Genomic DNA, 46,189 nt, shown 5'->3' with positions numbered 1-46,189 from the left:
CTCGTCGTCTGCGTCAGAGGTGTATAAGAGCCAGCCGGAATGGGGAGCGGCCACCTCAGGGCCGTGCGGGGGGGGCGGTCAGTCGCCGTTCCCCGGCGTCGGCGTCGTCTTCTGGATCTGCATCAGGAACTCGATGTTCGACTTCGTCTGCTTCATCTTGTCCAGCAGCAGCTCGATCGCCTGCTGCTGGTCCAGCGCGTGCAGCACCCGACGCAGCTTCCATACGACGGCCAGTTCCTCGCCGCCGAGCAGGATCTCCTCCTTGCGGGTGCCGGACGCGTCGACGTCCACCGCCGGGAAGATCCGCTTGTCGGCGAGCTTCCGGTCGAGCTTCAGCTCCATGTTGCCGGTGCCCTTGAACTCCTCGAAGATCACCTCGTCCATGCGGGACCCGGTGTCGACCAGAGCGGTGGCGAGGATGGTCAGCGAGCCGCCGTCCTCGATGTTGCGCGCGGCACCGAAGAACCGCTTCGGCGGGTACAGCGCGGTCGAGTCGACACCACCGGAGAGGATGCGGCCGGAGGCGGGCGCCGCGAGGTTGTACGCACGGCCCAGACGCGTGATGGAGTCGAGCAGCACGACCACGTCGTGCCCCAGCTCCACCAGCCGCTTGGCCCGCTCGATGGCCAGCTCGGCGACCGTGGTGTGGTCCTCGGCCGGGCGGTCGAAGGTCGAGGAGATGACCTCGCCCTTGACCGACCGCTGCATGTCGGTGACCTCTTCCGGACGCTCGTCGACCAGGACGACCATCAGGTGGCACTCGGGGTTGTTGTGCGTGATCGCGTTGGCGACCGCCTGCATGATCATGGTCTTGCCGGTCTTCGGCGGGGCCACGATCAGACCGCGCTGGCCCTTGCCGATCGGCGAGACCATGTCGATGATCCGGGTGGTCAGCACGCCCGGGTCGGTCTCCAGGCGCAGCCGGTCCTGCGGGTACAGCGGGGTCAGCTTGTTGAACTCCGGTCGGCCGCGGCCGTGTTCGGGCGCCATGCCGTTGACCGAGTCCAGCCGGACCAGCGCGTTGAACTTCTCGCGCCGCTCGCCGTCCTTGGGCTGGCGCACGGCACCGGTGACGTGGTCGCCCTTGCGCAGGCCGTTCTTGCGGACCTGGGCGAGGGAGACGTACACGTCGTTGGGCCCCGGCAGGTAGCCCGACGTACGGATGAAGGCGTAGTTGTCGAGGATGTCGAGGATGCCCGCGACGGGGATCAGGACGTCGTCGTCGGCGATCTGCGGCTCGTTGCTGCTGGTGCCGATCTCGTCGCGGCCACGCCGGCCCCGGCGGTCCCGGTAACGGCCCCGGCGGCCACGCCGGCCGCCCTCGAAGTCGTCGTCGTCCTGCTGTTGCTGCTGCTGGCGGTTCCCGCCCTGACCGCCCTGGCTGCTCTGGCCGCCCTGCGGGCTCTGGCCGCCGCCCTGCTGGCGCTGCTGCTGGCCGCCCTGGCCCTGCTGGTCGTCGCCCTTGTTGCGGCGGTCGCGGTCACCGCGGTCACCGCGGTCACGGTCGCGATCCCGGTCCCGGCCGCGCTCGCGGCGGTCCCGGCGGCGGCCCTCGGCGCCCTCACCGGCGTCGCCCTGCGGCTGCTGCGCGCCGTTCACCGGGGTCACGGGGGTCGCCGCGGTCTCGGACCGCGACTCGGTCCTGGCCTCGGCGGTGACCGTCTCGGGGCTGCCCGCCTCGGCGGTGGCCCGGCGGCGCCGGCGCTCGGCCGGGGCCTCCTCGGCGCCGCCCTGCTCGGTGCCGGCCTTGGTGGGCTGGCCGGGGATCTCGATCTGCTGCTGGGTCGCGGCCTGCTCGGCCGGAGCCTCGGTCTTCGCCTCCGCCTTCTTCGCCGCGGGCTTGTCGGCCTCGCCGGCGGGGTCGCCCGTACGGGCCCTGGAGGTGGTGCGGCGCTTGGGCTTGGTCTCGGCGGTGGCCTCGGCCTTGGGGGCCGCCCCGCCGGACGCCTGCGCCTCCTTGATGACCTCGATCAGCTGGCTCTTGCGCATCCGCGCGGTGCCCCTGATGCCGAGGCCGGATGCGACCTGTTGCAGCTCGGCCAGCACCATGCCCTCAAGGCCGGTACCACGGCGCCGCCGGGAGCCGGCACCGGTGGCAGGCGCGGAGGCGTCCGTGGCGGGCGCGGCAGCGGTCTCCTCGACACGTGCGCCCATCAGATCGGTGGTGTCGCTCACGAAGGGTCCTTCCCTGGAGCGGACGTCGGCCTGTCTGGCTCGGCGACCGGTTGTGCTGTCCGGCTTCGGTCCGTTCCGAGTGGACCGCGCCGGGGCGGTGGTCCGCCAAAGAGGCGGAAGAGATATCTGGTGATGGCGCTTCCCCTGGCCGTGGCATCCAGTGTCACGTGGCGTGGTCGCACCAATTCCGGAGCGTGCCGCCCGGCCCGCTCAATGTCGGCGTACGGCGTACTGCCCGCATACGAAGTACGAGACACAGTGCGGCTTGGGGGGCTCCCGGAAGGATGTCTGTCCCGGACGGGGACACGAGGCACCTCGCCATGGTGGGGTCGGGTGCAGACTTGAGGTTAACACTACCGGATCCAACAAACATTCCCCCTCTCCACATCCGGCAATCGCGTGCCTGATCGGCTCTGATCGGCCCTAATCCGTATCGGCGGCATGATCGGCCGCCGGGGTGCCGGTCGTCGCGAGCGGCAGCACACAGGCTCCTTGCGGGTCCAGGCCGAGCCGGTTGGCGGACCAGTCGGCCCCGGCGAGGGCCTCGACCTTGTCGGCGGTGTCATGGCCGGCCAGCGCCATCACGGTGGGTCCGGCGCCGGAGATGACGGCGGGCACGCCGTCCGCCCGCAGCCGCTCGACCAGCGCCGCGCTCTCGGGCATGGCGGGGGCGCGGTAGTCCTGGTGGAGCCGGTCCTCGGTGGCGGGCAGCAGCAGTTCGGGGCGGCGGGTGAGGGCCTCGACGAGCAGGGCGGCCCGGCCCGCGTTGGTGGCGGCGTCGACGTGCGGGACGGTGCGCGGCAGGAGTCCGCGGGCGGTCTCGGTGAGCACCGGCCGGCCGGGCACGAAAACCACCGGAACGATGGAATCCGACGGCTCCATCCTGATCGCGCGGGCGGCGCCGCCCTCCAGCCAGGACAGGGTGAAACCGCCGAGCAGGCACGCGGCGACGTTGTCGGGGTGGCCCTCGATCTCGGTGGCCAGCTCCAGCAGCGCGGCGTCGTCGAGCCGGGACTCGCCGCCTATGGTCACGGCGCGCGCGGCGACGATGCCCGCGCAGATGGCGGCGGAGGAGGAGCCGAGCCCCCGGCCGTGCGGGATGCGGTTGGCGCAGACGATCTCCAGTCCGCGCGGCTGTCCGCCCAGTACGTCGAAGGCGGTGCGCAGGGACCGTACGAGCAGGTGGCTCTCGTCGCGCGGGAGGGTCTCGCTGCCCTCACCGGCGATGTCGACGTGCAGCCCGGAGTCGGCGACCCGGACGACAACGTCGTCGTAGAGCCCCAGCGCCAGTCCGAAGGCGTCGAAGCCGGGACCGAGGTTGGCGCTGGTGGCGGGGACGCGCACCCGTACGGCGGCGGCGCGGAATGCGGGACCGGCCATCGCTCGATGACTCTCCTTGAGCTGCGTGATTGTCCGTGATTGTCGAAGACACTCGATAGACACTCGATAGACACTCGATGACGTACGACGAACCCTTCGGTCGCCTTTTGACCGCCGTGGGCGGGCGGCCGGCCTGGGCGCCGGGCCGCGGAGACGACGCGGCACCGCGGCATATGCGGCGGGCGGGTTCAGTACAGCCTATCGAAGGAAGGTTCCCGGGCGACATAGGGCGCACAGGAGGCGCACGATGCGTGTCGTAAGCCCCCCGTGCAACCCCTGACGGGGAAGCCCCTCGGCCGACGCCCTGCGGGGCTCGCCCCGGGACGACCGCGCTACGGGGCTGGCGCCCCGGTCCCGGGACGGGCCACGGCCGCCGGAGCCGTACTGCGCGTCACCGGCGGACCGCCCGCCCATCGGGGCCCGGGCAGCCCCTCCGGGCGCAGAAGGGACCCTTCCGCACTGGCCAGGACCCGGACGCCGACGGCGGGTCGGTGAAAGGTCCACGGCCGCCGGAAACGGTACTTCCCGTCACCGGCACGGCGCCCGCCCGACCAGCGGGCCAGGCAGCCCCGCCGAGCCCGGAAGGGGACCTTCCGGGCTGGTCGGGGCGCTGCCCGTGGTTGCTCGCCGTGCTTGCCCGTGTGCTCCGGGACCCGTCCGTCGTGCTAGGGCGTGTCTGACCATTCCCGTCGTCGCCCGGAGGGCGGCGCCGCGGGGTCAGGTGCGTGCACTCGGCGTGCCGGGCACGAGCCCTCGTACTGGTGGTACGTGGGCTTGTGCCCGGTGCGGCGAGAGTGCGTGCATGGCGTCGCGGGGCAGGCGGGAATTGTCAGACACGCCCTAGGCGAGGCCCAGGCGGGTTGCCGCGATGGCCGCGTCCACCGGGACCGTGACCGGCTGGGGGGCGCCGGCGACGGCCCAGTCGGGGTCCTTGAGGCCGTTGCCGGTGACCGTGCAGACGATGCGCTGGCCGGGGTCGACGTCACCGCGCTCGGCGGCCTTCAGCAGACCGGCGACGGACGCGGCGGAGGCGGGCTCCACGAAGACGCCCTCCTGCGCGGCCAACAGCCGGTAGGCGCGCAGGATCTCACGGTCCGTCACCTCGTCGATGAACCCGCCGGACTCGTCACGGGCGGCGAGGGCGAGGTTCCAGGAGGCGGGGTTGCCGATCCGGATGGCGGTGGCGATGGTCGACGGGTCCTTGACGATCTCGCCGCGCACGATCGGCGCGCTGCCGGACGCCTGGAACCCCCACATGCGGGGCGTCTTCGCGGCCACGCCGTCGGCGGCGTACTCCTGGTAGCCCTTCCAGTAGGCCGTGATGTTGCCCGCGTTGCCGACCGGCAGGACATGGATGTCGGGCGCGTCGCCGAGCATGTCCACGATCTCGAAGGCGGCCGTCTTCTGCCCCTCGATACGTACCGGATTGACCGAGTTGACCAGGGCCACGGGGTAGTTGTCGCTGAGCGCGCGGGCGAGCGTGAGGCAGTCGTCGAAGTTGCCGTCGACCTGGAGGATCTTCGCGCCGTGGACGAGGGCCTGGCCCATCTTGCCGAGCGCGATCTTGCCCTGCGGGACGAGCACGGCGGACACCATGCCCGCGCGCACCGCGTACGCCGCCGCGGAGGCGGACGTATTGCCGGTGGAGGCACAGATGACGGCTTGCGCCCCCTCCTCCTTGGCCTTGCTGATCGCCATGGTCATGCCGCGGTCCTTGAAGGACCCGGTCGGATTGGCGCCCTCCACCTTGAGGTGGACCTCGCAGCCCGTGCGCTCGGAGAGCACCTGCGCGGGCACGAGGGGCGTGCCGCCCTCACGGAGCGTCACGACCGGCGTGGTGTCGGAGACGGGCAGCCGGTCCCGGTACTCCTCGATGATTCCGCGCCACTGGTGGGTCATTGCTGGTTACTCTCCTTCAACCCGCATGATGCTGGCGACACCCCGCACGGTGTCCAGCTTGCGCAGCGCCTCGACGGTCCCGGAGAGGGAGGCGTCCAAGGCCCGATGGGTGACGACGACGAGAGAGGCCTCGCCGTCCTTGCCCTGCTGCCGGACGGTGTCGATGGAGACCCCGTGCTCGGCGAAGACCGTGGCCACCTGGGCGAGGACGCCCGGTTTGTCGGCCACGTCAAGGCTGATGTGGTAGCGCGTGACGACCTCGCCCATGGGCGAGACGGGCAGCGCGGCGTACGCCGACTCGCCGGGTCCGGTGGACCCGCTGAGCCGGTTGCGGCAGACGGCGACGAGGTCGCCGAGCACGGCGGAGGCGGTGGGGGCGCCGCCGGCCCCGGGCCCGTAGAACATGAGCTGTCCGGAGGCGTCGGACTCCACGAAGACCGCGTTGTACGCGCCGCGCACGGAGGCGAGCGGGTGGGTCAGCGGAATCATGGCGGGGTGCACGCGCGCGGTGACCGAGCCCCCGTCGGCGGCCCGCTCGCAGATGGCGAGCAGTTTGATGGTGCAGCCCATCTCCTTGGCGGAGGCGAAGTCGGCCGCGGTGACCTCGGTCATGCCCTCGCGGTAGACGTCGTCGAGGCGCACGCGGGTGTGGAAGGCGATCCCGGCGAGGATGGCAGCCTTGGCGGCGGCGTCGAAGCCCTCGACATCGGCGGTGGGGTCGGCTTCCGCGTATCCCAGCGCGGTGGCCTCGTCGAGCGCCTCCTGATATCCGGCGCCCGTCGAGTCCATCTTGTCGAGAATGAAATTGGTGGTCCCGTTGACGATCCCCAGGACCCGGTTCACCTTGTCCCCGGCGAGGGACTCGCGCAGCGGGCGGATCAGCGGGATGGCACCGGCGACGGCGGCCTCGTAGTACAGGTCCTTGCCGTGCTCCTCGGCGATGGCGTGCAGCGCGGCCCCGTCCTGGGCGAGCAGGGCCTTGTTGGCGGAGACGACGGAGGCGCCGTGCGCGAAGGCGGTGGTGATCAGCGACCGGGCGGGCTCGATCCCGCCGATGACCTCGACGACGACGTCGATGTCGCCGCGCTTGACGAGGGCGGTGGCGTCGGTGGTGATGAGCGCGGGGTCGATGCCGTCCCGCACCTTCCCGGGCCGCCGCACGGCGACCCCGGCCAGCTCCACGGGGGCGCCGATCCGCTGGGCGAGGTCTTCGGCGTGCGTCGTCATGATGCGGGCCACCTCTGAGCCGACCACTCCACAGCCCAGCAGCGCCACTTTCAGCGGACGCGTACGCATCATCCGACCTCGTTTCCTTCTTACATCCGTTTACCGGCTGGCTTCTCAGGGTCTCACCAGTCCGGGCCCCACCAGTCTCACTCACCGGACGGGACTTTCTGCCCCTGGTCCGGATCGTGAGACATCTATTTCATTTCGGCGGGACGGGAAACAGGAGATCTTCCACACCGTCCCGGCACCCCGGAATTCCGCCGCAGTTCACCGCGGTGTCAGCCGACATCGAGGCGCAGCAGATCCTCCTCGGTCTCCCGCCGGACGACGACCCGCGCCTGTCCGTCGCGCACGGCGACGACGGGCGGCCGGGGCACATGGTTGTAGTTGCTGGCCATGGACCGGCAGTACGCCCCGGTGGCCGGTACGGCGATCAGATCCCCCGGTGCCAGGTCACCGGGCAGGAAGGCGTCCTTGACGACGATGTCGCCGCTTTCACAGTGCTTGCCGACGACCCGGGCGAGCATCGGCTCGGCGTCGGAGGCGCGGGAGACGAGGGCGACGCTGTACTCGGCGTCGTAGAGCGCGGTGCGGATGTTGTCGGACATGCCGCCGTCGACGGAGACGTAGGTCCGCAGCCCGTCGAGCGGCTTGACCGTGCCCACCTCGTACAGCGTGAAGGCGGTCGGGCCGACGATGGCCCGCCCGGGCTCGACGGAGATCCGGGGCGTGCGCAGCCGGGCCCGGTCGCACTCGCGGGAGACGATCTCGTGGAGCGCCTTGGCGATCTCGTGCGGCTCGCGCGGATCGTCGTCGCTGGTGTACGCGATGCCGAGCCCGCCGCCGAGATCGATCTCGGGCAGCTCGACGCCATGCTCGTCACGGACGTCCTTGAGCAGTCCGATCACGCGGTGCGCGGCGACCTCGAAGCCGGACATGTCGAAGATCTGCGATCCGATGTGGGAGTGGATCCCGATCAGCTCAAGACCGTCGAGCTGGAGCGCCCGCCGTACGGCCTCGGCCGCCTGCCCGCCGGCCAGCGGAATGCCGAACTTCTGGTCCTCGTGCGCGGTGGCGATGAACTCGTGGGTGTGGGCCTCGACCCCGACGGTGATCCGGATCTGCACCCGCTGCCGGACGCCCAGCTCCTGCGCGATGTGCGCGACCCGCACGATCTCCTGGAAGGAGTCGAGCACGATCCGGCCGACCCCGGCCTCGATGGCGCGGCGGATCTCAGCGACGGACTTGTTGTTCCCGTGCAGCGCGATCCGCTCGGGGGGCATCCCCGCGGAGAGGGCGGTGGCCAGTTCCCCGCCCGAGCAGACATCGAGATTGAGCCCTTCTTCGCGCAGCCACCGCACGACGGCCCGCGAGAGAAACGCCTTGCCGGCGTAGAAGACATCGGCGTCCGCCCCGAAGGCATCGCGCCAGCCCCGGGCCCGGGCCCGGAAATCCGCCTCGTCCAGCACATACGCGGGCGTCCCGAACTCCTCCGCGATCCGTGTGACGTCGATCCCCCCCACCTCGACCACACCGTCGTCACCGCGGACGACGGTCTGCGCCCATACCTTCCCGTCGAGCGTGTTGAGATCGGCGGGCGGCGCCGAGTAATGCCCCTCGGGGAGCACATCGGCGTGACGGGGCCCGGCGGGATGCGCGGAACGGCTCATGTCTTTTCGTCGTCTCTGTGTGTCTGATCGGTGTGTCTGAATCGGTGTGGCGGATCGGTGATCTGTGGGTCTGATCGGGGCGGCTGATCGGTGGGGCTGGTGGCTTGAGTCTTGTGTCTTGTTTGTCTTGCTGTGCTGTTTGTCTTGCTGTCTTGTTTGTCTTGTGTCTGAAATTCTCAGAGGTGGTCCGGGGCGTCGATACCGAGCAGGGAGAGGCCACCGGCCAGCACCGCTCCGACGGCCTCGACAAGAGCGAGCCGGGCGCGATGGGTGGCCGAGGGTTTCTCCCCGCCCCGTGGCAGCACGCCGGGCAGCACCGGCATGACGGCGTCCGCGACCACGACGAGATGCCGGGCGAGCCGGGAGGGGTCGTGGTGGGTGGCGGCGGCGGCGAGCACCCGGGGGTGGTCGGAGACCGCCGCGAGGACAGGACCGTAGGACCCGTAGGACCCGTAGGGCCCTCCACTCATGCCGATGGCGTCACCGGCCACGGCGCCGAACCCCAGATCGGCGGCGTTGCTGCTGAGCGCGCGGGTACGGGCATGGGCGTACCGCACCCGGAACAACGGATTGCTCTCGCGCTGGACCAGATGCTCGCCCCCGATCCGGGGCCGGTCGTGGGGCGCCGGGTACAGCAGCGCCCAGCGGCCGGCGTCGGCGCCGAGGACGAACGGATCGGAGGGCGCGGGAACGGGCCGCACGACGACACCGGGATGGTCGTGGAGCTGCTGGCCGGTGGCCCCCGTCTCTACACCGACACCTTGGGACCGCAGAATCCGCGCGAGGGAATCCATGACGACGAGGGCGCGGAGTTCCTGGGGGGCGCGAAGCCGAACCACCTGCCCGGTGCCCTGATCGACATGCCCGTAGCGCACCCCGCTCCGCAGCACCTCGGATACGAGACCACCCGACCCGGCAAGCGAAAAGTTGAGAAACCCGGGTCCGGTGACGACGACATCCCGAATCCCGTCGTCGGCCCGAAGGAGATACGGGGAGAGGATCTCAGCGACCCGACGGGCGCTCTGCCCGGCCGGCCGGGCCAGCTGAAGAGCGATGTTGGTGGCGTACTCGCCACTCCCCCCGGCACCCGGCACCGTGACCACGGCCCGCTCGGGCACCGCCACCTTCAGCTCCCCCATCACCACAGCACTGCGCACCGCGCGCAGCACGGTGCGGGAGAGCTCGACGGGGGTCACGGGACAAGCGTAGGGGAGGAGGGGGGTGGGTAGGCGACCCGATTTGCCCGATGGTCCGGGATGTGGACGCCGGGGCGCTGGACGGGGTTCGACGCCGGAACGGCCGGCGACCGTGACACCCGGAAACCGGGCCGTCAGCCGCCGCGCCCGGGTTCCCCGGAGACCGCTCCCCCCGTACCCCGGAAAGCCCCCTCGACCAGCCCTCTCCCCTGTTCCTCCGCGCGACTGCGCCGCAGCTCGACGAGCCCTCGAACGAGCCGCACCAGCTCATTGGGCTCGAAGGGCTTGGCGAGGAAGGCATCCACACCGGCATCGAGACCACTGTCGACCTCGTACTGAGTGCACGCGCTGACGACAGCGATGGGGAGATGGCGGGTACGGGGATCCGCGCGGAGCCGGCCGGCGGTCCGGAGGCCGTCGAGCCGGGGCATGACGACATCGAGTGTCACGACATCGGGCTGCACTTCATGAACGACATCCAGACACTCGACACCATCGGCCGCGGTCACCACCTCGAAACCCTCCAGTTCGAGGTTGACCCTGATCAGCTGCCGGATGACCTTGTTGTCGTCCACAACAAGCACCCGGCCCGAGGCGCCTGGCACAACTTGAGAGTAGGTCGGCACCGGCCACCGCGTCCGAGTTTTCCCCACTTCCGATCCCTGAGGGCGACACCCGCCCCTCCCCCGCCCCACAAAACGCGTTCATGACCACCCCAGGTGAGCTGGTAGTGTTCTACCCGTCGCCGCGAGCAAACAACTCAGCGCCCGACACGCCCCCGTAGCTCAGGGGATAGAGCAACGGCCTCCGGAGCCGTGTGCGCAGGTTCGAATCCTGCCGGGGGCACTCCGGATTGAGGCGCTGACCAGCAGAAATGCCGGTCGGCGCCTTTTTTGTGCATGTCGAAACGCACACGGCCTGACTTGCCGTCGCTTTGACCTGCTGTTTCGCTTGATCCCCTTGGGAGATCGCATACGGACCAATAGACCGTTGCGCTATCTGAGCTGTCGGCCGGGCCACGGCTCGGGCACCCAGCCACCGTGCCGCCTTGCAGAGTCGGTCCTCGAACGCTGATCCGTCACCAAGCAGAACTCCCCTTTGACCGGGAGGAAGCGGCACTGTCCGCGTGTCTCCTGGCGGTCGGCTCTTCAGACCACGCGCATCGTGAGTGCGTCCGCTGTCGCCGCAGCAGCTCGTCATTCGATCGGCCTCGCGTCCTTCGGAGCATCGCCATGGTGATGGAGCAGAGAGCGTCCTTGGTCTCGTTCCGGGTCTTCGCCGGGACCTGCCCCCAGCGCGCGCCCAGGTGTTCGAGCGTGAAGGCCTACCAGCTGAGCGAGGCCGGACCGCGCCTCGTCCTCACCCGGCCGGAGTCATCGGCGGCGGCTTGCCTGACGGCCCGGGCCAACGAGGCTGCGAGCTCGTCGGCCACAGCCCTGACATCCGCTCCGTCCCCAGCCGTCAGCCTCCGCCGGGGTTGCACCACCCTCGGCCCGCGCCCCCGCCTGGGTGCACCTCGTGCATGGCCTGCCGAACTCCGCAGGGCGTCCACCGCCTCTCTCCAGGGCAACGCGTCGCCTGCGGCTGCCATGCCGACCGGAGAGGGCCTACGCCGGGAGGATTGCAGGCAGGATAAGTAGCATGAGTGGGCCCACCGGGAAGTACTCGATCACCATGCCGCGCGACATCGCCGAAGCCGCCAAGGCCCGCAGCGGCCCCTCCGGCCTGTCCGCCTATGTGGCCGCGGCCGTCGCCCGCCAGATCGAACGCGACAACCTCAACGAACTCATCGCCGTCGCCGAAGCCGAGCACGGACCCGTCACGGACGGGGAGATTCAGGCCCTGCGCGACCAGCTCACCCAGGCACGACGTGAGCAGACGCAGCACGGAGCGGACGCCGCGTGACCCGCTCACCCGCAGTCCCCGGCGGCACCCTCGTCCTCGACAGCGAAGGACTGGCCAAGGCCGTCATGCGCGACCCTACGGTCACTGCCTGGCTTGCCCTGGCCCGCGCCGACGACCTGCGTGTGATCACCTCGGCGGCCACCCTCGTCGAAGTGGTCCACCCCCGCATCAACCGCCCGGCCCTGGAGTGGACGCTCTCCCGCCTCGCCGTGGAGCCGATCAGCGAGCCGATCGCCCGCCACGCCGCCGCACTCCTCGCCGACGCCGGCCTGCACGGCCACAAGTACGCCATCGGCGCCATGCTCGCCGCCACCGCCCTCGCCGCGCCTGAGCCGGCCACGATCCTCACCTCCGACCCCGAGGACCTCGCGATGTTGTGCGGCACGCGGGCCACGGTCATCAAGATCTGACCGCAAAACCGTTGCCCGCGCGCTGGGTGACCTCGGCAGGGTCGGTGCGGGTCCCGTCGAAGTGGCGGGCACCGCGGAACGTCTCGCGTTTCAGGGGGCGTTGAAGCTTTCGGCGAGCGCGTTGTCCGCGCTCGTGCTGACCGTGCCCGTGGACTGTTGCACCCCCAACTCGACGCAGATATCGGCGAATTGGGGAGGGGAAGGTGTACTGCCCGAATTCAAGGAGGTTGGTGACCTGCGGCTGTCTTGCGGACTGGGTGCGGACCGATGAGGTGAGCGGTGGCCGGCTTCTGGGCATGTGGTCAGCGATTCCAGCCATCCGTGTGTCGCCGCGGGCTGAGGTCGCGTCGTAGTCCGATGAGGTGTCGCTCCCGTTCGGGAGTGGCCATGCGGCCGGTCTCGCGCAATCACTGATCGGTGTCGCCGCTGATCTCCTGAGCCTGTGGGTGCTCCCTGGGGGCGGGGAACGGCAGGGTTAGCTCGGGGATCTCCAGTCCGGACAACTCTGGATGTGACATGGCTGGAGGGCTCCTTCGGGCTGCTGTTGCACGGTCACCCACAAGGCAGTCGTCTGACGGTCCGGCAGGGATTCGCCGGGCCGCGTTCACTCCGTGTGCCGGGTGGAGATCCAGGGCTGGGCGGCTCGAACACACCGCACGCCGTCAGCACATGAGGTCCACGAACAGCAAGGTCAGAAGCACAGTACGTGATCACTGCCGGTCAAATGGACACCTCTCGTACCCGGCTCAACAGCCCTCCAGGTGAGCTTGGCCAGATGGCGCACGGGGTCTGCCTCCCAGGACCAGTGCGGTATGCGGGCGGGGGCCCGGGTCAGACCGGCGGCGTGAGGGCTCCGCCCAGGCGGCGGGAAGCGCCTCCAGGATGTAGGCGGGCGCGGATGGACGGGGATGGGTGCCCGAGAGCCGGCGCGTCGCTGTCGAGCGGTTCACGATCATTTCGTGACCGTGTTCGGACGCGACCACGGACACATCGTGGGCGAGTTGGGTCGCCTTCCACCCTGTCTCTTGCAGCATGCGGAAACCGTGCGTTGGGTCGCTGAGAGGACACCTCATCCCCATTTCTCAGCTCTGGCCACGGTGACCTCGATACAGCGCCTTTCACAAGGGCGCACAGTCGCAGCACTCGCAGCACATCCGCGCACCAAACCCCCTACACAGGGCGGGACTTCGGGGGGTGTACTGAAGGGGAGGTACCCGCCTGGATCGGTATCTCAATCCCGGCGCGCCACCGAGGGCCGGCCCTGTTCGCGCGGCCCCCCTCGGCAGTGACGAACTGCCGGTGCCGATCTTCCCCTACCCAAAGCGAGGTAGACACGCATGTCCCGGTCCTCCGTGTCCTGGTACCCGGCCGCCGTGCCAGCGGTGACGCTTCGAGCCTCTCCTGTGCTGGTGGCCGACGAACTGTCCTGGCCTGATGGGCGCGTCACCGTCTGTTCTGCCGCACCGATGGTCGCGGGGGCGCTCAGTGCCGCGGGCCACGGGGTGGTCACAGGCCCGGTCCGGCTGTTGCAGGAAAGGGAAGGGGCGAGCAGCGGTTCACAGGCCGTTGTCGCCCGCGCCGGCCCTTTCGGGGAAGTCCCTACCGCCGGGGATTCTGGTGGTGTGGCCGTGGCGGTTCCGGACCCGGCCCTGCGGCCGGTGGTAGGGGCGGCCGTGGAGTCCTGGGCGCGGGTCATGGGGCCCAGGACGGTTCTGCTGGCCTCTCCGCGGTCGTTCTGTGCGGGGGTGGAGCGGGCGATCGAGGTCGTCGAGGCTCTCCTGGATCAGCAGCAGGGGCCTGGTGGGCGGCGGGTGTTCGTGCGGAAGCAGATCGTCCACAACACGCACGTCATCGCCGGCCTGGCGGGGCGCGGGGCGGTGTTCGTGGAGGAGCTGGAGGAGGTTCCCGAAGGGTCTTTGGTGGTGTTCTCCGCGCATGGTGTCTCCCCGCAGGTTCGTGCGGAGGCGGAGCGCAGGGATCTGACGGTGGTGGACGCGACGTGTCCGCTGGTGACGAAGGTCCATGCGGAGGCGCGCCGGTTCGCCGAGCGGGGCAGCAGCATCGTGCTGATCGGGCATGCCGGTCACGAGGAGGTCGAGGGCACCTACGGTGAGGCCCCCGACGCCACCGTGGTCGTCGGCAGCGCGCAGGACGTCGCCGGTCTGGAGCTGCCGGACCCGTCGAAGGTCACGTACCTGACGCAGACGACGCTCGCCGTGGACGAGACCCAGGCCACGATCGCGGCGCTCAAGGAACGTTTCCCCCAGGCTCGCGGTCCGGGCTCGGAGGACATCTGTTACGCCACCACCAACCGCCAGCACGCCCTGCAGGCTGTCACCGCGCGGGCCGATCTCGTCCTGGTCCTCGGGTCGGAGAACTCCTCCAACTCGGTCCGGCTCGTGGAGCTGGCCCGCAAGGCGGGCACCGCGGCCCATCTGATCGAGGACGCCTCCCGCATCCGGCCCGACTGGCTGCGCGAGGCGGCCACGGTCGGGCTCAGCGCCGGGGCGTCCGCCCCGCCCGCCCTCGTCCAGGAGACCCTCGCGGCACTGGCCGGGCTGGGGCCGCTCACCGTGCAGGAACGGATCACCACGACCGAGGACACCTACTTCGCGCCGCCCGCCGCAGTGAGGAAGAACCGATGAGCACAACCAGCGTCTCTGGCACCCGTTTCCCGCTGCTGGAGGAGACCGGCACCCCTGCCGCCCTGCGCGCCCTGCCCCGGGATCGACTGGGCGAGCTGGCGGCCGAGATCAGGGCGTTCCTGATCGACGCGGTGTGCGCGACGGGCGGTCATCTGGGCCCGAACCTGGGGGTGGTGGAGCTGACCCTGGCGCTGCACCGGGTCTTCGACTCGCCGAGGGACGCGATCGTCTTCGACACCGGGCACCAGGCGTACGTACACAAGCTGCTGACCGGCCGCCGCCAGGATTTCTGGTCGCTGCGGCAGGCCGGGGGCCTGTCCGGGTACCCGTCGCGGGCCGAGTCGCCCCACGACCTGGTGGAGAACTCCCACGCCTCCACCTCCCTCTCCTACGCCGACGGCCTCGCGAAGGCGCGGGCCCTGAGCGGTGAGGGCGGCCGTGCGGTGGTGGCCGTCATCGGCGACGGGGCCCTCACCGGGGGACTGGCCTGGGAGGGCCTGAACAACCTCGGCGCCGCTCCGGAGCGGCCGGTGATCGTCGTCCTCAACGACAACGGCCGCTCCTACGACCCCACCACCGGCGCCCTCGCCGAGCATTTGAGCGCACTGAAACGGCCGGAGGGCACGACGGGAGATGAGCAGCGGAACCTGTTCACCGAGCTGGGCCTCGCCTACATCGGTCCCGTCGACGGCCACGACAGCGCCGCAGTGGAAGACGCCTTGCGCCGGGCACGGGCGCTGGCACGCCCCGCCCTCGTGCACGTGGTGACCGTCAAGGGCCGTGGATACCCACCTGCGGAGACGGACGAGGCGGACTGCCTGCACGCGGTCGGTGTCGTCGATCCGGCCACCGGCCGCCCCGCCGCGGCGGGCAAGGGTGCGGGGCGGTCGTGGACGAGTGTGTTCTCGGACGAGCTGGTGGCGGTGGCGGACGGGCACCCGCAGGTGGTGGCCGTCACCGCGTCGATGCTGCGGCCGACCGGCCTGCACGCCATGCGGGAGAAGTTCCCGGACCGTGTCTTCGACGTCGGGATAGCCGAGCAGCACGCGGTCACCTCGGCGGCCGGACTGGCGATGCAGGGCTGCCATCCCGTCGTGGCCCTCTACGCCACCTTCCTGAACCGCGCCTTCGACCAGGTCCTGATGGATGTCGCCCTGCACGGCCTGCCGGTGACCTTCGTCCTGGACCGGGCCGGGATCACCGGCCCCGACGGCCCCTCCCACCACGGCATGTGGGACCTGGCCCTCCTGAACGCCGTCCCCGGCATGCGCGTGGCCGTCCCGCGCGATGCCGCACAACTGCGGGAACTGCTCACCGAGGCCGTCACCCACCACGCCGGTCCCACCGCCCTGCGCTTCCCCAAAGCCCAGGCCGCAGCCGACATCGAGGCCCTGGAGCGGCACGGTCCCGTCGATGTCCTGTTCCGTTCCGGTGTCCGGGACGTCCTGCTCGTCGCCACCGGCCCCCTCGCCGGGGCAGCCGTCGAAGCCGCCGCCTACCTCGACCAGCGGGGCATCGGATGCACCGTCGCCGACCCCCGCTGGGCCCTGCCCGTCCCCCACCAGCTCACCGAACTCGCCGCACGCCACCGCCTCGTGATCACCGTCGAGGACGGCATCCGCACCGGCGGCGTGGGAGCGGCCGTCGCCCAGGCGATCACCGACACCGGCAGCACCGTGCCCACCCACATCCTGGGCCTGCCCCGCCGCTTCCTCCCCCACGCCACCCGCAACGACCTGCTCAGCGCCGCGGGCCTCGACGCCCAGGGCATCGTCCACGCGACACTCCGCGCCCGCGCCGGACTCCCCCACCACTCCCAGCGGACCGCGAAAGAAGGCAGGACACCATGACCACCGACCTCGGCCTTCCCACCCTCCCCACCACCCCGGCGCGCCGCCCAACCCGCCAAGTCCACGTCGGGAACGTCCCGGTGGGCGGCGGCGCGCCGGTCTCCGTCCAGACCATGACCACCACCCCCACCGCCGACATCGACGCCACCCTCCAGCAGATCGCCGAGATCACCGCCGCCGGATGCGACATCGTCCGCGTCGCCGTCCCCTCCCAGGACGACGCCGACGCCCTCCCTCAGATCGTCGCCCGCTCGAAACTCCCGGTGATCGCCGACATCCACTTCCAGCCCCGCTACGTCTTCGCCGCCCTCGACGCCGGCTGCGCCGCCGTACGGGTCAACCCCGGCAACATCCGCAAGTTCGACGACAAGGTCGGCGACATCGCCAAAGCAGCCGCAGCGGCCGGCGTACCGATCCGGATCGGCGTCAACGCCGGATCCCTCGACCCCCGCCTCCTCGCCAAACACGGCCGCGCCACACCCGAAGCCCTGGTCGAGTCCGCGCTGTGGGAATGCTCCCTCTTCGAGGAACACGGCTTCCAGAACCTGAAGATCGCCGTCAAACACCACGACCCCACCACGATGATCGCCGCCAACCGGCTCCTCGCCGACGCCTGCGACTACCCCCTGCACCTCGGCGTCACCGAAGCCGGACCCGCCTTCCAGGGCGCCATCAAATCCGCCGTCGCCCTCGGCATCCTCCTCGGCGAAGGCATCGGTGACACCATCCGCGTCTCCCTGTCCGCACCACCCGTCGAACAGGTCAAAGCCGGCTGCCACATCCTGTCCTCCCTCGGCCTGCGCCCCCGCAAGCTGGAGATCGTCTCCTGCCCCGGCTGCGGACGCCTCCAGGTCGACATCCACACCCTCGCCATGAAAGTGGAGGCCGCCTTCGACGGCTTCCCCCACCCCATCCGGGTCGCCGTCATGGGCTGCGTCGTCAACGGCCCCGGCGAAGCCCGCGAAGCCGACCTCGGCGTCTCCTGCGGCAACGGCAAAGGCCAGATCTTCCGCCGGGGTCAGATCATCCGCACCGTCCCCGAACACCGCATCGTCGAAGCACTCCTCGACGAAGCACTCCGCCTCACCGACGAAACAGCTCCCCAGGACGCCCCGGCCCCGCCACAGGACCCCTCATGACCACCACAGCCCCGGCCCAGCCCGACGGCGCCGGCCTGGACCAGGCCCGCGCCAAGATCGACACCGCCCTCGGCGCCTTCCTCACCGACAAGGCCCGTGCCGCGGCCCGACAGAACATGCCGGGAGAAGTGACCGCACTCCTGACGGACTTCCTGGCCGCCGGAGGCAAACGCATCCGCCCCCTGCTCTGCCTCACCGGCTGGCACACCGCCGGAGGGCGCGGCCACCCCCTCCCCGTCGTCCGCGCCGCCGCAAGCCTGGAGATGTTCCACGCCTTCTGCCTCATCCACGACGACGTCATGGACCGCTCCGACACCCGCCGCGGACACCCCACCGTCCACCGCGCCCTCGCCGCCCGCCACGCCCCCGGCCGCACCACCACCGCCGCCAACCGACTCGGCGCCAGCACCGCCGTCCTCATCGGCGACCTCGCCCTCACCTGGTCCGACGAACTCCTCCACACCGCCGGCCTCAGCCACAAGCAGCTCACCGACACCCTCCCCCTGCTCGACGCCATGCGCACCGAGGTCATGTACGGCCAGTACCTCGATGTCCTCGCCACCGGCACCCCCGGCGTCGATGTCGGCCGGGCACTGGCGATCTGCCGCTACAAGACCGCCAAATACACCATCGAACGGCCCCTGCACATAGGCGCCGCCCTCGCCGGCGCCGACCAGAGCCTCCTCGACTCCCTGTCCGCCTTCGCCATCCCCCTGGGCGAAGCCTTCCAGCTCCGCGACGACCTCCTCGGCGTCTTCGGCGACCCCGCCCACACCGGCAAACCCGCACTCGACGACCTCCGCGAAGGCAAAGCCACCGTCCTCATCGCCCTCGCCCTGCGCCACGCCACCCGCACACAGGCCGACCAGCTCCGCCCCCTCCTCGGCCACCGCGACCTCACCCACGACCAGGCCGCCACCGCCCGCAACATCATCACCGCCACCGGCGCCACCCAACAGGTCGAAACCATGATCACCGAACGGTACGCACAGGCTCTCCACCACCTCCAAGCCGCACCAATGCCACCGGCATCCACCCGCCTGCTGCGCGACCTCGCGGACAGCGCCGTCCGGAGGTCCACATGACCACCACCCTCCGACAGCGCAAACGGGTCCTGCTCGCCGCTCCACGCGGACGGTACGCGGGTGTCGAGCGGGCGGTCGGTACGGTGGAGCGGGCTCTGAAGATGTACGGGCGCCCCCGTCCACGTACGCCATGAGATCGTCCACAACGCCCACGTCGTCCGGTCCCCGGAGGACAACGGCACGGTCTTCGTGGAGCGGACGGACCAGGTACCCGAGGGCACCCCGTCGACGGCCCCGACCATGCCGCGCACATCGAGGTGCGGGACGAGTCCAGTGTCGTACGGCTCTCGCGGACCACCCTGTCCGTGGACGAGACGATGAGGACCGTCCACGCCTTCAAGTCCCGCTTCCGGCAGTCGATCTCGCCCCGGGATGTCGGGGCCGTCCAGGCCGCTGACGAGTCCATCGCCCTTCGCCCTTCCCAGAGGGCCGTGATCGCGGACGGGCGCCCTTCGCCGCCGCTCCCCTGGACCCTCGACCGCCGAGGCCACCGTGACGGCCTGTCACCACACGCGGTCCGGACCGTGGCGCGTACGAGAGCGCGGGGACAAGCCTCGCCAGAGGAGCGTGCCAGGACATCCGAGGAACCCAAAGGAACCCATCCGCCAGCGTCTCCCGGGCCTGACAGTCCGGTGGGACCAGGCGGGCCGACGAGCGCGGAAGCCATCGGCGCTCGGCCCGGACCGAGCACGAGGTTCGGCTCAATCGGTGCCCACAGCGAGTTCACGACCAGCAAAGGCCGCATCATGATCCCATCGCCCGATCTCACCCAGCGTGCGGCACACCTTCTCAGCACGCTGGACTCCCACCCCACCAGCTCGAACACCTACAACACCGCGTTCATCGCGGGCCTGCGTGACGCCGCCGGAAGGCCCTGGTTTCCCCAGGCTCTGGACTGGCTGCGCCACCATCAGCACGCCGACGGTTCCTGGGGCGGCACTCTCCCCGTGCCGGTCGACCGCCTGGTCTCGACCCTCGCCGCCGTGGCCTGCCTGGGCCGGTACGGCGAGCCATGGGCCAAGGGCGCTGTCCAGGACGGCGTGGACTACCTGTGGGGACACTCCGAGGACTGGCGCACCTCCCCCCACCAGACGTCCGCCTTCGAACTGGCCGTGCCGTACCTGCTGGACCAGGGCCGCCGCGCGGGCCTGAACCTGCCGGCCGAACGCTTCGCGGACATCGAGCAACTCCGCTCCGCCAAACTCGGCAGGCTCCCCGCAGTACTGCCCAGCGACGCGCCGTCCCCCCTGCTGTACTCGGCCGAACTCGTCAGCCCGCAGCTCCTCGCCCGGCAGGCCGAGCGCTTCCAGGCCGAGGACGGAAGCATCGGCTGCTCACCGGCGGCCACCGCGGCCCTGTGCCGCGACGGCGACAACGCCGCCGCCGAGAGCTTCCTGCGCCGCCTCGCCGCGCAGTCCCCCGACGGCGGCTTCCCCGAACTCGCCCCCATCGAGATCTTCATCCTCGGCTGGACCCTCTACCCGATCGTCCGGGCCGGACTGCGTCCCGCCGGCCTCGACCAGCACCTGGCGAAGCTGCGCGCCATCCTCGACACCGACGGTCTTGTCACCATGAGCGCGACCTTCCCGCTCCCCGACGCCGACGACACGGCCATGGCCATGACCATCCTCCACCGGGCGGGCACCGACGTCACGCCCTACTTGCCCCAGCTGCTGACCTTCGAACGGGACGGCTACTTCACCTGCTACGAATTCGAACGGGACGGCTCGGTGGCCGTCAATGCCCGGATCGTCGAAGCATTCAGTCCCGAGCCACGGCGCTATGCGCCCCAGATCGAGAAGGCGGCCGGATACATCGCCGACCAACGCATCGACGGCGCCTACTGGTACGACAAGTGGCATACCTCCCCGTACTACGCGACAGCGCATGTCGCATTCGGCCTGGCTTGCACCGCACCGAAAATCCTGGAAAAGACGGCACGGTGGCTGCGGGAGACCCAGCATCCGAACGGCTCCTGGGGAGCTGATCAAGGACAGCCCGAGGAAACCGCGTACGCCGTCCTCGCTCTCGATGCCCTCGTACAGGCGGGGCTCACGACGGACACCTCACCCCTGACGCGGGCGTTCGCCTATCTCTGCCACCACCTCGACGACAACGACACGCAGTACGCCGAGATGTGGAACGGCCGAGGGCTCTTCACCGCACCGCACCTGACCCGGTCCGCGATCATTTCCGCCCTTCAACTGGCAACCGCGTATCTGTAGCCCGGGTACCGGCAACCGCACACCTCCCGCACGACGGCCCTGGAGAGGATTCACATGCCGGAAAGTCCCTGGAAAGAGATCTGGCCGGACGACGTCAGCCGACGCCCCGTACCCCACGCAATGAACGTGCACGTGGAGGAGGTCCAGAAGCAGGCGCTTGAGTGGGCACGGGACATCGGAATCCTGGGCAGCGAGAAATTCTTCCAGGAATGCGTGGACTGCGGCTACGCACGCTGTGCGTCCCTGGCCTACCCGAACGCTTCGCTGGCCGACCTGTCCCTGGTGACCCGCTGGATCGTGTTCCTGTTCGCCGTCGACGTGCACACAGACGAGACACCCTACGACAGTCTCTCACCGGAGTATCTGGCATTCCTCCGGAACATGGGGGCCACAGTGTCCCGCAAGGCCAATTCTCCGATCGAACCGGAGTCCCTGACATCACCGTTCGGTCAGGCCCTCCTCGAACTCTGGGTCACGTCACGCACCCAGTTCAAAAATCCGGGCTGGGAACGGCGGTTCTCACGCTCCTTCCATGAATTCCAGAGTTCAGTCCTCTGGGAGATCGCACTGCGGAAAACAGGTGAGGTTCCGGACTATCTGACGTACAGCACCTACAAGCTGCGAAGTTGCGTAGCACCGATCGGGGTCGGCTTCGTGGAGCTGGTCGGTCCTACAGCACCGCCGGATGCCGTTCTGGACAGCTTCCTCATGGAAAACGTCCGGCTTCTGGTATGCGATCTGATCAGCATGGCCGCGGATCTGGGGTCTGTGCAACGGGAGCACGACTTCGAAGCCGTCCCCAACACTTTCACCAGCCTCCAGCACACCCTGGGCACCACCCCCGACGAAACCGTCCTCCACTACACCTCCATATTGCACGCGCGCATGAACACGCTGCTGTCAATTCGAGACCGAATTGATCAGTTCTACCCGTCCATGTGCGCACACGAACGGCATATCCCTGCCACCAAGGATTACATCAATGAAGTAATCCTCTGGCTGGGAGGCAGTATGGAATTCATCCATCAAAGCCACCGCTACAGCCCTGGCGTGGACATAGCGCTGGAGTCGTGACCGTTCACTCAGCCGGTTCTCTCCGCAGATTCGGATTCAGCGCCTGCGGCAGCGACACGACCGGGCCGAACACGCCCTGGCCACTTGCCGCTTCCCGCCGGCCGCGACCCAGCCCCGCGCCGTGCCCTCGGCCGCCTCGTCTCCCACGCGTTCATGCGGTTCGTCATGGTGACCATCCGCCAGGACGCCAGCGTCCGGAACCACCGCCGGTACGCCGCACCTCCCCACCTCACACAGGGGAGACGGCCCCATCGGGCCCGCCCGCCGCTGGGCCGACAAGTTCTACCCCGAGCAACCCCGGACGGCGCGGATCACGAACGAACAGACGTCATCGCTCCCTGGCGTGGGGGCCAGATCATCGGCGTCCCGGTCGCCCTGCGCTCCCTCAGCGGCCGGGTCATCAGCGCGACGATATGCAGGTGATTCACAGCGTCGCTGCCTCCTCTTCCAGGAGGGCCACGTCGGGGTGGGTGCTGTAGGGGCGCAGTGCCTGGCGCATCGTGGTGAGGGAGGCGGTGGCGCGGGCCGACCGCAAGCCGGGGTAGTCGGTGAGGAAGCGTTTCCAGGTGGTGAGGGATTCTTCGAGGTTGCCCTGGAGGAGCTGTGATTCGGCCAGGAGTGCGGTGGTCAGTGCTCTGGCGCGGCGTGCCTGGGGGGCGCGGGCTCGCAGAGAGGAGTGGAAGGCCCGGTCGGCCGCCTGGTGATCCTTGAGTGCCGTGAGTGTGCGGGCCCGCTGGTAGTGGAGGGCTGCGGTCGGGTAGCTGTCGAAGGGGTCGGAGGGGTCCTGCTCCGCCTTGCTGTGGAGGACTTCCGCGTTGTGCAGGGCGAGGAGGGCGCGGGGGCGGTCCTGGGCTCGTGCGTGCGCGAGGGCCAGTTGGGTCTGGGTGAAGGACTGGGTGAGGTCGAGGAGTGGCGGGTCGCGGTGGCGGCGGCCTGTTCGGTCAGGGCGAGTGAGGGCCGGGGGTGTCCGAGTTCCAGCGCGTGGGAGGCGAGGGCCCTGATCGCGATGGTGTAGGTGTGGGGGTCCTCGGCTTCGGCGGCCAGGTGGGCGGCGGTGCGGTGGTAGTGCTGGGCCAGGGCGCTGTGGCCGTCGTCGGCGCACATATTGCCCAGGAGGATGGTGAGCTGGGCGGTGCGGGTGAGGAGTTGCCGGTGTATGTGGTCGCTGGCGTCGGCGAGGAGCCAGGGCGTGACGTCGTCAGCGAGGTAGGCGGTGAGTGCGTTGCGGGCGTGACCGCCGCCGAAGGCCCCGGTCGAGGTGGCGAAGACGGCGGTCATGCTCTTCAGCGCCTCCACTTCGGCGCTGCCCACGCGGCGTCCGGCCATGACGCCGGCGCGGCGAATCCTGGTCCGCGAGAGCAGGTCCTCCCATTCCGGGACGGCCAGCGCGGCGAGGCTGTAGATGTCCGCGCCCGGGATGTTGCCCCGGTCGGGGTCGAGTTGGCTGTGGGTGAGCTTGGCCAGATGGCGCACGGGGTCTGCCTCCCAGGACCAGTGCGGTATTCGGACGGGGGCTCGGGTCAGACCGGCGTCGGCGGCGGCCAGGGGTCTGCCCAGGCGGCGGGACAGCGCTTCCAGGATGTAGGCGGGCGCGGGCGGACGCGGATGGGCGCCCGAGAGCCAGCGCGTCGCCGTCGAGCGGTTCACGATCATGTCGTGACCGTGTTCGGACGCGACCGAGGAGACGTCGTGGGCAAGATGGCTCGCGTTCCATCCCGCCTCCTCAAGCAGCCGTGCGAGCCGAGCGTTGGGTTGCTGAGAGGACACCGTCTTCCCCGTTCTCAGCCCTCACCAAGGTGATCCGGACACAGCGCCCTTCACAAGGGCGCACAGAGGCAGCACGCGCAGCACATCCGCGCACCAACGCCCTTACGCAAGGGGGTACTTCGGTGGATGTGCTGAAAGGGGGGTACCCGCCCGGATCGGTCGCTCAATCCCGGTGCGGCGTCCGGGGCTGGGCTGTCCCTTGTTCGCGCGGCGGCCGGGAGTCGGGCACGGCCGGGGCAGCCAGGCCGGGTACCTGGCGCCCGGCGGGCAGTTCCCGCCCGGGGTGCTCGGCGCCATGGGTGCGGATGGTCGGCTCAGCGGATCGGCCGTCCAGGACAGCGTGAGCTGTGTGAACGACGTCCCGTGAGAATCGCCTCCACAACGGTCCCGGAGAGCCCGCGACGCCGACCTCGGCGTCTCCTGCGGCAACGGAAAAGGCCAGATCTACCAGCATGGCAAGGTCATCGCCACCGTCCCCGAGCATCGCTTCGTCCAGCCCCCCCCTCGACGAAGCACTCCGTCTCACCGAACCCGGCCTTCACCCGCACCATGGAAGAACCACCGCCACGCCCTGTCCTCCGCCCGAAAGGCCCGCGCCGCGAACCGATCCGACAACCGCACACCCGACGGCAAAGCCACCCCACGTATTCAGGAAACCGGACCACCACGCCGTAAACACCCGGCTTCGGCGCACTGCACCACACTGGCTCGTCCCGGCGCTTCACCCGCCCACACGTCCGACGGCGCCCCGTACTGCCTCACCACGACGGCCTCCGGAGCCGTATGCGCAGGTTGGAATCCTGCCGGGGGCACTCCGGGAACAACTCCCGACCTGGGGAAATACAGGTCGGGAGATTTTGCGTGCCGGACAGAACGCACACGTTGTTCGACCGTTGCTGTTTTCGGGCGGCGCGGCCTCTCCGACCCCTTCAGGCGCTCCAGGCTCTTCCCCACGGCGATGGCCGCGCCACCGTTGGTCCCATCGGTCGCGTTGGTCCCATCGGTCCCCTCGGTCGCGTCGGTGCCCACCAGGTCGCGGACGAAGGGGAGTCGGTCCGGGGACGGCGCGGTCCGGATGCCGTGGCGTGTGCCGAAGGGGGGGTCAGTCCGACCGTTCCAGTGAGGCGCAGAGGAGGTCGAAGGCGTCCTGGGCCCGGGGGTGGTCCCCCGAGGTGATGAGGTCCAGTACCAGGCCCCGGACCGAGCAGGTGAGCAGGTGTGCCTCGGTGGCCGCCCGCTTGTCGTCCAGTCCCTCGCGCAGGCCCTGTTCGTGCAGGATCGTGGTCCAGTCGGCGAGTGAGTCGAGGAACTCGCGGTAGAGGTCGGGCTGTTGGGCGGCGAGCCCGATGACGTAGAAGAAGTTCCGGATGCGGGCGTCGGATTCCGGTGAGGTGTACAGGTCCCACAGCCTGCGCAGCAGTTGCACGCGGCTGATGTCCGGGATGCCGGCGGAGTACGTCCGCTGCTCCTCCGCCCGTAGTCGCTGGAGGATCTGGACGAGCAGTTGCTCGCGGGAGCCGAAGTGGTAGAGGAGCATCCGGTGGCTGGTCCCGATGCTCTCGGCGAGACCTCTGAGGGACATGTCGCCCATGCCGCGCTCTCCCACATGGGCGACAGCCTTGCCGAGCAGTTCGTTGCGGGAGTCTTGACGGCTCATGTACCGATGGTACACGCTGCGCTTTGTACCAGTGGAACATGAAAGGAGGCCCCTCTTGTCCGATTCCCGGATCTTCGTGCACAGCGCCGATCTCTCCCCGGACGGGCGGCGGGTGGTCTGGGCCGCGCAGTGGGCCGAGGGAACGGCCGACCGGGTGGAACTGCGGCTCGGCACCGTCGGCGAGCCCGGTTTCCGTGCGGTGGCCCACGGTTCACGCGACACCTGTCCCGCCTGGTCCCCCGACGGGCGGCGGATCGCGTTCGCCTCCGACTGCTCCGGTACGCCCCGGCTCCATCTGCTGGACCCGGGCTCCGGCGAGGTGGTCCAGGTCGCCGAGACGCCCGTCGTCCAGGGGCCGGTGTGGAGCCCGCACGGCCGCCGGCTCGCCTGGACCGCCCCGCCCCCGCGTCCCGCCCGTGACCCGGCCGCGCCCTACCGCGTCACCCGTGCCGTTCCCTGGGCGGACGGGATCGGGCTCCTCGACGACGCCGTCACCGACATCTGGTCGGCCGACGTGGAGAGCGGGGAGGTGCGCCGGCTCACCGACGACGAGTACCTGAACCGGGACCCGGTGTGGGGACCCGGCGGCATCACCTATGTGGCGAGTTTCCCGCCCGGCTCACCGGTGCCCTCGGACCAGGTGCGCACGGTGACCGAGGACGGCCGGGTCACCGACCGCGGCCCCGTGGTGCCGGACGTGGCCGTGGCACGGCCGCTGGCGGACGGCCGCGTGCTGCACGGCTCCGCAGCGATGCTGCACCCGGCGTCGACCGGTGATCTGTGGATCACCGGCCCCGAGGGGACCCGCTCGCTGACCGAGGGTCTGGGACTCGACCTGCACGGAGGGTTCCACATCGACCTGCCGAGCGTGCTCGGCGAGACGCCCGTCGTCCTCGCGGACGCGACCCACGCCGTGGCGGGGGTGCACAACGGCGGCACGCTGGAGATCCACCGGTTCGCCCTCGACGGCCCGCCCCGGTCCCACCCCCTTGTCACCGGGCCCCGTACGGCCCATCCGATCGCCCTGCGCGCCGGACGCCTGCTGCACACCGGCGCGACCGCCGCCACCCGGCCGGATCTGTATGTGACGGACGTCGCCACCGGCGCCGGGACCCGGGTCACCTTCCTGGCCGGCGACCCCGTGCACGAGGTGGAGCACCTCGCCGTCCGCTCGGCCGACGGGACCGCGATCGAGGGCTGGTTCCTTTGCCCCGCCGGGGCGAGCGCGCCGTACCCCACGGTGCTGATGATCCACGGCGGCCCGAAGCTGGCCTTCGGCGAGACGTACAACGCCGACGCCCACCGCCTCGCGGACCGCGGCTACGGCGTGCTGATGATCAACCCGCGCGGCTCCCGGGGATACGGTCCCGGGTTCTCCGCCGCCACCATGAGCGCCTGGGGCGAGAGCGACTTCCCCGACTTCATGGCCGCGGTGGACCACGTCGTCGGCGAGGGCCTGGCGGACCCCGGCCGGCTCGGCGTCTGCGGTCTGTCCTACGGCGGCTACATGACCTGCTGGATCACCTCCCACACTGACCGCTTCCGGGCCGCCGTCGCGGAGAACCCGGCCGTGAATCTGCACAGCCTGTACGGGACATCGGACCTCGGCGTGCCCCTGCTCTCCCTGGCCATGGACAACTCGCCGCGGCGCATGGCCGAGTGCTCACTCCTGACCTACGCGCACCGCAGCACCACCCCCACCCTGCTCGTCGTCTCCGAGCACGACCACCGCTGCCCGCCCGAGCAGGCCCGCCAGTACTACACCGCCCTCACCACGGCCGGCTGCCCGGCCGAGATGCTGATCCTCCCCGGCGTCGGCCACGACGGCTCGATCATCGGGCCGCCCGCGATCCGCGAGGCCCAGGACGACGCGCTCGCGGAGTGGATGGACCGCCACCTCGGGAAGCCGCCGTGCTGACACTCACCGGGGCCACCCTCATCGACGGAACCGGGCGCGACCCCGTCGAAAAAGCGAACGTCGTCGTCGACGGGACGCGGATCCAGGACCGCGCGCCGTCCGGACGCACCCTCGACCTCACCGGGCTGACCCTGCTGCCGGGGCTGATCGACGCCCATGTGCATCTCTTCGGCGCGGGGCACTCCCTGGCCGACATCGGCCAGGGCTCCGTCTCCGCCGCCGAGGTCGCCGCCGGCATGTTCCACGCCGCCGGGCAGGCGCTGCACTCGGGCTTCACCACCCTGCGCGACTGCGGCGGCACCGACGCGGGGCTGGTACGCGCCATCGCGTCGGGCCGGATCCCGGGACCGCGGGTGCTGGTCGCCGGGCCGATCCTGGCCCAGACCGGCGGCCACGGCCACCTCGGCCCGCAGTTCGACGGCCGCGCCCCCTGGGCCGTACCGGGCCTGGGCCAGTTCGCCCTGGTCTGCGACGGCCCGGACGGGGTCACCCGGGCGGCGCGGACCGCCTTCCGGCGCGGCGCGGACTTCCTCAAGATGTGCGTCACCGGAGGCGTCATCTCCCACTCCGACGCCCTCACCGACACCCAGTTCACCGACGCCGAGATCCGGGCGGCCGTCCGGGAGGCAACGGCCCGCGGCACCTATGTCACCGTGCACGCCCACAACGCCGAGGGCGTGCGGACGGCGGTCCTGGCCGGGGCGCGCTGCGTGGAGCACGGGAGCCATCTCGACGAGGAGACCTGCGCCCTGATGGCCCGGCACGGCACGGCCCTGGTACCGACGCTGACCGTGGCACGGCTGCTGGCCGAGGACGCCGTGGGCGTGGGAGTGGGCGCGGACATCGCGGCCCGGGCCCACGGCATCGAGGCCGCCATGGCCCACTCCCTGCGCATGGCCGCGGCGGCCGGGATACCGATCGGGTCGGGATCCGACCTGCTCGGCACCGCACCCCCGTGTCACGGGCGGGAACTGGTGCTCAAGGCCGAACTGATGGGACCCATGGCGGCCATCGTCTCCGCCACCTCCGTCAACGCCCGGATCCTCGGCCTCGACGACCACCTCGGCACCGTCCGGCCGGGCATGACGGCCGATCTCGTCGCCGTCGACGGCGATCCGCTCACCGACCCCGGCCTGCTCCCGACCCCTCGCGCGTGGTGCTGGTCGTCAAGGACGGCCGGATCGTCAAGGACACCCACCGCCTCTTCACCCCGTGACCGCCGCGGCCCCCGACCGCGGCCCCACAGAGAGCCGTACCACCACCATGACGCTGACCGCCCAAGAGCTCCGCCCGCCGACCCTGCGCCGCAGAGTCCTGCCGAGTTACGCACTGGTCATGTTCACCTTGTCGGCGTGCTTCGGCGCCCCGTCGGGAGTCCTGATCGCCGTCCAGGTGGCCGAGCTGGCCCCGGCCGACAAGGTCCAGGTCTTCGGGCTGATCAGCGCGGTCTCCGCACTGGCCAGCTCCGTCGTCACACCATTGGGCGGCGCGCTCTCCGACCGGACCCGCTCCCGGTTCGGCAGGCGCACCCCCTGGATCACGGTGACGGCACTGACCGCCCTGCTCGGCATGGCCGCAACCGGGGCGGCCGGATCGGTGGCGGTGCTGCTCGTCGTCTGGAGCGTGACCAATGTCCTGCTGGGCGTGCTCCAGGCCGTCCTCACCCCGCTCGTCGCCGACCGGATACCCGTCGCGCGGCGAGGCAAGGCCTCCGCGTACCAGGGAGTCGCCTGGCTGGTGGGCAACACCGTCGGCATGGCCGCCGCCAGCCAGTTCACCCTCTCCGTACTCACCGGCTACCTGGTCTTCGGCGGCGCCCTCGCCGCCGCCGCGCTGCTGTTCGTCGTCGTCGCGCCCGAGCCCTCCAGCCTGGACCAGCCGCGCAACCCCATCACCCTGAGCGACCTCAAGGCCCTCTACTGGGTCAGCCCGCGCAGTCACCGGGACTTCGCCTGGGTCTTCACCGCCCGTGCGCTGTACCACCTCGGATACGGCGGCCCGCTCTACTTCCTGCTCTATCTGCTGGAGGACCACATCGGCTACGGGGGCGACGCCGCCGAGGCCGTCGCGGTCCTCGCACTCCTGATTGCGGCCCCGCCGCTGCTGGCCGGCCCCCTGGTGGGGTGGCTCACCGACCGCTCCGGCCGACGCAAGCCCTATGTGATCGGCTCGACGGTGGTGATGTGCGTGGGGATGGCGGTGCCGCTGATCTGGCCCACCTGGCCCGCGATGATCGTCTTCGTGGTGCTGCTGGGCACGGGGCTGGGCGGCTACTACTCCTCCGACGGAGTACTGATGACCCTGGTCCTCCCGCGCGCCGAGGACACCGGCAAGGACATGGGGGTCTTCCTTCTCTCCAGCGGTGTCGCACTGTCCCTGGCCCCGTTCATGGCCTCCCTGGTGGTGACGCATCTGGGCGGCTACCCCGCCCTGTTCGTCACCTCGATCGTGATTCTCGCCCTCGCGGCCCTCGCGGTCCTGCCGGTCCGGGGAGTGCGCTAGCGAGGAGTGGGCCGGCCAGGAGTACGTCGGCCAGGAGTGCGCCGGCTAGGAGGCGCAGGAGACGTCTCCCGCCGGCCGCTCGCCCGTCGTGAGGAACGTGGTCACCGCCCGGTCCCCGCAGGCGTTGCCCGTTCCCAGATACACCCCGTGCCCGCCGCGCTCGACGGTGACCATCCTGGCCCGGTCGCCCAGGGCCTCGCGCATCCGCGATGCGGCGAAGTGCGGTGTCGCGGGGTCCCGGCGGTTCTGGATCAGGAGGATGTTGGAGGGCCCGTCCGAGGTGATCCGGGTGGGCTTCTCCCGCTGGTCGTTCTGCCAGAAGGTGCACGGCGTGATGTTCTTCGGCATACCGCCGGTCAGCGGGTAGAGCGCCCGGTCGACGGCCACGGCCCGCTCGTACCCGGCCGACGGCCCCGGCTCCGGCCAGCGTACGTCGTTGCACACGACAGCGATCGACACGGCCGCGTCCGCGTCCCCCAGCACGCTCGTCAGCGCGGGCCCGAGCACCGGTACACCGTCCGGGTCGTGCGCGGCCCTGACCAGCTTCGCGAGGTCGGTGAACCGCTTGTCGTCGTAGAGCGCGTCGAGCAGCGACTGGCGCAGGCCGTTGCCGGTCAGCTTCAGCGTCGGGTGGGTGGTGTCCTTCGGCTTCCGGTCCAGCGCCGCCATGAGGCCGACGATCAGGGTCCGTACGTCCTCGGGGCGTTGCCCGAGCCGCAGCCCGTCGCTCTCCCGTGCCGGGTCCGCCGCCCAGTTCGCGAAGTCGGGGAACCTGTCCTCCACGGCGCGGGAGGTGTTCGCCAGCCAGCCCCGGCCCACCAGGTGCGGATCGGGGTCCTGAACGCTGTCCATCACCACACGGTCGGTGTGCTGCGGGAACCTCTGCGCGTAGATCGCCGTGACGTACGTCCCGTACGAGGTCGACCAGATCGACAGCCGGCGCTCGCCCAGCGCCTGGCGCAGCCGGTCGATGTCCCGCGCCTCGTTCACACTGCTCATACTGCGCAGCACGGCACCGCCGTTACGCGCGCACAGGTCGGCGATGCGCCGGGACCGCTCCGTACTGCCCCCGATGCCGCCGTCCGCGTCGGGCCAGGACCGCAGGGACGTCAGATACAGGTCCTCGGCCGGCAGCCCGCAGGACGCCTTGGTGCTGTTGCCGGTCCCGCGCGGGTCGAAGCCCACCAGGTCGTACGCGTCACCCACCTGCTCCCGCACCGCCTCCGCCTTCTGCTCCAGCCGCTGCACCCCGGAGACACCGGGCCCGCCGGGAACGACAAGGAGCGTGCCCCGCCGCTCGCCCGGGTCCGCGCTCCGCACCCGCGACACCGCGAGGGAGACCGTCCCGCCGCCCGGGTCGCCGTAGTCCAGCGGCACCTCCAGCGTGGCGCACTGCTGCTTCGGCGGGCCGCCGGGTTTGGCGCAGTCCCGCCAGTCGAGAGCAGGGACGGACGCCCCGCCGGGAGCGGCGGACGGGGAGGGGGCCGCGGTGGCGACTCCGGTGAGGGTCGTGAGGGCGGCGGCGACCGAGAGGGTCAGGGCCGTGGACTTGCGGTAAGCAGCCATGGAACAAGGGTGGTTGACGGAGTGCGTGGCGCCCATCCGGCAGTCGGGAGGCTGCTGGGTGGGGGTAGCCCCCCGTGGGGAGGTTCAACGGGTGCCAGAACTCCGGAAGGCCCGGTCGGCCGTCTGATGGTCCCTGGGTGCCGTACGTGTCCGGGCCCGCCGGAAGTGGAGGGCGGTGGTCGGGCAGCCGGCGAACGGGTCGGACGGGTAGCGCGAGAGGGGCGCGGGGATCACGTGGCGTGGGCCCTTCCCCTGCGGCGGCCCCGCCACCTCCTCCCCCCCTCGCTCCGCTGGTGGTGCCTCCGGTCGTAGGGTTTTGAACGCCTCCGTGACGGCCGTGCGGGTGGCCGCGAGGTCGTCGTCGGTGACCGCGGCGGAGACGAACCAGACGGTCTGGAACATGGCCCCGACGCCCTGCACGGAGCAGGGGATTCCGTGGTCGTGCGCCGCCTTGCGTGCCGCTTCCATCATCTGGCGGCCGGTGTCGTCGATCCGCTGGACGACGGTGGGGTCGCCGAGTTCGCGCAGGGTCACCAGGGCGGCCGTCGCGCACAGGGGCGAGGCGTTGTGCGTGCCGCCGGGCCTGACCTGTCCCGAGGCGAGCGCGTCCATGATCTCCCGGCGTCCGGCGAAGGCGGCCCGCTCCGGCCTTCCTGGCCACATGCCCCAAGCAAGGGCTACTCATCGGAAGCACCCAGGGAGCGCGGACCGCGCATTTCCGCCTGCCCCCCGGTTCGTTCGGCGCTGCGGACGGGACGCTGTCCGCCCGCGGGCGTCAGCAGGTGCGGGCCTGGTGTCAGAGGGACGCGGCTTCCTCCTCCAGGAGGGCCACCTCGGGATGCGCGCTGTAGGGGCGTAGTGCCTGGCGCATGGTGGTGAGGGAGGCGGTGGCGCGGGCTGATCGTAGGCCGGGGTAATCGGTGAGGAAGTGTTTCCAGGTGGTGAGGGATTCTTCGAGGTTGCCCTGGAGGAGTTGTGATTCGGCCAGGAGTGCCGTGGTCAGGGCGCGGGCGCGGCGTGCCTGGGGTGCGCGGGCGTGGAGGGAGGCGTGGAAGGCCTGGTCCGCCGCCTGGTGGTCCTTGAGCGCGGTCAGTGTCCGGGCCCGCTGGTAGTGGAGGGCCGCGGTCGGGTAGCTGTCGAAGGGGTCGGTGGGGTCCTGGTCGGCGTGGCTGTGCAGGGCTTCCGCGTGGTGCAGGGCGCGGAGGGAGCGCTGTCGGTCCTTGGCCCGTGCTTGTGCCAGTGCCAGTTGGGACTGGGTGAAGGACTGGGTGAGGGGCGAGGAGTGGCGGGTCGCGGTGGCGGCGGCCTGTTCGGTGAGGGTGAGTGCGGCCTGCTGGTGTCCGAGGTCCAGTGCGTGGGAGGCGAGGGTTCGGATGGCGATGGTGTAGGTGTGGGGGTCTTCGGCCTCGGCGGCGAGGTGGGCGGCGGTGCGGTGGTAGTCCTGGGCCAGGGCGTGGTGCTCGTCGTCGGCGCACATGTTGCCCAGGAGGATGGTGAGCTGGGCGGTGTGGGTGAGGAGCCGGCGGTGTACGTGGTCGCTGGCGCCGGCGAGGAGCCAGGGGATGGCGTCGTCGGCCAGGTAGGCGGTGAGGGCGGTGCGGGCGTGACCGCCGCCGAAGGTGCCCATCGTGGCGGCGAAGAACGCGGTCACGCTCTTGAGTGCCCGCACTTCCGCGTGGCCCACGCGACTTCCGGCCGGGACGCCGGAGCGGCGGGCCGTGGCCCGCGAGAAGAGGTCCTCCCAGTCGGGGACGGTCAGCGCGGAGGGGCTGTAGACCGCGTCTCCCGTCGGTTTGCCTCGGCTGGGGTCCGGTTGGCTGGTGATGAGCTTGGCCAGATGGTGCATGGGGTGTGCCTCCCAGGGCCAGTCCGGTATGCGGGGGGGGCGGGGACCGGGTCGGATCGGCGGCGGCGGCCGTGGTCTGCCCAGGCGCCGGGAAAGTGGCACCAGGATGTAGGCGGGCACGGGGTGGACCAGGAGGTGCGTCCGCGCGCCGACGTGCGTTGTCGGGCGGTGCACGGTCCGGTCGTGACCGTGTTCGGACGCCACCGGGGATACGGCATGGGCACGGGGTCGCGTTCCACGCCGCGTCCTCCTGGGGCGCGAGCCGTGCGTCTGGTCACTGAGACGATGCTTTTCCCGTTCTCAGCCCCCCGCCAAGGTGTCCCGGATGCCGCGCCGTTCACAAGGGCGCACGGGCGCAGCACGGGCGGCACGGACGGCACGCATCCGCGCGCCGATGCCTCGGCACGGGGACGGGTTCGTTGATGGGTGTCCCTGGATCAAAGACACCCGCCCTGATCGGTCGCTGACCGCCGGTGCACCGCCGGGAAGTGTCGCGGGCCGCGCGGGGAGCCCGTTGATGGGCATGCAGCGGCAGGTCGCGGCGTTTCTGGGGGTGCGTCAGGTCGGCGGCTCGGCTGCCGGGACACGTGGTCCGTCTTCGTTGCCGAGGGCCTGGGCGGTGTCGAGCACGTGAGCGCTGTGGGGGTGGCGCACGTAGGGGCGCAGGCCGGCCCGGAGTCGCGCCAGTGCGGAGTCCGCGAGGGTGGAACGCAGCAGGGGGTAGCGCTGGAGAAAGATGGTCCAGGCGTTGCAGGCGGCGTCGAGGTGGCCCATGCGGAGCAGTGTTTCGGCTCGTCGTGCCTGGGTGAGGCTGGTCTGCCGGTGGTCGTGGGGCCGGCGGTGGCGCAGGGAGCCGTCGAAGGCCCGCAGAGCCTGGGGAAGTTCGTTGAGTGCCAGGAGGATCTCGCCACGCTGGTAGTGGAATCCGGCGGTGGGATAGGTGGCGAAGGGACCTTGGTTCGCGGGGCCCGGGACGTGGTGGCGCTCGGCGTCTATCAGGTCTGTCAGGGCCTCGTGCTTGCGGTGGTCACGGGCGCGGGTGAGGGCCCGCTGGGAGAGCAGGAAGGCGCGTGTGGCGCCTGAGACGTCCCGTGGTGCGGTGTGGAGCGCGGCGTCGGCGAGGTCCGCGGCGACGTGTGGGTGTCCGCGCTCCAGGGTCTGGAGGCTGAGGGCGCGCAGGGTGATGGCGTAGGTGCGGCGGTCACGGGCCTGGTGGGCGAGGTCGAGGGCGGTGAGCAGATAGCTCTTGGCCAAGGAGTGGCGGCCGGTGTCGCTGGTCATCTTCGCGAGCACGTGGCTGAGTTCGGCGACATGGGTGAGCAGGCCGCGGCGTGCGGCCTGCTCGGTGGGCCGGGCCAGGAGGGCGGCGGCGTCGTCGGTGAGGTAGGCGGCCAGAGCGGAGCGGGCGTGGCCGCCGCCGTGATGGTCCATCTGCCGGGCGAAGAGGGCCGCCATTTCCACCAGGTTGCGCGCGTCTGCCCCCCTCGGTCCGGCGGTGCCCGGTGCTGGGGAGGGAGAGGGTGTGGGGGTGGTCGGCCAGGGCAGTGGCGCGACGGAGGGCGGTGTGTAGATCTCGCGGGTCAGGGCGGATCGTGTCGTGGGCAGGACATCGGCGCGGGTCAGTGAGATGAGGCGGGTGAGGGGATCGCTCTCCTGTCCCGTGTCTGTCTCCGCCCCCTGCGCGCGGCCGGGCTCCACGGTCTCTCTGGCCAGTCCGGTGTCGTCGGGCAGTACCGGGCGCCGCAGACGGCGGGCGAGGACGGCGGCGGTCAGCTGGGGAACGGGTGGGCGTGGACGGGAGCCGCGCAGCCAATGGGCGACCGAGGTGCGGTCGTAGCGCAGGTCCAGGCTCTGCGCCCGTCCCTCCAGGTTGACGGCGTGGGCCAGCTCGCCGGCCGTCCAGTCCGCCTCAAGGAGCAGCTCCTTGAGCTGCTGGTTCGGGGCGTTGCGTGCCATGACCTCTCCGGTGACCACGCGGTGGAACGGGGCACGGGCGGGCCGCCGGTGCAGGCGGGGCGAGGTCCGGTGCCGTTCTCGTGACGGGTCGTGGTGTTGCTGACGGCCTGTCGTGCGTGCCTCTGAGAGGGCGCGGAGTGGTGGTTCCTCCGGCACCGGAGCCGACGGGAGCCTGCACAGGCGGCGATGTGTGTGCGGATGGGGGGGTCTGGCATCACATACCCGTTGCGGGGTGGTTGGCAAGAGACCTGTGGCGATGAATGCGTGAACGTGTTGAACACCGTTGGTCGCCCCGTCCGCCGAGCGATCCGGCGGTGTACGAACCCGGCTGGTTCCGGCTCAGGCTCCGGGGGCGACCGCGCTCCGGGCGACAGCGGCCGTCACGGTGTCTGGGGGCTGGTGCCGAAGTAGTGATCGAGCCTGTAGCGCGGGGCGTTGAGGCCCCAGTCGTAGAAGCCGCGCAGCATGTCGTCCGAGGCCGACAGGAAGCGGTTCAGTTCGGGACTGGCCCAGGTGGCCAGCTGGGCTCGCGTCGCGAGATACGCCTCCATGTCCCGGCGGTGCAGACGAGCGGTCTCCGTGATCGCGGCTTGTACGTCCAGTCCGTCGTGTTGTGCCAGGGAGGTGGGGAGATTGAGCGGCCTGGGCCCCTCCGTGTCGCGTTCCTTGCCGTAGGAGAACACGTCGTCGGCCCAGCTGTTGAGGTTGGACACGTGGCTGCGCAGCTTGCGGACCGCGGGATGCTGATACTCCTCGGGGGGAACTTCGTAGCCCGCGGCGATGTCCTCAAGGGCGAGGGCTGCCGGGGTCGCGCACGTCATGCGCCGCCCGATGGCGTATTCCGCCGGGGACGGTGTCGTGGAGTGGACATGATGGCCGGACTCCCACAGCGTACCGAGGAAGTAGTAGTCCATCTCCGTCACGAAGCGCATGTACTGGGTGTGGCTGGAGCGGTGGGCGATGGACTGGCACACGTCGTGCATGGCCTCGGCCAGGCCGTGACACATGGCCTTGTCGGCTTCGTCCAGATCGACGGTGACGGTGAGGGCGAGACTCTCGGCGGCGGTCAGGCTGCCCACTTCCATGATCTCGCGCATCCAGGCATAGAAGGCGGCCAGTCTGGCCGTGTCCTGGCCGAGAGTCCCGGTGTCGCAGATGGAGTCGTCGACGACGAAGATCCAGGCGTACAGATTCGTCACCGCACGCAGTCCGTCGGAATCGGCATCCGGGTACTCGCGGCCGACGAGTTCGGCGAAGCGGGTGTGTCGGAAGGCCGCCTCGCGCTCGGGTTCCGCCAGCAGGCCGTGACCGATCAGCCAGTCGAGCATCTCGTTCTCGACCTGGTCGGTCTCGGGGTGGACCCGTGGCGGGAAGGGATAGTGGAGATACGGGAGGTGCAGTGCTACGGGGGTGGCGGTCATCTGCTGCTGCCTTTCGCCGGGTCGGTCACTGGTCTCGTTCGGGCTGTCGCTGTGCGAGGTGTCGGGGGGCCTGGGGGCCTGGGGGCCTGTCGGGTCAGAGGCCGTAGGTGCGGGCGCGGTTGCTGTACCAGGTCAGTGCGGTGTCGAGGTCCGCCTTGGTGAAGGCGGGCCAGGGTGTGGGGCAGAAGTAGTGTTCGGCGTAGGTGGTCTGCCAGGGCATGAAGCCGGAGAGGCGTTGTTCGCCCGCGGCCCGGATGACCAGGTCGGGGTCGGGCTGGCCGGCGGTGTCCAGGTGCTTGCTGATGTCGTCGGGGCTGAGGTGCTGGATCAGGTGGTCGAGGGTTCCTGCCTGTTGGTGGCTGGTGATCAGGGCTTGGAAGCTGCGGAGGATTTCGTCACGGCCTCCGTAGGCGATGGCGATGTTGACGACCGGCCGGTCGAGTCGCCGGGTCTGCTCCGCGGCGGTGTCCAGTGCTCGGGTGATCCGCGGTGGCAGGCAGTGCGGGGTGCCGAGGTAGCGGATACGCCACCGGCCGGTGTCCGCGATGGTCTGGGTGGTGTCGGCGATGACCTGGACGAGTGCGTCGACGTGGGCGGCGGGGCGGTGGATGTTCTCGGTGGACAGCGGCCACAGGGTGACGGTGGTGAGGCCGGTGATGTCCTGGCACCAGGTGAGAAATTCCAGGACCTTCTCACCGCCGCGCCGGTGGACGTCCAGGGGGCTGTGTCCGTGGGCGCGGGCCCAGCGCCGGTTGCCGTCGGGGATCACCGCCACATGGCGCGGGGTGGACTCCTGGTCTGCCCGGTGGCCGCGTTCCTGGTGGGAGGGCGTGCTGATGAGGGACATTGCATCCTCTTCTGGGAGGTCGTCCGTCGACGAGGTGGGCTGCTGATGTACGGATCTCGGGGCTGACTTGGTCCGCTCGGGGCGGCTGGAGCAGGTGCAAAAGACACGGGAGCCCAGGACGAACTCCGGACGGCAGGCCCGGCCACCGGACCGCGTCCACCGTCGTCAGGCGGTGTTCGGTGGCCACGGCAAGGCCGCGGGGGCGATCTCGCGGACGGGGAGTGTGCCGAGGACGCCCTTTGGCACCCGGCCGCTGTCCTCGGCGAAGAGGGCAGGTCTCCGTTCGCGGGGAGCGGGTGAGGACCCGGCCGGGGGCGTGATCCGCTGCGCCTCCTGACCACCGGATCGGCGCGTGATGCGGCGCTTGCCGGGGAGAGGAGCACTCAGCGGTGGGTTCCTCCAGCATCGGAGCCGGCGAAACTCAACGGCTGCCGATGGTCGGACGAGGAGTCACCCACATCAGACACCCACCGCCGGGCACCGGCAAGACACCTGTGTCCGCGGGTCCGTGAACGCGTTGAACGCCCGGATGCCTTCGCCCCCCGAACGAATCCGGCGGTAGGCGGAGTCGGCCGGCCCGTTGCCGCCCGTCGCCGGCCCGGCGTGGCTGATCCCGCGCACATGTCCAGGAGCCGCGGGTCCGTATCCCCGGTCGCCGGGCCGACGCCATCCCGGTGATCGGGGCGAGGCGTCGTACGCCGGAGGGGGCCGCCGCCTGGTCCGGCCGGCCCCGGGTGAAAGGCCGTCCGGCCGACCCCGGGTGAAAGGCCGTCCGGCCGTCGGCCCGACATTCGTGATGCCCTCCCGGCCTGCCCGGACCACGTGTTGCGGGCTGCGGCGAGCCCAAGGGGGGGACGGCCTCCCCGGGGACGTCGACCGGATCGTCCGTTCAACGCGTGCACGCATGGATCATGTCCGGCCCTTGCCGCCCAGGGCGCGCCGGGTGCTTGATGAGGGAGTGCTCGGGCGGAACCGGTTCAGGCCGTGACGCGCCTGCCGGTCCAGTGCGAGGACGCCACCGTCCTTCGCCGGAGGCGAAACCTCACCGACCTGCCCGCCCGGCCCCGTTGTTCACGGCTTTCCATCGAAACCACGTTCCCTCGGCATGCTCGAAGGAGGCGGCCCCCTTGATCGGCCCGGAGATCCGCACTTGTCCAGCGGTACTGCCCGCGCCCGCCCTGGCGCCGGGGGAGGTGTTGGTGGCCACGGAGGTCACACCCCAGGCGGGCCCCCGTGCTCCCTGTCCTGCTGCCCCACTGGCGGCGGCCGAACTGGAGCGGGCGGGTGCCCGGGTGCGCACCGCGCCGGTGACGCTGCTCCCGGAAGGCGCCACCAGCACCGTCCGGTTGGTGATGGCCGAAGCGGCGACGGGAGCGGCGGCGCGGGGGCCGGTGCTGGCCTGCGGCGCGCTGGTGCCCGCCGGCCACCGAGCCGAAGGCACCCCCATCGCACCCGACCGCCGTGCCTGGGGCCTGGCCTGGAACGCCGTGGAGACCTGGGCCCGCCTCGCCCGCCCCCGCACGGTGCTGCTGGCGGCGCCGCGTTCGTTCTGCGCCGGGGTGGAGCGGGCGATCGAGACGGTGGAGAGCCTGCTGGACCAGTACGCGCCCGCCGGTGTCCCGGTGTTCGTGCGCAAGCAGATCGTCCACAACACCCATGTCGTCCGCGATCTGGAACGGCGTGGCGCGGTGTTCGTGGAGGAGCTGGACGAGGTGCCCGACGGAGGACTGGTGGTGTTCTCCGCCCACGGTGTGTCGCCCGCGGTGCGCACGGAGGCGGAACGGCGTGGACTGGGCGTGGTCGACGCGACGTGTCCGCTGGTGACCAAGGTGCACGCCGAGGCTCGTCGGTTCGCCGAGCGGGGTTCCGCCATCGTCCTGATCGGGCACGCGGGCCACGAGGAGGTCGAGGGCACCTTCGGTGAGGCGCCGCAGGCGACCATCCTGGTCCAGGACACGGACGACGTGGCGGCCCTCGACCTGCCCGCCGACGCCGATGTCGCCTACCTCACCCAGACGACGCTGGCCGTGGACGAGACCGCGGAGGTGATCGACGCGCTCGGCGAGCGGTTCGAGAACCTGCGCGCCCCGCTCTCCCAGGACATCTGCTACGCCACCACCAACCGTCAGCTCGCGCTGCGGGCGGTCGCCGCCGAATCCGATCTGGTGCTGGTGATCGGGTCGCCGAACTCCTCCAACTCGGTACGGCTGGTGGAACTGTGCCGCCGCGAGGGAACCATGGCCCAGCTGATCGAGGATGTCTCCGCGATCCGCCCGGGGTGGCTGGAGGCGGCGGCCCGGATCGGCCTGACCGCGGGCGCGTCCGCCCCGCCGGCCCTGGTCGACGACGTCATCGCCGCTCTGCGCGGGCTGGGGCCGGTGACCGTCGACGAACGGACCACGACCGTCGAGACAGTCCGCTTCGCTCCCCCTTCTTCTGTGAGGCCCCGATGACCACCGCCCCTGTCCCTTCCTCCGATGCCGAGGTCCCCTCCGGTGCGGAGGAGTTCCCACTGCTGGCCGAGGCGAATACCCCGAAGGCGCTGCGTGCCCTGCCGTCGGCGCGGCTGCCGGACCTGGCGGCGGAGATCCGGGCGTTCCTGATCGGCAGGGTCGCGGCGAGCGGCGGCCATCTCGGCCCCAACCTGGGCGTGGTGGAGCTGACGATCGCCCTGCACCGGGTCTTCGAGTCACCGCACGACACCGTGCTGTTCGACATCGGCCACCAGGCGTACGTCCACAAGATCCTCACCGGGCGGTCCGGCGGCTTCTCGGAGCTCCGCCGGGCGGGAGGTCTGTCCGGGTATCCCTCACGCGCCGAGTCCGCGCACGATGTCATCGAGAACTCACACGCCTCCACGGTCCTGTCGTACGCGGACGGACTGGCCCGGGCCCGCCGGATGTCCGGCGAGCGGGACCGGGCGGTGGTCGCGGTGATCGGGGACGGGGCGCTGACCGGCGGCATGGCGTGGGAGGCGCTGAACAACATCGGCGCCGGTCCGTGGCACCCGCTGATCGTGGTCCTCAACGACAACGGCCGCTCCTACGCCCCCACCACCGGCGCGGTGGCGGCGCATCTGGCTGCCCTGAGGCGCGGTACCGGCGCCGAGGCGTGGCGGAACGTCTTCACCGATCTCGGGTTCGCCTACCTGGGGCCGGTCGACGGCCACGACACCGCCGGGCTCGAATCGGTGCTGCGCGCGGCCCGGGCACTGGGCCGACCGGTTGTGGTCCATGCGATGACCGTCAAGGGCAAGGGCTATGCACCGGCCGAGCGGGACGAGGCGGACTGCCTGCACGCGGTCGGCGCGATCGACCCCGCGACGGGGCGGCCCGCCCCGGGCACCGGTCCCACCCCGCTCTCCTGGACGGATGTCTTCGGCCGGGAGCTGCTGCGCCTGGCCGGGGAGCGTGAGGACGTCGTCGCGCTCACGGCGTCGATGCTGCGTCCGACCGGGCTGCACCCCACGGCGACCAGGTTCCCGGGAAGGGTTCTCGATGTCGGGATCGCCGAGCAGCACGCCGTCACCTGCGCGGCCGGGCTGGCGACCGGCGGCTACCACCCGGTCGTGGCCATCTACGCCACCTTCCTGAACCGCGCCTTCGACCAGGTCCTGATGGACGTGGCCCTGCACCGGCTGCCGGTGACCTTCGTGCTCGACCGGGCCGGGATCACCGGTCCCGACGGCCCCTCCCACCACGGCATGTGGGACCTGTCCCTGCTCAGCATGGTGCCGGGCCTGCGTATCGCCGCCCCCCGCGACGCCGAGCGGCTCGGCGTGCTGCTGCGCGAGGCCGTCCACAGCGAGGGACCCACCGCCCTGCGCCTGCCCAAGGGAACACCGCCCGCCGACATCGAGGCCGTGGCCCGTATGGACGGGGTGGACATCCTGCGCCGCAGCCCGCACCGCCCGCTGGACGTCCTGATCGTCGCGGTCGGGCCACTGGCCCAGGCGTGTCTGGAGGCGGCTGCCCTCCTGGAGAGGGAGGGCATCGGGGTCACCCTCGCCGATCCCGGCTGGATCCATCCGGTCAACCCCGCGCTGGCCACACTGGCGGCCCGACACCGGCTGGTGGCCACCGTCGAGGACGGCGTCCGTACCGGCGGCATCGGCGCCGCCCTCACCCAGATCCTCCAGGACACCCACATACCGACCCCGGTCACCGTGCTGGGTCTGCCGCCCGCGTTCATCCCGCACGGCACCCGCCCCAGCCTCCTCAGCCAGGCGGGCCTGGACGGTCCCGGCATCGCCCGCGGCATCAGGACCCGCCTCGACAGCCCGCCGCCGGCATCCGCGATCGCCGGTGCCGCCAGCGGCACGTCGGCGAGGGGGACCGGGTGACCACCGACCTCGGCCTTCCTCAACTCCCCAGGACTCCGGTGCGCCGCCCAACCCGCCAACTCCACGTCGGGAATGTCCCGGTGGGCGGCGGCGCGCCGGTCTCGGTCCAGACCATGACCACCACCCTCACCGCCGACGTCGACGCCACCCTCCAGCAGATCGCGGAGGTCACCGCCGCGGGCTGCGACATCATCCGCGTGGCCGTCCCCTCCCAGGACGACGCCGACGCCCTCCCCGCCATCGTGGCCAAGTCCAAACTCCCCGTCGTCGCCGACATCCACTTCCAGCCCCGCTACGTCTTCGCCGCCATCGACGCCGGCTGCGCCGCGGTACGGGTCAACCCCGGCAACATCAAGAAGTTCGACGACCGGGTCGGCGAGATCGCCGCCGCGGCCTCCGCCGCCGGTGTGCCGATCCGGATCGGCGTCAACGCCGGATCCCTGGACCCCCGCCTGCTGGCCAAGCACGGCAAGGCCACACCCGAGGCCCTGGTCGAGTCCGCGCTGTGGGAATGCTCCCTCTTCGAGGAGCACGGCTTCCGCGACATCAAGATCGCGGTCAAGCACCACGACCCGCTCACCGTCATCGCCGCCTACCGCCTGCTCTCCGCCCGCTGCGAGTACCCCCTCCATCTCGGCGTCACCGAGGCCGGACCCGCCTTCCAGGGCTCCATCAAGTCCGCCGTCGCCCTGGGCGTCCTGCTCGCCGAGGGCATCGGTGACACCATCCGCGTCTCCCTGTCCGCACCGCCCGTCGAACAGGTCAAGGCGGGCTGCCACATCCTGTCCTCCCTCGGCCTGCGCCCCCGCAAGCTGGAGATCGTGTCCTGCCCCGGCTGCGGACGCCTCCAGGTCGACATCCACCGTCTGGCCGCGCAGGTCGAGGCCGCCTTCGACGGCTTCCCCCACCCCATCCGGGTCGCCGTCATGGGCTGCGTCGTCAACGGCCCCGGAGAGGCCCGCGAAGCCGACATCGGGGTCTCCTCCGGCAACGGCAAGGGCCAGATCTTCGTCCGGGGCAGGACCGTACGCACCGTCCCCGAACATCAGATCGTCGAGACGCTGCTGGACGAGGCCCTGCGCCTGACCGAGACCACGGAGGCGACGACGGCTCCGGCCGCCCCTCGTGAACCGGCCCCGCGCTCCCCCGACCAGCAGAACGACAGTGAGGACGCGCCATGACCACCGCCCCCGCGGCACCTTCCCCGATGGATCCCGCCACCATCAGCGCCACGACCTGCACCCTCATCCACGAGTTCCTCGACGAATGCGAACGGTCGGCCACCACCCTGCCGGAACTGACCGAGTTCACCGGCCTGCTGCGGGACATGCTCGACTCAGGGGGCAAGCGGATCAGGCCCACGCTGTGCGTCGTCGGCTGGCAGGCCGTCCACGACACCTCACCGCCTACGGCCGTGCTCCGCGTCGCCGCCTCACTCGAACTGTTCCACGCCTTCGCCCTGATCCACGACGACATCATGGACAGTTCCGACACCCGCCGAGGCCGCCCCACCGCACACCGCGCCCTCGCCGCCCGTCTCGCGGACCACCCCGACGCCACGGCCGTGGGGACCAACGCGGCGATCATTCTCGGTGACCTCGTCCTGTGCTGGTCGTACGACCTCATCCACCTCCACGCCACGCGGGACCTGACCCCGGAGCAACGGTCCGTGGCCTGGCCGCTGCTGAACGCCCTGCGGACCGAGACCCTGATGGGCCAGTACCTCGACCTGATCGCCACCGGACGCCCCACCGCGGACGCCGACATCGCCTGGCGCATCATCCGCCACAAAACCGCCCGCTACACCATCGAACACCCCCTGCGCATCGGCGCCGCACTGGCCGGCGCAGACCCGGAGCAGCTACGAGCCCTGTCCGCGTACGCGCTGCCGCTGGGCGAGGCGTTCCAGCTCCGCGACGACATGCTCGGCGTCTTCGGCGACCCCGCGCGCACCGGCAAGTCCGCCATGGACGACCTCCGTACGGCCAAGCACACGGTCCTCGTCGCCACCGCCCTCCAGCGCGCCTCCCCGGCCGACGCCCGCGTCCTCAGGTCCCTGCTCGGCGACAGCGCACTCGACGAGGACGGCGCCCGGAGGATCCGCGAGATCCTCACCGCCACCGGCGCGGTCGCCGCCGTGGAACGCGCGGTGAACGAACGGTACGAGCAGGCGCTGGGCGCCCTGACGACATCCTGTCTGGCGTCCGGCGCCGTCGCCGAACTCCGGCGCCTGGCCGCGTCCGTGGCCATCAGAAGCACCTGAACCCGGCGAAACCCACGGCCGGCACACCCTGTGCGCGGCAGACCGCCATCCGATCGCCGGCTCCGGCTCCGGCAAGAGGCGATCACCTCGCCCGGCACTTGAACCGGACCGCCCGGACGTACCGGATCCGACGAAGGACCAAGGACGAACCCCGAACCCCCGCCCGATCCTCAGCCGCACCCTCTGACATCACCGCGAGATCCCGACCCACACCCACCGGAGACACACCCATGGACCTCCAGACCGACGCCGCGCAGAACGTCATACGCGACGACTACGAGCACCGCCTGCACCAGCACTGGGCGGAGAAGCAGAACGACCCGATCAACCTGCTCCTCGGCGAGGAGGACGGCCTCTACCACCACCACTTCGCCACCGGCGACTTCGACCGCTCCATCCTCGACGCGCCCGCCGAACAACGCGACCGGCTCATCCTGGCGGAGATGCACCGCATGGAGAACGACCAGGTCAACCTCATCCTCGACCGCCTGGGCCCGGTCCCCGCCCGCGCCCGGGTGCTGGACGCCGGCTCCGGACGGGGCGGCACCTCCTTCGCCATCCACGACACGTTCGGCTGCGCGGTCGACGGCGTCAACTTCTGCACCCACCACATCGACTTCGCCCGCCGGCTCGCCGAGCGCCGCGGCGCCGCGGCGTCCGTGCGGTTCACCTACGCCAACATGGTCGCCACCCCCTTCCCGGACGCCTCGTTCCAGTACGTCGTCACCAACGAGACGACCATGTACGTCGACCTCTTCGAGGCGTTCAGGGAGTTCGCCCGCCTCCTGGAGCCCGGCGGCCGGTACGTCCTGGCCACCTGGTGCGCCAACGACGCCGTCGCCCTCGACACACCCGAGGTCAAGGCCATCGACGAGCACTACGTGTGCCACATCCACCCCCGCAGCACCTACTTCGAGGCCCTCGCCGCCAGCGGCCTCGCCCCCATCGAGGTCACCGACTTCACCCAGGACGCCATCCCCTACTGGGAACTGCGCAACCACTGCGACCTGCGCACCGGCGTCGAGACCCCGTTCCTCGACGGACACCGGTCCAACACCCTCAACTACCTGACCATCACCGCCGAACGCGTCCTCACCCCCACCACCGCGCAGCGGTAGTCCCGCCGGACGGGCCCCGTCCGACCTGCTGGAGGCGCTGTGGGACGTGCCGGTCTTCGTCGTCAACTGCCGCGGTGGGGCCCCCGAAGCCCCACCCACCCCCGCTCCCGACGAGAAGGCCGGCCGGAATGAACCCGCAGCGCCCGCCCTGGCATCGAAGGAGATGTCGGATCCGGCGCACCTCAAGGCAGACGTCGAGCACGTCCCGGACACCTTCCTCGCCCGCGAGGCGGGATCGACGACAGCGGATGGCCGCCTGCCGAACCCGGCGGCCCCGGTGGAGGAGTTCCCGGGCGCCGAGGGCAAGGGCATCCGTCCGGTCCTGACGCCGGTCGGCCGGCACGCCGCGGGCGCCACCGTCCGCCGGGCCGGGGCCGCACTCGGCACACACCTGTCTCCCGCGACCCACGCGACGCGCTAGCCGCCGCGGACCGTTTGGGTGAAGGCAGGGCCATCCTCATCGGCGGCCTCGCCCTCGTCCATCCCCGAAGGGTACGAGCGGGCCCTGTCCGCTCCGGAGAGCGCCTGTCCCGGAGATCGTGGTCTACCGGACCGAACAGAGAACCTCCGGGCGGTACGCCCCCCACCCGCCCCCACTGCCACCACCTCCCCGGGCCAGCCTCCAACATGTACCGGTCACTCAGGCGTACGGGCGGGGCGGGAGGCCGGCTCGGCGGGCACGGCCCGGTCCGCACCGCCGCCGTGCTCCGGACCGCTCGTCACCCGGACGCCGCCAGAGTCGCCGCGGGCTCTGTCGGCCGACCAGTGCGTGTACGACGTCCTGGACGAGGAGATGGCCCGGCCCGCCCCCGCTCCACCACGCCGCTCTCGACATCCACGGCCGGGTCGGCATGAGGAAGGCCGTCGTTCCCGGGCGCCGGGCGACGCCCGGTGGGCTTCTCATGCGCGGCCCCAGCCACCGCGTCCGACGTCACCGCCCGACGGACCACTGGCTGCCGCACACTTGACGGCTTCGGCTCCGTCCCCCGGACGGCTCACGGCGCTGGCCGCCTCCTTGCTCCTGCGGAAACGTGGCAGTGGCCACGGAGGGGGGAGGACCCCACGGCCTGCGACGGGAGAGAGACCACGATGGCCGAGTCCACCGA

At 71.0% G+C, this 46,189-nt stretch carries 31 protein-coding genes, 2 tRNA genes and 2 pseudogenes; 20 read left to right on the top strand and 15 right to left on the bottom strand.

All coding sequences use genetic code 11. From position 1 onward, the window contains the following. Positions 1 to 78: 78 nt before the first annotated feature. The 7 genes from rho to ACFXAZ_RS27560 all read right to left on the bottom strand — a co-directional run bounded on the left by rho (position 79) and on the right by ACFXAZ_RS27560 (position 10,152). Complete coding sequence (gene rho, locus ACFXAZ_RS27590; protein WP_384596699.1) at positions 79 to 2,175, bottom strand: transcription termination factor Rho; 2,097 nt, start codon at positions 2,173 to 2,175, stop codon at positions 79 to 81. Between the two features lie 423 nt (positions 2,176 to 2,598). Then, positions 2,599 to 3,555 carry a homoserine kinase gene (gene thrB, locus ACFXAZ_RS27585; RefSeq protein WP_384596697.1) on the bottom strand — a complete coding sequence of 319 codons (957 nt, stop codon included), beginning with the start codon at positions 3,553 to 3,555 and terminating at the stop codon, positions 2,599 to 2,601. An 840-nt stretch (positions 3,556 to 4,395) separates the two neighbouring features. Then, complete coding sequence (thrC, locus tag ACFXAZ_RS27580; protein ID WP_384596695.1) at positions 4,396 to 5,454, bottom strand: threonine synthase; 1,059 nt, start codon at positions 5,452 to 5,454, stop codon at positions 4,396 to 4,398. A 6-nt stretch (positions 5,455 to 5,460) separates the two neighbouring features. Beyond that, positions 5,461 to 6,753 carry a homoserine dehydrogenase gene (locus ACFXAZ_RS27575; protein WP_384596693.1) on the bottom strand — a complete coding sequence of 431 codons (1,293 nt, stop codon included), beginning with the start codon at positions 6,751 to 6,753 and terminating at the stop codon, positions 5,461 to 5,463. A 206-nt stretch (positions 6,754 to 6,959) separates the two neighbouring features. Beyond that, positions 6,960 to 8,351 carry a diaminopimelate decarboxylase gene (gene lysA, locus ACFXAZ_RS27570; RefSeq protein ID WP_384596691.1) on the bottom strand — a complete coding sequence of 464 codons (1,392 nt, stop codon included), beginning with the start codon at positions 8,349 to 8,351 and terminating at the stop codon, positions 6,960 to 6,962. 176 nt (positions 8,352 to 8,527) lie between these two features. Beyond that, positions 8,528 to 9,547, bottom strand: coding sequence for an ArgS-related anticodon-binding protein NrtL (gene nrtL / locus ACFXAZ_RS27565; protein WP_384596689.1), 1,020 nt, complete (start codon positions 9,545 to 9,547; stop codon positions 8,528 to 8,530). 134 nt (positions 9,548 to 9,681) lie between these two features. Further along, positions 9,682 to 10,152 (bottom strand): response regulator, encoded by a 471-nt coding sequence (locus tag ACFXAZ_RS27560; RefSeq protein WP_384596687.1) that lies wholly within the window; start codon positions 10,150 to 10,152, stop codon positions 9,682 to 9,684. Positions 10,153 to 10,321: 169 nt separating this feature from the next. Here ACFXAZ_RS27560 and ACFXAZ_RS27555 point away from each other — a divergent pair. The 10 genes and pseudogenes from ACFXAZ_RS27555 (at position 10,322) to ACFXAZ_RS27510 (ending at position 21,880) form a co-directional block, all read left to right on the top strand. Then, a tRNA-Arg gene (locus ACFXAZ_RS27555) sits at positions 10,322 to 10,393 on the top strand. Positions 10,394 to 11,188: 795 nt separating this feature from the next. Continuing rightward, entirely contained in the window at positions 11,189 to 11,452 is a 264-nt protein-coding gene (locus ACFXAZ_RS27550) for a CopG family transcriptional regulator (RefSeq protein ID WP_384596685.1), read from the top strand. Further along, on the top strand, positions 11,449 to 11,862 hold the full coding sequence (locus ACFXAZ_RS27545) for a DNA-binding protein (RefSeq protein ID WP_384596683.1): 414 nt from the start codon (positions 11,449 to 11,451) through the stop codon (positions 11,860 to 11,862). The genes ACFXAZ_RS27550 and ACFXAZ_RS27545 overlap by 4 nt, the downstream gene beginning before the upstream one ends. Before the next feature lie 1,622 nt (positions 11,863 to 13,484). After that, the gene (gene ispH, locus ACFXAZ_RS27540) at positions 13,485 to 14,507 is read left to right on the top strand and encodes a 4-hydroxy-3-methylbut-2-enyl diphosphate reductase (protein WP_384596681.1); all 1,023 of its coding nucleotides are present in this window, start codon (positions 13,485 to 13,487) and stop codon (positions 14,505 to 14,507) included. Beyond that, complete coding sequence (locus ACFXAZ_RS27535) at positions 14,504 to 16,357, top strand: 1-deoxy-D-xylulose-5-phosphate synthase (protein ID WP_384596679.1); 1,854 nt, start codon at positions 14,504 to 14,506, stop codon at positions 16,355 to 16,357. Before ispH (ACFXAZ_RS27540) ends, ACFXAZ_RS27535 begins: the two co-directional genes overlap by 4 nt. Then, positions 16,354 to 17,496, top strand: a complete 1,143-nt coding sequence (ispG, locus tag ACFXAZ_RS27530) for a flavodoxin-dependent (E)-4-hydroxy-3-methylbut-2-enyl-diphosphate synthase (RefSeq protein ID WP_384596677.1) — start codon at positions 16,354 to 16,356, stop codon at positions 17,494 to 17,496. The genes ACFXAZ_RS27535 and ispG (ACFXAZ_RS27530) overlap by 4 nt, the downstream gene beginning before the upstream one ends. Continuing rightward, positions 17,493 to 18,581: a polyprenyl synthetase family protein gene (locus ACFXAZ_RS27525; protein ID WP_384596675.1), complete on the top strand. Its 1,089-nt coding sequence runs from the start codon at positions 17,493 to 17,495 to the stop codon at positions 18,579 to 18,581. Before ispG (ACFXAZ_RS27530) ends, ACFXAZ_RS27525 begins: the two co-directional genes overlap by 4 nt. Then, positions 18,578 to 18,949: pseudogene (locus ACFXAZ_RS27520) on the top strand (hypothetical protein); the annotation flags it as partial. The gene ACFXAZ_RS27525 and the pseudogene ACFXAZ_RS27520, both read left to right, overlap by 4 nt. A gap of 378 nt (positions 18,950 to 19,327) precedes the next feature. Continuing rightward, complete coding sequence (locus ACFXAZ_RS27515) at positions 19,328 to 20,806, top strand: prenyltransferase/squalene oxidase repeat-containing protein (RefSeq protein WP_384596701.1); 1,479 nt, start codon at positions 19,328 to 19,330, stop codon at positions 20,804 to 20,806. Positions 20,807 to 20,938: 132 nt separating this feature from the next. After that, a complete protein-coding gene (locus tag ACFXAZ_RS27510) occupies positions 20,939 to 21,880 on the top strand; it encodes a hypothetical protein (protein ID WP_384596673.1) in 942 nt (313 codons plus the stop codon). Positions 21,881 to 22,507: 627 nt separating this feature from the next. Here the strand turns inward: ACFXAZ_RS27510 and ACFXAZ_RS27505 are convergent. Continuing rightward, the gene (locus ACFXAZ_RS27505; protein ID WP_384596671.1) at positions 22,508 to 23,533 is read right to left on the bottom strand and encodes a hypothetical protein; all 1,026 of its coding nucleotides are present in this window, start codon (positions 23,531 to 23,533) and stop codon (positions 22,508 to 22,510) included. Between the two features lie 857 nt (positions 23,534 to 24,390). Between ACFXAZ_RS27505 and ACFXAZ_RS27500 the strand changes: the two genes are divergently transcribed. Beyond that, a tRNA-OTHER gene (locus tag ACFXAZ_RS27500) sits at positions 24,391 to 24,459 on the top strand. A 290-nt stretch (positions 24,460 to 24,749) separates the two neighbouring features. Here ACFXAZ_RS27500 and ACFXAZ_RS27495 read toward each other — a convergent pair. Further along, a complete protein-coding gene (locus ACFXAZ_RS27495; RefSeq protein ID WP_384596669.1) occupies positions 24,750 to 25,304 on the bottom strand; it encodes a TetR/AcrR family transcriptional regulator in 555 nt (184 codons plus the stop codon). Positions 25,305 to 25,359: 55 nt separating this feature from the next. Here ACFXAZ_RS27495 and ACFXAZ_RS27490 point away from each other — a divergent pair, with 55 nt between their 5' ends. The 3 genes and pseudogenes from ACFXAZ_RS27490 to ACFXAZ_RS27480 all read left to right on the top strand — a co-directional run bounded on the left by ACFXAZ_RS27490 (position 25,360) and on the right by ACFXAZ_RS27480 (position 29,724). Further along, a complete protein-coding gene (locus ACFXAZ_RS27490) occupies positions 25,360 to 27,222 on the top strand; it encodes a S9 family peptidase (protein ID WP_384596668.1) in 1,863 nt (620 codons plus the stop codon). Beyond that, positions 27,186 to 28,337: pseudogene (locus ACFXAZ_RS27485) on the top strand (amidohydrolase family protein); the annotation flags it as partial. The gene ACFXAZ_RS27490 and the pseudogene ACFXAZ_RS27485, both read left to right, overlap by 37 nt. Before the next feature lie 220 nt (positions 28,338 to 28,557). After that, positions 28,558 to 29,724, top strand: a complete 1,167-nt coding sequence (locus ACFXAZ_RS27480) for an MFS transporter (RefSeq protein WP_384596666.1) — start codon at positions 28,558 to 28,560, stop codon at positions 29,722 to 29,724. 45 nt (positions 29,725 to 29,769) lie between these two features. Here the strand turns inward: ACFXAZ_RS27480 and ACFXAZ_RS27475 are convergent, their stop codons facing one another. From ACFXAZ_RS27475 to uppS, 6 genes are all read right to left on the bottom strand, one after another. Beyond that, complete coding sequence (locus tag ACFXAZ_RS27475; protein ID WP_384596664.1) at positions 29,770 to 31,290, bottom strand: alpha/beta hydrolase; 1,521 nt, start codon at positions 31,288 to 31,290, stop codon at positions 29,770 to 29,772. A gap of 84 nt (positions 31,291 to 31,374) precedes the next feature. Beyond that, complete coding sequence (locus ACFXAZ_RS27470; protein ID WP_384596662.1) at positions 31,375 to 31,953, bottom strand: aminotransferase class III-fold pyridoxal phosphate-dependent enzyme; 579 nt, start codon at positions 31,951 to 31,953, stop codon at positions 31,375 to 31,377. Between the two features lie 133 nt (positions 31,954 to 32,086). Then, complete coding sequence (locus ACFXAZ_RS27465) at positions 32,087 to 33,136, bottom strand: hypothetical protein (protein WP_384596661.1); 1,050 nt, start codon at positions 33,134 to 33,136, stop codon at positions 32,087 to 32,089. Positions 33,137 to 33,694: 558 nt separating this feature from the next. Then, positions 33,695 to 35,092, bottom strand: coding sequence for a tol-pal system YbgF family protein (locus ACFXAZ_RS27460; protein ID WP_384596659.1), 1,398 nt, complete (start codon positions 35,090 to 35,092; stop codon positions 33,695 to 33,697). A gap of 380 nt (positions 35,093 to 35,472) precedes the next feature. Further along, positions 35,473 to 36,513, bottom strand: coding sequence for a hypothetical protein (locus tag ACFXAZ_RS27455; protein ID WP_384596657.1), 1,041 nt, complete (start codon positions 36,511 to 36,513; stop codon positions 35,473 to 35,475). 94 nt (positions 36,514 to 36,607) lie between these two features. Further along, entirely contained in the window at positions 36,608 to 37,360 is a 753-nt protein-coding gene (uppS, locus tag ACFXAZ_RS27450) for a polyprenyl diphosphate synthase (RefSeq protein WP_384596655.1), read from the bottom strand. Positions 37,361 to 38,487: 1,127 nt separating this feature from the next. On the opposite strand from uppS, the gene ispH (ACFXAZ_RS27445) reads away from it, so the two are divergent. The 6 genes from ispH (ACFXAZ_RS27445) (at position 38,488) to ACFXAZ_RS27420 (ending at position 45,504) form a co-directional block, all read left to right on the top strand. Further along, positions 38,488 to 39,813, top strand: coding sequence for a 4-hydroxy-3-methylbut-2-enyl diphosphate reductase (gene ispH, locus ACFXAZ_RS27445; protein WP_384596653.1), 1,326 nt, complete (start codon positions 38,488 to 38,490; stop codon positions 39,811 to 39,813). Continuing rightward, complete coding sequence (locus ACFXAZ_RS27440) at positions 39,810 to 41,702, top strand: 1-deoxy-D-xylulose-5-phosphate synthase (protein ID WP_384596651.1); 1,893 nt, start codon at positions 39,810 to 39,812, stop codon at positions 41,700 to 41,702. The genes ispH (ACFXAZ_RS27445) and ACFXAZ_RS27440 overlap by 4 nt, the downstream gene beginning before the upstream one ends. After that, a complete protein-coding gene (ispG, locus tag ACFXAZ_RS27435) occupies positions 41,699 to 42,883 on the top strand; it encodes a flavodoxin-dependent (E)-4-hydroxy-3-methylbut-2-enyl-diphosphate synthase (protein ID WP_384596649.1) in 1,185 nt (394 codons plus the stop codon). Before ACFXAZ_RS27440 ends, ispG (ACFXAZ_RS27435) begins: the two co-directional genes overlap by 4 nt. Further along, positions 42,880 to 43,965 carry a polyprenyl synthetase family protein gene (locus ACFXAZ_RS27430; protein WP_384596647.1) on the top strand — a complete coding sequence of 362 codons (1,086 nt, stop codon included), beginning with the start codon at positions 42,880 to 42,882 and terminating at the stop codon, positions 43,963 to 43,965. Before ispG (ACFXAZ_RS27435) ends, ACFXAZ_RS27430 begins: the two co-directional genes overlap by 4 nt. Positions 43,966 to 44,195: 230 nt before the next feature. Next, positions 44,196 to 45,083, top strand: a complete 888-nt coding sequence (locus ACFXAZ_RS27425; protein WP_384596645.1) for an SAM-dependent methyltransferase — start codon at positions 44,196 to 44,198, stop codon at positions 45,081 to 45,083. A gap of 163 nt (positions 45,084 to 45,246) precedes the next feature. After that, positions 45,247 to 45,504 (top strand): hypothetical protein, encoded by a 258-nt coding sequence (locus tag ACFXAZ_RS27420; RefSeq protein WP_384596643.1) that lies wholly within the window; start codon positions 45,247 to 45,249, stop codon positions 45,502 to 45,504. Positions 45,505 to 46,189 lie beyond the last annotated feature (685 nt).

Source organism: Streptomyces sp. NPDC059477 (assembly GCF_042749375.1).
Classification (GTDB): Bacteria; Actinomycetota; Actinomycetes; order Streptomycetales; family Streptomycetaceae; genus Streptomyces.
This window is presented reverse-complemented; position numbering and strand designations above follow the sequence as displayed.

Coding starts and splice junctions, on each gene's coding strand:
- thrB (WP_384596697.1), bottom strand. CDS start 3,555: ATGGCCGGTCCCGCATTCCGCGCCGCCGCCGTACGGGTGCGCGTCCCC.
- thrC (WP_384596695.1), bottom strand. CDS start 5,454: ATGACCCACCAGTGGCGCGGAATCATCGAGGAGTACCGGGACCGGCTG.
- ACFXAZ_RS27575 (WP_384596693.1), bottom strand. CDS start 6,753: ATGATGCGTACGCGTCCGCTGAAAGTGGCGCTGCTGGGCTGTGGAGTG.
- lysA (WP_384596691.1), bottom strand. CDS start 8,351: ATGAGCCGTTCCGCGCATCCCGCCGGGCCCCGTCACGCCGATGTGCTC.
- ACFXAZ_RS27550 (WP_384596685.1), top strand. CDS start 11,189: ATGAGTGGGCCCACCGGGAAGTACTCGATCACCATGCCGCGCGACATC.
- ACFXAZ_RS27535 (WP_384596679.1), top strand. CDS start 14,504: ATGAGCACAACCAGCGTCTCTGGCACCCGTTTCCCGCTGCTGGAGGAG.
- ispG (WP_384596677.1), top strand. CDS start 16,354: ATGACCACCGACCTCGGCCTTCCCACCCTCCCCACCACCCCGGCGCGC.
- ACFXAZ_RS27525 (WP_384596675.1), top strand. CDS start 17,493: ATGACCACCACAGCCCCGGCCCAGCCCGACGGCGCCGGCCTGGACCAG.
- ACFXAZ_RS27515 (WP_384596701.1), top strand. CDS start 19,328: ATGATCCCATCGCCCGATCTCACCCAGCGTGCGGCACACCTTCTCAGC.
- ACFXAZ_RS27505 (WP_384596671.1), bottom strand. CDS start 23,533: ATGATCGTGAACCGCTCGACGGCGACGCGCTGGCTCTCGGGCGCCCAT.
- ACFXAZ_RS27495 (WP_384596669.1), bottom strand. CDS start 25,304: ATGAGCCGTCAAGACTCCCGCAACGAACTGCTCGGCAAGGCTGTCGCC.
- ACFXAZ_RS27480 (WP_384596666.1), top strand. CDS start 28,558: ATGTTCACCTTGTCGGCGTGCTTCGGCGCCCCGTCGGGAGTCCTGATC.
- ACFXAZ_RS27475 (WP_384596664.1), bottom strand. CDS start 31,290: ATGGCTGCTTACCGCAAGTCCACGGCCCTGACCCTCTCGGTCGCCGCC.
- ACFXAZ_RS27470 (WP_384596662.1), bottom strand. CDS start 31,953: ATGTGGCCAGGAAGGCCGGAGCGGGCCGCCTTCGCCGGACGCCGGGAG.
- ACFXAZ_RS27465 (WP_384596661.1), bottom strand. CDS start 33,136: ATGCACCATCTGGCCAAGCTCATCACCAGCCAACCGGACCCCAGCCGA.
- ACFXAZ_RS27460 (WP_384596659.1), bottom strand. CDS start 35,092: ATGGCACGCAACGCCCCGAACCAGCAGCTCAAGGAGCTGCTCCTTGAG.
- ACFXAZ_RS27455 (WP_384596657.1), bottom strand. CDS start 36,513: ATGACCGCCACCCCCGTAGCACTGCACCTCCCGTATCTCCACTATCCC.
- uppS (WP_384596655.1), bottom strand. CDS start 37,360: ATGTCCCTCATCAGCACGCCCTCCCACCAGGAACGCGGCCACCGGGCA.
- ACFXAZ_RS27440 (WP_384596651.1), top strand. CDS start 39,810: ATGACCACCGCCCCTGTCCCTTCCTCCGATGCCGAGGTCCCCTCCGGT.
- ACFXAZ_RS27430 (WP_384596647.1), top strand. CDS start 42,880: ATGACCACCGCCCCCGCGGCACCTTCCCCGATGGATCCCGCCACCATC.
- ACFXAZ_RS27425 (WP_384596645.1), top strand. CDS start 44,196: ATGGACCTCCAGACCGACGCCGCGCAGAACGTCATACGCGACGACTAC.
- ACFXAZ_RS27420 (WP_384596643.1), top strand. CDS start 45,247: ATGTCGGATCCGGCGCACCTCAAGGCAGACGTCGAGCACGTCCCGGAC.